This window comes from Rhodococcus sp. 1R11, assembly GCF_004563845.1.
GTDB lineage: Bacteria > Actinomycetota > Actinomycetes > Mycobacteriales > Mycobacteriaceae > Rhodococcoides.
Map to the genome: position 1 here is coordinate 56,173 of NZ_SPNG01000001.1, position 56,878 is coordinate 113,050.

Sequence of the window (56,878 nt, forward strand, 5' to 3'; positions counted from 1 at the left end):
TCGCCTGACGCAGGTCCAATCGAACGACCGAAAAGCCGTGCAGCTCCGCGCTGCACGGCTTTTCGCTGCATCAGGAGCGATCGATGCGGCCGAGCCGACCCAGAACCGCCTGCATCTCGGTGCGCCGCGCGCGTGCGGCCCAGGGGCGCAGGCGGTTCCGCCCTCGCATCTGCATGACCGCTCCGGTCACGAGATCTCCGTTGGGCGCGAACTGGACCCGCACCATCTCGTCGAGAGGTCGCCCGAAAACGGAGCCGGGGAAGCCTCGACGGAATCCGTGCGGGAACAGTGGGGCGTCGGGTTCGTTGTATTTCCCTCCGACGAAAACCGGCCCGGCAGTGCGGAAGTCGCGACTCTGTGCGATGAACCCGTGGAATGCGCGGCCGGCTTCACGCCCGTAGTAGGAAATTCCGACGCGCCCCGATCCGGTGGCGGTGATCGCACCGAACCGCGCACCTCGCACTCCAGGAGCGGACACCACGACGGGTCTCGACCAGCTGTTCGCGCCGTCGGAAGACCACGAAGCGTGCAGCAATCCGTCCCGGTCCGGCCACAGGGCGTACAGGGTGCCGTCGCAGTCGACGGCGACCGACTCCGGCAGCAGGTACCGAGAAGCGAACAGGAGAAGGTGAAACGGGTTGTGATACTTGGCGAGCGCCGATCCGGGGACTATGCGCACATCCCAGGTCAGGCCCTCGTCACGGCTGACCGCCACCGCGAAACGACGACCGTATCGGCCACCGATGTAGACCGTGCCGTCCGGGCCGACGACGCCGGTGCCGAAGGCGACGTAATCCGTACTGGGCAGTCCAGGAATGTTTTTCGGGTCGATGTCGAACCCGCCGGCTACCTCCCATTTGACCCCGCCGTCGTACGAACGCCAGATCACTTGGCGGGTGGCGTTGATCAGAGGTCGCACGCGGACGGCCAACGGTGTCGGAGCGGACAGGTACGTCACGCGAGCAGACGAGGGAGACGCGGCCGGTTGGGACACCCGCGGCCCGGCGAAGATCTTGGCACCTGTCCTGGCCTTCGATGCCACTCTTCGGAAGCGCCAGGTTCGGCCTCGGTCGTCGCTGATTCCGAGGTCGAAGCCCGATCGAAACATGCGCGTGGGTGTCGGGTCGACGCGTCCGGCGGCGAGGAACAGACGCTCGTCGGCCTCGTCGAAGTACATGTGTGCTCGGCGGCCGTTGTTCACCGCGCCGTCCGGGACAGATGCCCGCCAGGATTGTCCGAAATCGGAGGACTGCAGCACTCCCACGCCATCGACGGTGTATGCCGGGGCGAGGAATACCGTGTTGTCCGCGGCTGTCCCGAGGGTGCAAGCGGACGACCCGTATTCGGTGTAGGAGATGTCGGTGGCGTAGTCGGCCGATGCTGCCGCGATCGTCGAAAAGCGAAGACCTGCTCGATATCCCGACGCGACCCGCGGTGTCACGACACTCGCCCGCGGCGCGGGCGTCGTGATATCGGGGCGCGGTGGTGCATTGGATCAGGCTAGCGTCGATTCACACCGAAAACGCCGAGGCCGATACAGAAGTCCTGAGCCGAACGTCGTGACAGGTCACAGAACAAAACCGGTCTGTTTCGAGATCGTCGATCGGCGGCGCACGCCTTAAGCTTCCGGTGTGCCCTGTGCGTTCGCCGAATCCCTGTTGTCGGGCGCGGCGCGTCTTCACCCGGTCGATGCGCATGCGTACTGGATGGCATCGAAGGTCCCCAGCGACCAGTTCCTGCTGTACTGCTTCGACGGAGCGCGCGAACCACTGGAGTCCACGGTGCGACGGCTGCGCATTCGCAGCGCGGGTATCGAGGTGCTCGGTCTTCGAATCACAGAGGTTCCGTTCGGTCTCGAACGTCCGCACTGGACTGCGATGGACCCCGGCACGGACACGATCAGCGTTCACCCCGAACCCCGCACGTGGCAGGAATGTCTCGACGCTGTCGCGTTGTCGTTCGAGCGTCAGGTCGACCCGCGACACACGGTCTGGCATCTGCACCTGTATCCGAACGTATCGGGAGCTCCTGCGTGTGACGGGCCGAGTCTTGTTGCTGTTCTGCAACTGTCGCACGCAGCCGCGGACGGAACACTGGCCGCCCGAACTGCTCGCGAGCTGTTCGGTACACAACCCGTGTCCTCTCGGCCCGCTACACGGGCTGCGCCACCCGCACCCCTGACCGCCGCCGTCGCAGCTCTGGCTCTGCCGGTGCGAGTGGTGCGCATGGCTCGCGCCGGCATTCGGGCGCGACGCGACGCACTGCGATTGGAGGAACATACCGCGTCCGGCTCGGTCCCTCCTCCTGCACGTTCTCGCGCGCTGACGACTCTCGACGTTGCGCCTACGGACCGGACGGATCTGCGAACGATCGTGCTACCGAAGTCGGCTCTGCAGTTCGCCGACACCTCGATCACCGTCACTGCTCTGACCGCCATTTCCGTTGCACTACAACACTTTCTCGAGAATCCGGCCGATCTCGCCGCCGAGGTCACCGTGGCACGGTCGGCTGCAGTGGGCGCACGCAACAACTTCGGTAACGTCGGCGTCGGCCTGTTTCCCGCCGAACCGGACCTGCGGACTCGCAGCCGACTCGTGGCCGCAGACCTGACCGAGCGCAGAGTGCGAGCCGATCACCCGATGTCGTTGGCCGCCCGCGCATCTCAGGACAGGACAGAACATCACGTCCCGGCCTTCCTGGCGGCGTGGGGTGTCGCACAGTTCGATCCGACTGCGGTGCCACCGACCGTCACGGGCAACACGGTCGTATCCAGTGTTTCGCGCGGTACAGCAGACCTCACGCTCGGCGGTGGGCCCGTTCGTTTCACGGCAGGCTTCCCCGCTCTCTCCCCTGCCATGAGCCTCACGCACGGCGTGCACGGTATCGGAGACACCGTCACGATCAGCGTCACGTCCAACCGAGCGGCCGTGCCGGATCCGGACCGCTACGAGAGACTTCTGCGCGATGCCCTGAAAGACGTACGTGCCGCACTGAGCTGAACAGTTGAATGCCAGACAGTTCTCAGCATTTGTCGGGCCTGCAGCTCAGGTTCGTCGGCCACACTCGGTAACCATGAACCAGGAGCAGGTAACCGTACTCGCGGTCGGCGGCACCGGTGAATCGCGTCCGGCCGACCATCGGACCCGCGTCACCGGTCTCCTGTCGTGTGTCGTCGGCGCACTCGACGATCGCTTCGTCGGCCGCTGGGTGGGCTACCCGGCGTCGTACGGGCCCGTTGCATTCGGCGGACTGAGCTACCGGCACAGCACCGAACTCGGAGTTCGTCGCCTGCGTCGCGCGATCGAGAACACCACTGGGCCTCTCGCTCTGATCGGATATTCGCAGGGAGCAACGGTCGTTCGCGAAGTACTGGGCCTCGTTCACGACGGAATCGTCGACGGCAGCCGCATCGTCGCGGCCGGTCTGGTCTCGGATCCACAGCAGCCGGCCGGTGCGGTGCCCGGCTGCACCGGCCGCGGGGTCGCCGGCATCGGGCCGGCTCTGCCGGAGTCGATTCCGACCCACTGGATAGCTCTCGCGTCGGACATGATCTGCAATGCCAGCGACGACAGCCTCGTTCGCGATATCGCCGACCTGACGCGCTGGATGTCGTTCCGCACGCCCAAGACCTGGTTGCGCGAACTGTGGCTGCTTCTGCGCAGCAACAGTTTTCAGAACGCGACTCGTACTCGCCTACGACCGACGCAGTGGGCGAAGGATGTTCGACGCCTCCGCACCGCGGCCACCGAGGTGGCCGGGTACCTGCCCACGTCCCTCGGCTGGAGACGATGGGTGTGGACCAACTCGGGTGGCGGTCGCCACATCGCCTATGCGTCGGAGCCGTATGCAGGCGACCTCACCGGATGCCAAGTTCTCGCCCGCTGGCTCGGTGAGCAAGAGGATCAGCGGCTCGGCCGAGCTCTACCGGCTGCGCAGGTCGCGTAACGCAGATCAGTCTCGCTTGCAGAGACAGAAGATGTGGCCGACCGGGTCTCGGTACACCCAGAACGACTCGTGCGCGTCGTCGATCAATGTCGCTCCGGCATCGACGACGAAGTCGCGGGCCCGCTCCATCTCGTCGACGACGAAATCGAGGTGAATCTTGATGCCGTCGTTCGGCCAGTCCACCGGGCTGAAGTCGGGGGCCTTCTGGAAGGCCAACCGCAGTTCGCCCGGACCGTGGACGACCACCCAATCTCCGTCGTCGCGCACCGGTTCCCAGCCGAGGATCGTGCTGTAGAACCGGGCGAGCGCTGCCGGATCGGGACAGTCGAGAACCGTGTAGTCCACGGCGATGACGGGTGCATTCATGTCGGAATCGTAGCGAGAATCTCCCGGGTCGGACTATCGATTACTCGCCGTCGATCAACCGCCGACTGCCGGGGCAATGGTCTCGAACCACGCCTCGTGCAGATGCTGCTGCCAGTGATTCCACCAGTGCACGCCGGTGCCGGTGATCTTGACGTTGGGTCGACCGCCTGCGGCCTGCAACAACGGAACGAATGCTCGGCTGCTCATGCCTGCGGCGGTTTCGAGCGGCACCATCTGTGCGAACTTGACGGGGTCGAAGCGGCTGCTGGCCGGGTTGAACACCGGGTCCGTAGCCGGTGAGCCGCTACCCGAGGAGACGAAGACTGCCGTGTTGCGCAACGCGCCGACATTGAGCGACGGATCGTTGCGGATCCAGTCTGCCGACGGCCAGGTGCCCCACATGTTGCGCGCGTTGCCACCCATCTCGCCGACGGCGACCGAGATGCCCTGAGCGAATCCGGGGCTGCTGGCCGTCGGGTAGCCACTGAACGACGCCACCGCCTTGTAGAAGTCCGGCCGGTGAGCCGCCAGGTTCAGTGCGGAGGTGCCGCTCATCGACAGGCCGGCCACGGCGTTGTTGACGTTGTCGCTACCGAAACGATCGGCCATGAAGGGCGGCAATTCCTGGGTCAGGAACGTTTCCCACTTCACCCGTCCGAGCTTGGGGTCGTCGCGCTGCCAGTCCGAGTAGAAGGTTCCGCCGCCGCCGAACGGAATGACCACGTTGACGTGCTTGTCGGCGAAGAAGCTCTCGACGTCGGTTTCGATGAGCCAACCGCTGTTGTCTTCGGGCGCACGCAGCCCGTCGAGCAGATACAGCGTGGGTGCAGGGCCGCCACCGGCAGCTCGGAGCACCTTGATCGGGATGTTCTTGTCCATCGACGGCGAGTAGACGTAGACCAGCTCGGAGTCGGCTTTCGCCACACCGGTCCCCATCAGCACCGTTGCCATCGTGGCGACCATGACCGCTACGAGAGCGAGCACCGTACTTCGTAACCGACCGCGCATCGAAATTGTCCCCTTGTTCGTATCCAGCCCCACCGTCCCGGGGAGGGTAACAGCTCGGTCACGGTAATGCGTCCTCTAGCGCGACGGGCTGTCGACGATCCACCAGGCCGCGTACGGCGGCAGCCATACCGATCCGTTCTCGTCGACCGCCAGGTCGTGCTGCGAGAGCACTTCGGTGGGGGCCGGGATGCCGAGCTCGATCAACTGCGCATGGGGGAACGGGCGGTGCCGAGAAGTGACGTTGTAAAGCCCCACCAGGGTGCCGCTGGGATGACGTCTGCGCACCACGAGCAGACCGTCGTCGGATTCGGTCTGGACGTCGACCGGCGCCTCGGCGTGCAACATCGGTAGACCGGAGCGCACCTTCGCGATACGAGCGATGCCGTCGAACACTCGTTGGGCGTCGCTCCCCTGCTGAAATCGACCGGCGCGGTCGGCGTCGGTGACGCGGGGTCGATGCACCCACCTGTTGTCCTCGGCATGAGCCGGTTCGTCTGCCCAGTTCGGGTCTCCCGGGGAGCCGAGCTCGTCGCCGCTCCACACGACGGGAATGCCGCCCCATCCGGCAATGACGGCGTGCGCCAGGAAAATTCGGCCGAATGCGCCGTCGGCGTCGAGGCGAGACGGGCCGAGACCGGTGAGCGCTGCTGCGGTCCCACTGATCCGGCGGTCCCCGGTGTCTGGGTTGTATTGAAACACAAGCCCTTCGGCCCAGGATCCGTCGAACTCGCCGGAGTACCAGTCGGCCAGGAAATGCCGATGGCCTGCACCCGACAGTCCGAGGGACGCTGCGTCGCCGTCGTCGATGGCCCAGCCGATGTCGTCGTGGCATCGCACGTAGGTCACCCAGGTGCCACTCGGTGGCGTCGGCGGTAACGACGCCAGGGCATGACGCGCCAAAGCCGTACTGCCCGTGGCCAACATCGACCAGACCTGCACCATCAGCGAGTTGTGGTAGGCGATGTCCGATACTCGCCCGGTGTGTCTGCCCTGCCCCAGATACGGTAACAGATCGCGTGGGCCGACGATTGCTTCGGCCTTGAAGAGCGTTGCCGGAGCGGCAAGGCGAGCGGTCGCTCGGAGAGCCTGGGTGATCGCATGCACTTCGGGCTGGTTCTGGCAATTGGTGCCGAGCCGCTTCCACAGAAATGCGATCGCGTCGAGGCGGAGCACTTCCACCCCGAGATTGGCCAGGTGCAGCACGATGCTTGCGAACTCCTCCAGCACAGCAGGATTGGCCCAGTTCAGATCCCACTGCCACTCGTTGAACGTGGTCCACACCCATTCGCAGAGTTGGTCGTCCAACGTGAAGCTGCCGGGCGCGAAGTCCGGAAATACCTCGGGGAGGGTGCGCTCGTAGGAATCCGGGGTCGTCCGATCGGGGTAGATCAAGAAATAGTCGCGGTACTTCGGATCACCGGCTCGCGCCTTGACAGCCCATTCATGTTCGCGGGCAACGTGATTGAGGACCAGGTCGACCACCATGCTGATACCACGTCCGCGCAGAGTCTCGGCGAGAGTACGCAGATCCTCGTTGGTGCCCAGATCTTCTCGCACCGCGCGATAGTCCATCACTGCGTAGCCGCCGTCGTTGTCGCCCGGCCGCGGTCGAAGCAGCGGCATCAGATGCAGGTAGGTGACACCCAGATCGGTCAGGTGATCCAGTCGTTCACCGACTCCGCGCAGCGTCTCGCCGTAACGGTCCACATAGCAGGCGTAGCCGAACATGTCCGGCTGCTGAAACCAATCGGGTTCGAGCAGTCGACGCTGATCGAGTCTGTGCAGATCCTCGGACCGCTCCGCGTACGCACGGGCGGCGATCTCGACGAGCGTGGCAGCCACTGCATCAGGCTCGGGGTAGACAGCCGTGACGGCGTCGTGCAGATCGGGAAACCACTGTTCGAGGCGGAGCTCGAACGTCTCGCGTCGATGGGCGGGCAGTTCGGCGAGGATGTCGCGGGTGACGTCTGAGACCGTGGTGTGCGCCATGGACTCATCATGGCATCGAGCAGTCGCCGCCGACGCGCATACATCCCGACTCCCTGGGGTACTGGCGCAGCATGTCATTGCTGAGCCGCACGGTGGACACGATTCTCGACAGAGCCGTCGTTCCCGGCTACTCCCGAGTCGGTGCAACGGTGCGTCGGCGATTCTGGGCCGCCGACCCGTTACCGTTCGCCTCCCCCATCGACATGGTGGTGACCGGCGCATCCTCGGGGTTGGGAGAAGCTACCGCGAAGCAGCTCGCCCGCCTCGGAGCGCGGGTGCACCTGGTCGGACGATCGGCCGAGCGACTCGACGCCGCCGCTGCTGCCATCCGAACCGAAGTGCCCGACGCCTCCCTCGTGATGCGCGAGTGCGATATCAGCGATCTCGATTCGGTGGCGGCCCTGATCGCGGCATTGGCGTCCGAACTGACATCGGTGCACGCGCTCGTGCATTGCGCCGGGGTGATGCCGGACGAGCGGCGGTTGTCGGCACAGGGTCACGAATCCGCTTTCGCCACCCATGTTCTCGGACCGGTCGCGCTGACGGTGGGACTGCGAGAATTGTTCGACGCCGGATCGCGGGTGGTGTTCGTATCGAGCGGAGGCATGTATGCGGTTCCGCTGCAGAACTCGGACTTCGAGTTCTGCAGCGGTCGCTATTCAGGGATGACTGCTTACGCCCGAACGAAACGAATGCAGGTGGTGGTGGCCGAGCAACTGGCCGAACGCTTTTCGCTCGAGGACGATCCGGTGGTGCACAGCATGCACCCGGGCTGGGCGGCCACTCCTGGCGTCACCGGGTCGATGCCACTGTTCGATTCGGTGATGAAGCCCATTCTGCGCAGCGCCGACGACGGTGCCGACACCATCGTCTGGCTGGCGGCCGCCGATCCCGCGTTGACCAGCACCGGCACATTCTGGCACGACCGCGCGCCGCGGCCGACGCACTATCCCTCCTGGCGCGGAGACTCACCGCGCGTGCGAGATGCGTTGTGGACCAGCGTGTGCGCGGCAACCGGAATCGGAATCTGATCGGTTCACATCCCGGGCTCGAACCGCTTGCGTCCGCAGACCGCGTTCCGAAGGACCATCAGCACGGTCAAGCCGATCCCCCAGCCCAGCATGCACAGAATGACGCCCACACCTGACTGCCCCGTGACGTCGGTGCTCGCGTCGACGCAGAACGCCGTCGAGAACCCAGCGGTCGTACCCAGCGCAGCGACGTGTCCGCCGGTATTCGCCCATCGCGACAGATGCGCGGCCAGCAGGCACAGCAACACCACCGTCGCCCCGCACGCCGCCACTTGCCAAGACGGGAAGGCGTTCGGGGCCGGGAGACCCGGACCACGGAACTCGCCTCGGTAGTCGGCAGACCAGCTCAGCCAGCCTGCGCACGACACGAAACCCGCTGCGAGAGCAATCGATCCGGTGGCCCATAACCCCATCGATCCCTTCCCCGGCCCCTCTCGCAGTCTCGAGAACAGAGCCCACAGAAGGAGCGCCCAGAAGGTCGACGGCACGCCCACGAAAACGAAGACTATCCACATAAACTGAGACCACGAAAAGTCGACTGCCATGACCCGACGCTATCCGACGTAGCGCGCGCCTGGCCCCGATCCGCGGAGCCCGATCGACGTCACAGACCCAGCAGGTCGGCCGATCTGCGCAGTCGCATCAGGACCTGAAGATCGAGAGCATTGTCCGGGTCGCGCCAGTGCGTTCCGATCAGACGGTCGATCGCGTCGAGTCGTTGATAGAGCGTGTTGACATGCACCCCGAGAGCCGACGCGGTTGCCGAATGATGGCGTCCACGCGCCAGATAGGTCGAGAGTGTCTCCATCAGCGGAACCCCGCGCTTGTTCTGCTCGGCCAACAGCGGACCCAACTTTTCCTGCGTGAGTTCGTCGAGATGTTCAAGCGCCAAGTGGCTGAGCAGAATTCGATAGATTCCCAGCCCACGCGCCGAGCAGGCTTCCCCCTCGCGGCCGAGGGTAACCAATACGTCGACGGTCTGCCGAGCTTCCCGGTAGCCCTTGGCCAGCGCCTCGGGCCCGATGCCCGGCTCGGAGATTCCGACGGTGGTGCCGGCGAGGAACATCGGTGTGACCGTCGCCGAATCGTGCGCGGGCACCACCACGATCAGACTCGAACCTTGCTCTGCGACAACAGATCCTGCCGGAAATCGGCCGAGCTTCGTTCTCGACGCACCCTGCGCGACGGCGACACAGTAGGACGTGTCGGGGGCAAGTCCGGCCAAATGAAGTTGTCGCCGTTCGGCATCCGGAGTGGACGCCGGGTGCGAGAGCAGGTCCACCAGAAACGCATCCTGTGCGCGCCGCGCGGAATCGGCGGCGGCCCGCTCCTCGGCGAGTGACAGGGCCACTGCCGGCGCTGCTCGATCGAGCAGCAGACGCGTCCTGGCATCGTCCGGTCCGATCGAGATCAGCGCGCCGAGGAATTGACCGGCTGCTGCCACCCGATGAGCCGTCACTGACGTCAACGACACGGTGTCCTTGCCGTCGCCACACATGCGTAGCAGTTCGTCGACCTCTTCCGAGTGGACCGCCAGTGCCGCGGGAACCGCAGCGGCATCCGGAACGAAGTAGGCCGGACGCTCGGTCAATACAGCAATTTCGCGAACCAGTGTTCGCACGCCGCCGCCGCGAAGGACCACCTGGGTCAACGTTCGGTCCCACTGCAGTGTCTGTTCGAGTTCGGCTGTGCGTTCGGATAATTCGGCATTCAGCGTCTCGAGCCGGTCGATGGTCCGTACGTTCTCGATGGCGATGGCCGCGTGCGCGGCCAGCGCCGAGAGCAGGGCGATCTCACTGTCTGCGAAGTCGCGTTCCTGGCGCTTGCATGCAAACAATGCGCCGATCACTCGATCGCCCACCCGCAACGGCACGCCGAGCAGACCGCGCATGTTCTCCGAGCGGGCCGCGCTGTCGGCACCGGTGATGTGCTGGAACGCCGGCTCGCTCTGGTAGTCGGGGGTCCACGACGGCGACGCGCTGCGCACGATGAGTCCGACGAGCCCTGCGTCCTGTTCGAGCCGAAGACCGACGAGCCTAGGAGTCAGGGCTCCGCTGGTGACGTCGATGACGAACTCGTCTCCCTGTACGGACCCCATGTAGGCGAGGTCGACACCGAGAAGCCTGCGTGCCTGATCGACGACCTCTTGGAGAAGAGCACGGTTGTCGCGCACCGTCGTCAGTCGCACCGCGATGTCGTTCAGTGCCGCCAACTCCGTGCTGCGTTGACGTCGCTGATCCAGCAGGGCGCGTAGCCGTAGAGCTGCGTGCGACTCGGCACCTGGAAATGCCTTCCGGTGCTCTTCGAGACGATCGATCGACGCGTCGTCGAGCAGAAGTTCCATCCATGACTTCTCCGCGGACATAGAGAGAACCTACATTGGCCGAGACCCAGCTCACAGCTAGAGTCGAGAACATGACGCTCGTCGAACAACTGTCCGAGGCCTTGCCCACCGATCGCATAGTGGTCGACCCGGACGTCATCGCCTCCTACCAGCACGACGAGGCGGAGTGGGCCCCGTATTCGCTGCCCGTTGCCGTCGTGCGGCCCCGGACTGCCGAGGAGGTGCAGACCGTCGTTCGAGCCTGTCTCGCCCACGGAACGCCGATCGTCACTCGCGGGGCGGGCACCGGCTTGTCCGGCGGAGCCAACGCCACCGAAGGCTGCGTCGTGCTCGCGCTCGACGGGATGGACACCATCAAGGAGATCGACGTACTCGAGCGTTATGCCGTCGTCGAACCCGGAGTCGTCAACGATCACCTCAGAGCAGCCGTCGCAGAGCAAGGCCTGTGGTACCCGCCTGATCCGGCCAGTGCGCCGTGGTCGACGATCGGCGGCAACGTGGCCACCAACGCGGGCGGGCTGTGCTGCGTCAAGTACGGCGTCACCCGCGACTACGTCATGGGGATGCAGATCGTCACCGGTACCGGAGAATTGGTACGACTCGGGCGTAAGACCGCGAAAGGCGTTGCCGGCTACGATCTTGCGGGTCTGATGGTCGGATCCGAAGGAACACTCGGAATCATCACCGAGATCACCGTCAAGTTGCGCCCGCTGCAGGACCCGCAGCGGACCGTTGCCGGCTATTTCGATTCGATTGTGGACGCAGGTCGTGCCGTGGCCGCGGTCGCCGCCGCAGGATTGACGCCGTCGGCGTTGGAGTTGATCGACAAGCAGTGCCTCATCGCCGTCGACGCTTGGAAGAACATGGGGTTGTCCGTCGAGGCAAATGTGGTGTTGCTCGGGCGGATCGACGATCCGGGGCTCATCGGAGACCAGGAAGCCGAGAAGATGCTGACGTGCTTCGACGAGGCCGGAGCCACCTGGTCAGCGGTATCGACCGATCAGGAGGAGGCCGACGCCCTGTTCTCCGCTCGGCGGTTGGCGTACCCCGCGATGGAACGACTCGGACCGGTGTTGACCGAGGACGTCTGTGTGCCGAAGAAGCATGTGCCCGAGATGCTGTCGCGTATCGAACAGATCGGCCTGCGATACGAGACGACGATCGCCAACATCGCGCATGCGGGCGACGGAAACCTGCATCCGTTGCTCATCACCCCGCACGACGACATCCCGGCGCGCGAGCGCGCTCAGGCCGCCTTCGCCGAGATCATCGACGCTGCACTGGAACTCGGAGGCACCGTCACCGGCGAACACGGCGTGGGACTGCTCAAGATGGACGGACTGACGCAAGAACTGGACCCAGTTGTGCTGGACATGCACCGAGCAGTGAAAAAAGCACTCGATCCGCATGGAATCCTGAACCCGGGCAAGGTATTCGCGTCCTGAGATCGCAGCCTCCAAAGCCCTGGGACGATGGACCTATGACAAGCAAGCTGACCATGGACTTCGGCTCTGCGTTGCCCATCGGGTGGACCGAACTCGACCGAAGCGTGACATCGGAGCATTGGTCGCTGTTCGACAAAAAGTTCGGGTTTCGGCCCGGGACCAAACCTGACTCGTGGCCTGCCATTGCCGAGCCTGCCCCGTCGATGACATTCGACCTCGACACAGACACCGTACGCACGATGGCCTCATGGTCTGCGAGAGTCGACGCAGTCAATGCGGAAGCCCTGCGCTGCTTCGTCACCGAATTTGCGGATGCCCCCACGTTTGTGGTCCTGGACTGGCAACACCCCTGCTACAGCTTCGATGCCCAAGCGCACGCCGATGCGGCCGAGAACGCCGAGTGGCGGGTACCCGTCTACCCGAACGGCGACTACTACATCTTCGCCCGCGACGAATTCACCGAGGGGACCTTCGGCCACCCGTGGGAACGAACCTTGTGTGTCTTCGGACCGCGCATGGTCGCCACCCTCGGGCACACCTTGGCGACGTGGCTCCCCACGATCCGGGTCGACGGGCGACGGGTCGCGGATCGACCAATGTAACCGAGCCCGACCCGCCGGCAACAGATCAACCGCGCGAAAACAGAATCCGTATGGTTGCACGATGGACGACAACGACGCGTCGGAAGCGATCGATCTGGCCTTGACGAAGCTGGAGGGGCAGCGCGCCTCTCATGTCGACATGATGGGTAGTACGCCGTTCGCACCCTTGGCTCACGTGCAGCGCCCCCGCGTGGTCGCCGTCGTGCTGCAAAACAACGCCATGCGAATCACGGTTGTCGTCGACTACCACGAAGGTGGTTGGCGTGTCCCGACGATGCTGACAGGCTCTCGTCGCAACACCGCTGCCCGGGCACTGGAAACCGGCCCGATGGGACTCCGAGCAAAGAGCATGAAAAAGGTGCGCCGGCCGTCGACCGACCCGAAACGTTCTACACCGGAGCACTATTGGTTCACGCTGACCGGCCTAGCCGCAGTCGATGTCGATCACGTCGTCGTCACCAGCGATGTCGATACATTCCGTGCAGTTCCAGACAGTGACGGGGTGGTGTTCGCACTTGTCGAGGCCACCGACACGAGCAACCCGGCCATCGTCGTCCACACAAGAGACGGCCGCGAAGTGCTTGCTGGGCCCTGAAGGGACAGGCGTTACCGCCCTGTCGACAACGAAGATCAAGACGACATTTCGGGACCGCGTTTTTCGAGCGCAACCACAGCAGCCACCAAGATCAGCGCGGCGCTAGCGATACCCGGTAACCACATCGGATCCGGGGAGTAATAAAACAGCAGCGCATAGTGCAGCTGAAAGATCGCCACTGGCAACAAAATTAGTGCCCTTGTTCGACGCATTCGGCCGTTCGTGAAAAGTATCTCGCTGATCGAACCAACAAGGATCAGCGCAACCAACGGTGGCCCCTGATGCCATTGCAGTAGTACTTCCCAGTGACTTTGGCCAGTAGAACTGGATCGCGCGAAGACGGCGAACGCAGCCGATACGAGTGCACAGACAATCCAGCTGATCGGATGGCGAAAAAACTGGCGTACTCTTCTCAAAAGCGCTTCCTTACAACATGAACAGCGACGACCTCGAACTGAACCAATGAGCAGCTCGCTTCTCTTCGAGCTGAGCACGTCGACAACCTACATTCCGCGTCGTGGCCGGAGGCCTCGAATCACATGCAGAGGGGCCTTATCGTTCACTTGTCCGGTATCGCTCCGGCTTGTGAAACCATCGCCTCATGACCGTTCGACCGTGCACCGATGCTTCCCCAGCTCAGTGGTTACTCACCGCGGACCGCGATTGGTCGGACCTCACTGTTCGTGGGCCACTCGGATACGAGGCGTACGCGCGCCTGCGGTTCATTCCCGACCCCACCTATTCTGGTCAGCGCGAAGGGGACGCAGACGTAGACGGTGAACTCTTGCCGGAGATCAAGCAACTGGCGATTGCGACCTCACACCTCTCCAGCCACACCTCCACACCCGACGACTGCTACTTCGCTATATGGGAAGGATGGGGTGGACTCGAACTTGTCGGAGCGGTGCAGTTACCGTTCGTCAATCGCGAAGCTGTTCTGTTCAACGGTGCCACCAGCGATCTCTCGACATGGGTCGACTCTCGGGATGACACCAGCCCCGCCAACTTGCCGATACCGTCATTCGTCTGGCCGGCCGACCGCGCCTGGTGCATCGCCAACGACGTCGACCCCCACTTCGCCACCATCGGAGCAAGTTTCACTGCAATCCAAGAACTACTGAAGAACACCACCATCGACGTCGCCGTGGACGATCCCGACCTTCCACAGCCCTGGTACAGCGCCTAGAGAACAAGTCGATCCAATCTCGTCAATGGGCGATCGATGCTTTGACATCACTGCTCGTGCTGTCACCCACCGTGCGACGGTGCAGCGCCAGCACCAGCCCGACGGCCACCATCATGACGCCGCCGACGACCCACAGTCCGGCGCGGGCGTTCCCTGTCGCGTCGAGTAGCCAGCCCGTCACGTACGGCGCGCCGAAGCCGGACAGGTTGCCCACCGAGTTGATGATCGCGATGCCAGCGGCCGCGCCTGCCCCGGTGAGGAATGCACTGGGCAGGTACCAGAACACGGGCAGCGCGCAGAACACTCCGACTGCGTTGACCGTCACGGCGATCATCGTGGTGAACGGCGAATCCATGTACAGCGCAAACGGTATGGAGACCGCGCCGATCAACGTGGGGATCGCGACATGCCAGGTGCGCTCACCCGTCCGGTCCGAATGCCTGCTCCACAACACCATGGCGAGGGCACCCACCGCGAAAGGAACCGCGACGATCAGCCCGGTTGTCACGAGGGAGAAGTCGGTATCGAACGTCTTCTTGAAACCGGCGACGATGCTGGGTAGGAAGAAGCTCAGCGAATACAGGCCGTAGGTGATCCCGAAGTACACCAGTCCGAGCATCCATACCCGTGCGTCGGTGAGAGCCCGCTTGACCGAGCCGGTGACGTGCGCGCTCTTCGACGACCCCTCGGACTCCAATTCCGCTGTCAGCCAATTCTTCTCGTCGTCGTCCAGCCATGTGGCCTGTGACGCCCGATCGGTCAGGTAGAACCAGGTGATCACACCGAGAACGATTGCGGGCAGGCCCTCGAACAAGAACATCACGCGCCAACCGGAGAGTCCGAACAGTCCGTCCCAGTACTGAATGATGGCACTCGACAGAGGCGCACCCAGTGCCGAGGAGACCGGCAGTGCCAGCATGAACAGGCCCATCAGTCGAACTCGGTACGCGCGAGGGAACCACATCGTCATGTACAGCAGGACACCGGGGAAGAAGCCCGCTTCGGCGATGCCGAGAACGACGCGGAGTCCGTACGGCCAGCCCGCTGTGGGTACGAATGCCATGGCGGCAGCCACGATTCCCCAGGAGACCATGATGCGTGCAATCCAGCGGCGTGCACCGAACTTGTGCAGGGCCAGGTTGCTGGGCACCTCGAACAGCAGGTATCCGATGAAGAACAGTCCCGACGCCAGGCCGAACATCGTTTCGGTGAGGCCCAATTCGTCGCTCATGGTGAGCTTGGCCAGGCCGATGTTGGTGCGATCGAGATAGTTGACGAAGTAGGCCACCCCGAGGAACGGAATGATGCGTCGGGCGACCTTCTTGACCACCCTCGTTTCGATCTCGGGCTTCGTCGTGACTGCAGGCATGGGCTCGGCTTTCCATCGAACGGAAGTGACTTGGACCACACTATGGACCAGTCGGTCGAGGGTCTATGGAGAAATCACCCATCGAAGGCGGAGATCCGAGGGCGAACTCTCCAACGCGCGCCGAGGGTTGCCGTGTTGCAGTCGAGTGCCCACGCTGCGATCCTGTGGTTGTGCGGGTAGCTCTCATTGCCGATATTCACGGCAACATCGCGGCGCTCGACGCCGTCCTCGACGACATCGAACGGCAAGGCGTCGACTCGGTGGTGAACCTCGGCGATCTGCTGTCCGGCGGACTGCATCCGCGTCGGACTGCGGACCGGCTGATGGCGCTGAACTTTCCCACCATCGCAGGTAATCACGATAGATACCTGCTCGAGCAGGATCGCGAGTCCATGGGCAGTTGGGATCGACATGCCCACGATCGACTCGACGACGAGCATCGACGTTGGCTGGGCTCGCTGCCGTTCTCGCTCGAGCTGGGTGACGGAATCCTCGCAGTGCACGGAACACCCACCGATGATCAGCAGTACTTCCTACATTCGGTGGACCCCCACGGCTCTCGTGAGGCAACCGAGGCCGAAATTCTTTCCAGAGCATCGGGTTTCACCAACAGATCGGTGATCGCCTGCGGACACACCCATCTGCAACGCCACTGGACTCTCCCCAGCGGCACGCTCGTAGTCAATCCGGGCAGCGTCGGCGCGCCCGCATACGACGACGATCAGCCCTACCCACACGTCATGGAATCGGGGACTCCGCACGCCCGATACGCGGTGCTCGACGACCACGACACAGGCGGCTGGACGGTCTCCTTCGAGCTGGTCGAGTACGACCACGTCGGTGCTGCCGCCGATGCCCGCGCGTACGGAATGACCGATATCGCCGACGCGCTTCTCACCGGTTTCGTCGGTCCCGCTCCCCTCGAGCAGTCACACTGAGCCCGTGAAGATCACCGACGTCCAGCGGCGACAGCGGCTCGTCGCGCAGCAGTTATCCGACGCCTCGAGTGTCGAATCCGTGGTGTCGTCTTTGCTCGCACTGCATGCCACCGATCCCGCGACCGTGTATCTCTCCGTGCTTGCGCGTGCTCGATCGCTGGGACTGTCGGAGGTTCGTGACGCGATGTACGAGCGCCGTAGCTTGGTTCGCCTGATGGCGATGCGTCGCACGATGTTCGTCGTGGCGCACGACGACGTTCCGATGATCCACGCTGCGGCGAGCCTCGGAGTTGCCCGCACGATGCGAACCCGGTTGATCAAGCAGGTGTCGACGCTGCCGACCGAACCGGTGATCGACGACGTCGTATCTTGGCTCGCGGCAACCGAAGCCGAGACCGATGCCGTATTGCGCTCGATGGGCACGGCGACCGGGGCGGAGCTGTCCGCAGCAGTTCCCGGACTCAAGACCGCTCTGCTGCCGACCACGGACAAGGTGTACGACGTCAAGCGCTATGTCACCTCCGAAGTCTTGGTGATGATGGCTGCGGAGGGAAAGCTGGTGCGGGTCGAGCCGCGCGGCGCGTGGACGTCGCGCCGACATGCCTGGGCACCGATCGATCAGTGGTGGCCCTACGGGATTCCCGAGTTGGACGAGACTGCCGCCCGAGCCGATGTGGCCCGGCGCTGGCTCGACGTGTTCGGACCGGCGACCTTGGACGACCTGCAATGGTGGACGGGATGGAACAAGACGCAGACCCGTGGGGCGGTCGCCGAACTCGACACCGTGGCCGTAGAACTGGCCGAGGGTGACGGAATCATGTTGACCGACACAGTGTTCCAGGACTCCCCTCGTCGGGCAATGCTGCTTCCCGCCTTGGATCCCACACCGATGGGGTGGAAGCACCGACACTGGTATCTCGGCGAACACAAGGCCCCACTGTTCGATACCTTCGGAAATATCGGTCCGACCATCTGGTGGGAGGGACGCATCGTCGGCGGATGGGCCGTGGATTCCAATGGTTCGGTGGTCACGGAAGTACTCGAGGACGTCGGGTCTGCGGCGTCGAAAGAGGTTGCAGCAGAGGCTGACCGGATCACCACCCTGCTCGACGGTACCCCAGTGGTTCCCTCGTTTCCGACGCCGTTGGAGAAGAGACTGCGCGGAAAGTCGTAGCCACATCGGTCCGAGTTGACAGTCGAACTGTGTCTGTAAATGACAGTGCCACACAACACTTCAGGCTTTGTCGCGTCAACCCTACCGTTGGGATGCCTACCCAAACAACACTCGGATTTCGTTGTAGGGTCACAACGTGCCTATCAGTCTGGTTTCCATCGTCCTCCCCGTGTACAACGGTTTGCCCGAACTGAACGAGCAGCTCCAAGCGCTTGCTGCGCAGGACTACACAGGCGATGTCGAGCTCATCGTCAGCGACAACGGATCGACCGACGGCCTCCGCTCACATCTCGAAGAATTGTCTCTACCTCTGACGATGCGTATCGTCGACGCCTCCGCCAAGCGTGGCGTCTCCTACGCCCGCAACGTCGGCGTGGAAGCCGCGCGGGGCGAGATCATCGCCTTCGTCGACCACGACGACGTCGCTTCTCCGACGTGGCTCAGTGCCATGGTGCGCGCACTCGACAGCTACGACGCCGTGGGCGGCGCAATCGAACATGATTCCCTCAATCCGCCGGAGGTGACGGCCTGGCGAGACAACCCGCCGAACGGCACTCTGTTTCCCACCGCCTACCTGCCGTATGCCCCAGGAAGCAATTTCGCGCTGTGGAGGCGCGTCTTCGACAAGGTCGGAGGCTTCGACGAAGACCTCGTGGGCGGTGCCGAAGACGTCGACTACTCGTGGAGGCTTCAGCAAGCAGGATTCACTCTCGGACATGCCGCGGATGCGTCGGTCGCATACCGCATCAGAACCACGGTTCGTCGATCGTTCTTGCAAGGCCGCGCGTACGGACGCACGTCGTACCAACTGTCGACCAAGCACCGCGCAGCGGGCTGCCCTCATCCGTCGTCCCTCGCCCGGATTCCCGCGCACACGGCGGCGATCTTGTATCTTGCGACAGTTCGCAATCCGTGGTTGCCGAAAGTACTGCGACCGATGCCCAGCGGTCTGTGGGCCCACTACGTCGGAATCCACTACGGCGCACTGCGTATTCGAGTGGCCGCGCTCGGCCGCGGCCTGCGACGGAGTCCCCGATGACATACGAGACAGTCGACGCGATACGCGAAGAGACCTTGGCCGTCCTGCGGCAACATGCGTCACCCGGAGATCGGGTGGCTCACTTGGACTTTCCGAATCACTTCAATGCCGGTGACTCGCTCATCTACGCCGGTGAGGTCGAGTACCTGAAGCAGTTGAACGTGCACGTCGACTACGTGTCCGATCCGTTCACCCACAACAACGATCTGCTCGAACAACGAGTCGGTGATGGGACCCTGTTTCTGCAGGGCGGAGGAAATTTCGGTGACCGCTGGCCGATGGACCAGAAATTTCGTGAAGGAATCGTTTCGCGGTTTCCTCGCAACAAGATCGTGTGCCTTCCCCAAAGCATCGACTACTCCGACGCCGACGCCATGCACAGGACCGCGGCCCTCTACGCACAGCACCCGGACCTCACCCTCATGCTGCGTGAACAGCGTTCGTACGAGCTGGCGCTCGCCCATTTCCCGAACAACCGCGTCGAATACTGTCCGGACATGGCTTTCGGTGCCGAGATCGCACACAGCGCCGAAGGCTCTGCAGTGGACGTCGTGAAACTCGTGCGCGACGATTCCGAAAGCCTCGGTCATGCTTCGGTCAACGTCGACGCGTCGTCCGTCCAATACGACTGGGGGTTGCACGGAAGGGATCTGGCGATCTCGAAGATGGTGACGCTGCCGACCCGAATCGCATACAACTTCCCCAAAGCGAATCGGCTGCTGTACCCCGCTCTCGTTCGCTCGTACGAGCAGACAGCGAAGCTCAACCTCCGTGTGGCGCAGCGCATTCTGAACCTCGCACCCGTCGTGCTCACCGATCGGCTGCATGCGGCCGTATTGGCCGCGATGATGGGCAAGCGCGTCGTGGCGATGGACAACGCGAACAGGAAAGTATCCGGCATCTACGACGCCTACCTGCACCGGTTCGACAACGTTCAATTCGCAGCGACACCCGACGCGGCCGCCGACATGGTTCGGCAGGCCGTGTCCAACAGTCGACGATGAACGCTGGTCGACACCCCGTCCGTTTTCAGAAGGGGTAACGGCCCTCGGCCCAGGCACGCGCGGCGGGAGGAGTCACCGCGTCGACGGGTTCGCCGTCGCGAAAGTAGTTGGTGTGCAGGATTCGACCCGCGTCGACGGCCTCTTGCCAGGCCTGCGTCGGACCTTCGCCGAACCAGAGCCACGGCGTGATGTCGTCCATGATGACAACCGATTCCGGTGTGGCGAGCGCACGGAGATCGTCGAGGTCTGCGCGGGCACCTTCCACAGAATGGTCGCCGTCGATGAAGATGACATCGAAGTGCGCGTCCGGGTGTTGCTCGGCATAAGCCTTGATGGTGGTGTGCGAATCTCCCTGGATCATGGTGTGTCGGCCCGGGAAGTGTTCGTCGACATGGGCTTTCGCGGCATCGCTGTACGCGTATGCGGCCAGATCGAAGGATACGACGGTCACGTCGGGAGAGGCTTCGAGGAACGCCCAGCTCGAGAAGCCGGCATTGAACCCGACCTCGCAGATCGACTTCGTGCCGGGCCTCGCGGCCAACGCGGACAGGTATCCGAGTTCCGACTCGTCGGCTCCACGCTCGAAAGGCTCCCCCGCTGTGGCGGTTCGATGCACCAACGACTCGAGGTATTCCAGGCCCATCCATGTCCTCCTGTTCGACTGCTTCGGAGCGTAACCGACGGTCGATCGTGCGCGCAGACGACAACTGCCACCTGGCCGACACCGATACCTGTAGCGTTCGCACCGAATGACTTTCCGCACCTTGTTTTTCATACAGTGAACGGGGAACGAGTCGATGACCGTAGATCTCACCAAAGGTGACAACCGCGCAACCGAACCGGTCAACCCGTACGCTGTGATCTCACTGATCGCGGCGCTGCTGGGCTTGTTTCCCGTCGCGATAGTGTTCGGAATCCTGGCTTTCTGGCGACCTGCCGGTCGTGGAATTGCCATCGCGGGCTTGGTAATCGGAGTGATCGAACTGCTCGTGGCGGCAACTGTCGTCTACGGTTTCGGTTCTCTCACGCCGAGAACGTCGGCATCCGTCGAAACACTTGTTCCCTACTCCCTGCCGGCGACCGCACTCTTCACGGTTCCTCCCACTACGGAGCCACCGACTCCGGTCGAGACCACCGTCGACGCGACCGAGGCCCCCTCGGCCCCACTGCCCGAGGTGGACGGACCATGCGATCCGGGCGTCGACAATCACGGAACCTCCGCCGATGGCACGTTCCTGAAGTGCACCTATGCAGGGTCGACTCGCGCGCATTGGGTGCAGTCGGCACCGATCATCGACGGCAATGCGGAGCCAGGGTCGGAATGCGACCCCGCAGCGAGAGGGATTGCGGTGTCGCCGGATGGATTCGACATGTTCTGCGTCTCCGACGGCGCGAACGGTGGCGGCTATTGGTCACCCGGACCGTAGGCGGTTGATCGGTTCGCGTCGTCCCGCGAACCTGAGTCTCATCGATCGAGGACCAGACGGTCAGAAGCGGCTACGAAGAGACAAAGCGGCCGAATGGAAGTAGCTGCGGCGAATGGCTTTCCTCAACGCCTTGCGCACGCCGGCGTCGAGAGTTCCCGACTTCTGCATCGCCGCAAGACCGTCCCGCAGTTGGCGTCGGTCCCAGACCATCAGTTTCATCCGACGCGCAGCGTCCTCGTCGATTGCGCCCGGGAGCGTCACGGTCTCGGCACCTGCAAGTGCCAACCCGACTTTCGTGCGAGTGCATTTGCCACAACGCCCGCAATTGAAGCTCCCGTCGGGGTTCTCCCAGCAGACCCGCAAGTGGTTCATCGCGGTCTCGTTCCCGCCGATGCGACGGATCTTTCCGTAGCGGTCTTGTTCGAGCTCATGATGCTCGAATGCAACGGCACCACTGGACCACAGGGGGTCGAGATCCGGATGGGATCCCCATGGATGTAACTGCCGGTAGCTGTAGGACGACGGGATGATGACCGTGCTCAGGTGCTCCGACAATGCCAGACCGACATGCGCCAGCGCGGGTCCGTGGAAGACCCCGCCCCATTCGAGCTGAAGGGGATCGCCCAGCGCCGACCTGACCGTGGTCTTGATTTCGATCAACGGCTTGCCCAGATCCGCAGCCGCTTCTCGGGCCCCTGCCAAGGCTTTCGACGCCAGCTCCTCGTCGTCGATGTGGATGTCGAATCCATGCACGAAGATCAGATGGGTGATGCGTTCGGACTGGGTGATCGCCGAATAGAAACTGTCGACGCCTCCGCTGAAGAAGCAACCGACGCCCGTCGCCTCGGAGACACTGTGTACCCGTTCTGCCGCAATCGATATCTTGTGAAACCGCCTCGGGTACCAGCTGCGAAGAACACTTTGAGCTTTCGACGCATTGCGAAGTGCCACCGAGTCCACGGGAGCGTCGAAGTCGACGTCCCACCTATGCCGCATACCTGCCGCCAAAAGCGGAGGAAGCCAGGAATTCACGGAGTGGTCCAGGCTGTAGTTCGACTCGGTAGTCACGCGAACCTCGACGCCGGATGGTGTCTCGATCAGCGCTGAGATGCAGTTGGGACTTGCGGCTTCGGCGTGGAGCGTCAGCGACCTGTTCACCGCCGGGAGTGTGCCACAGTCCGGGCCTGCCCCGATACGAATCGAGTCACCACATGACGCCGCTCGAGCAGAGCTACACGTTGAAGCGGAACTCCACCACGTCGCCGTCGGACATGACGTAGTCCTTGCCCTCGATGCGCACCTTGCCGGCAGCCTTGGCCGATGCCATCGAACCCGCGGCGACGAGGTCGTCGAAGGACACGATTTCGGCCTTGATGAAGCCGCGCTCGAAGTCGGTGTGAATGACGCCTGCGGCCTGGGGTGCGGTGTCACCCTGGTGAATTGTCCACGCGCGAGCCTCTTTCGGGCCTGCGGTGAGGTAGGTCTGCAACCCTAGGGTGTGGAAGCCGGCGCGCGCCAACGCGTCGAGACCGGGCTCGGTCTGACCGACGGATTCGAGCAGCTCGGCTGCCGACTCCTTGTCGAGTTCGAGCAATTCCGACTCGATCTTCGCATCGAGGAACACCGCGTCGGCAGGTGCGACCAGGCGAGCCAGTTCACCGATCTTCGCGTCGTCGGTCAACACCGACTCGTCGGCGTTGAAGACGTACAGGAACGGCTTGGTGGTGAGCAGCTGGAATTCACCGAGCATCTCGAAGTCGAGCTTGGCCTTCGCCGAGAACAGCGTCTTGCCGTCGTTCAGAACGGCCTGCGCGGCCAGAGCCGCATCGAGCGCCGGCTTGCGGTCCTTCTTGATCCGCACCTCTTTCTCGAGGCGCGGGATCGCCTTCTCGAGGGTCTGCAGATCGGCGATCGCGAGTTCGGTCTCGATGACCTCGATATCCGCGGTGGGGTCGACGCGACCGTCGACGTGGACCACGTCGTCGTCGGCGAACACGCGCACGACCTGACAGATGGCGTCGGCCTCACGGATGTTGGCGAGGAACTTGTTGCCCAGGCCTGCGCCCTCGGACGCACCCTTGACGATGCCGGCGATGTCGACGAACGACACCAGCGCAGGCACGAGCTTCTCCGAACCGAACACCTCGGCCAGCTTCTCGAGCCGGGGATCCGGCAGCGCGACCACGCCGACGTTGGGCTCGATGGTTGCGAACGGATAGTTCGCGGCCAGCACATCGTTGTTGGTCAGTGCATTGAAGAGGGTGGACTTGCCGACGTTGGGCAGTCCGACGATTCCGAGGGTGAGGCTCACGGTCTATGGAGTCTACTTTGACGACACGGCCAGCTCGGACAGTGCCCGGCCAGCGTCGATACTCGATGCACCGAGTGGTGCCAGAACTACGTGATCCGCGCCGGCAGCGTGGTGAGCGGCCACCCCCTCGGCGATGTCGTCGACACTCCCCCACACCACCAGGTCGTCGACCAGACGGTCGCTGAGATCCTCGACATCCGCGTCGGTGAACCCCATGCGGAGGAAGTTCTGCCGATAGCCGGGGACGGTTGCGAGGAAGCTCAGCGGCTTCCGAGCTGCAGCGCGTGCTCGATCCGGATCGGACTCGACCACGACGAACTGGTCGACCACCAACGTCGACACACCGAGCGCACCGCGCGCCTGCGACGTCCACTCGGGCGTCACGAGCAACCCGATCGCGCCGGCCGCGCGGTCGCGAGCCATCTCCAACTTCTTCGGCCCGAGCGCCGCGAGCAGCGTCTGATCCGCTGGTACCGCGAGTTCGTCGAGGTACCTATGCAACTTAGCGAGAGGTCGAGCACTCTGCGGCCCACCGAGACCTAGGACGAATCGACCGGTGTCCGAAAGCTCGTCGAACAGTGTTCCGGTCTGTGCAGGTGAGTACACATCGACCGGCACGATCCCCGGAACGACGGTGGCGGTCTCGGTCGCGTGGACCAGATCGGACAGCCTGCCGAGCCGATCGATCTGCCCGCCCGGCAGCAAGAACGAGGTGAATCCGAGTGATTCCAACGCGCGTGCCTCATCGAGATACGACGATGACACGCCGATGGAAATGCCGATTGAGCCGAGCCCCAATGTGTCCATGGCTGCGACGCTAGAACCTGAAGCGTTGTTCAGGTCAAGAGGTGATCGCCGAGTTTGCGTCCCAGCTCGCCAGGATCGGCATGACTTTCGCGGTGCTCGATTCTTCCTCGACGGTATAGACGATCAGACTTTGATCCTGCGCGCTCGGCGAGGTCAGAAACTCGATTCCGAATTGCAGGGTGCCCGCCGCCGGGTGCTGAATGATTTTCGTTGCACCTGCGAATTCGGCGACCTCGTGATCGCTCCACCATTGCTCGAAACACGGCTCGGACGAACGCAATTCGTCGATCAGCGCAGTCAACTCCGAATCCCCTGGCCGTCGGGCAAGCTCGCGGCGCAGTGCCGCAACCGAGGCCGCCGCGAACTGCGACCAATTGACGATTCGCTCGCGCGCGATGGGATTGCGGAACAAATAGTGGAACAGCGAATCCTCTGCGGACGACTGCAGACTCAACACCGCACGAACCAGCGCATTGCTGGCCAGGATGGTTCCCGAGCGCCCGAGCAGTAACACCGGCACGTGATCGAGCGCCCGCATCACCTGGAGTAATCCCGGATCCGGTCGCTCCGGGGCGCTGCCGATCGGCACAGCCGGAGATGCGAGATCGAGCAGATGCGCGGACTCCACCCGGTCGAGTTTCAACGCCCGAGCAATTGCCCGCAGCACCTCGGGTGAGACGTTGGCCTGGCGACCCTGTTCGAGCTTGCTGTAGTAATCCGGGCTCACTCCGGCCAGCGCTGCGAGCTCTTCGCGCCGCAGGCCCGGTACCCGTCGCGCACCGGGATAGGTCGGTACTCCCGCCTCGGCGGGAGTGATGCGGTCGCGTCGATCACGCAGAAACGCACTCAGCGCCGACCTGTCGTTGTTCACGAAATCCACAGTAGCCACGCGAGCGATCGCGAACCTGGTCATGACAGACCTAGGTCGAACGACGCCTGGTCCGCTCGATTCGGCGACCGTAGACATGGCGTCATGACATCTTCCAGTTCCACACAACTCCATGGACGCACCGCCGTCGTCACCGGATCGACCAGTGGGATCGGTGCTGCCATCGCGCTCACCCTCGCCGCCCACGGGGCAAAGGTGGTCGTCAGCGGCCGCGACGCCGAGCGCGGCAAAGCCCTGGCGGCCCGCATCTCGGAAGCCGGCGGCACAGCGGCATTCGTCGACGTCGATCTCTCCGGCAGCTACGACGAGCTTCGCGAGTTCGCCGCCCGCACTACCGACGCCCTCGGCGGCCGCGTCGACATTCTCGTCAACAACGCCGGTATCTATCCGGCCACCGCGACAGCCGATCTTCCCGACGACCAGCTCGACGCCATGCTTGCCGTCAACGTCCGAGCACCGCACGTGCTCGTCGGTGAACTCGCACCGGCCATGGCCGAGCGCGGCAGCGGAGTCATCGTGAACATCGGGTCGTGGATGGCCACGATGGGCAGTCCGTTCGCTGCCATGTACTCCGCCACCAAAGCCGCCGACGAGCAGCTCACTCGCAGTTGGGCCGCTGAGTTCGGCCCACGCGGTGTGCGAGTGAACGCCCTCGCGCCCGGAGCGACTCTGACCCCGGGCAACGAGGACGCACGCCAGGTCCTCGAAACCATGACGGCCGGAACCCCGGCAGGCACGGTGCTGTCACCGCAGAACATTGCCGACGGCGTTCTGTTCCTGGTCTCGGACAACGCCGCAATGGTCCACGGAACCACGCTCTACGTCGACGGCGGTATTTCGGTCACCCGCGGGTGATCAGCACACCGCCGTCGACCCGTCACATGTTCGAGACGACCAAGCCGATGAACGCCAGGTAGAGAACGATGAAGACGCCGAAGATGATGAGGGACAGCTTGCCGAAGAAGGCCGCGCGCTGGGACGAGTACTGCGCGCCCTGGAGATCACCCATCGACCACAGAGGATGAACCTTGAGCGCGTGATTGAACGCGGGGATGGCCAGTGGCCAGAAGAAGATGACTGCCACCACTGCCCACCCTGCGTTCGACGCGGGCAGCACGGGCGCGAAGGGCTGCGCCGCGGGAAAGGTCTGCTGATGAGTTTGCTCGTACGGTCCCGACATGTGGTGTTCCCCCCGAATGAATGAAGTGATGACACCCGGTACGACGCAGCCCAGGACCATCCGGTTCCAGGCCGCCGCCACTCGGCGCACACGAGTGACCGCCGGGCGCACCGCGAAGTGTCGATTCGAGGACGTGCAAGTGCGTCACGCATAGGGTGATCGCAGTCACACCTGCGACCATGGAGACCCCCCACATGTCACTGAAAGCGGCCGACGATCCACACGTCGAATTGCTGAAGACAGACCCCGACCTACCACCCGTCGGAGTCGTCGATTCCCATCCCATGACTCCGATCAAGCGTCTGATGCTCGTCGTGATCGGCCTGCTCGGCGGCGTCGCCTGGACGATCATCGCCATCGTCCGCGGCGAGAATCCCAACGCAGTCTGGTTCGTCATCGCCGCGGTGTGTACCTACATCTTCGCGTTTCGCTTCTACGCCAGGCTGATCGAACGCAAGATCGTCTTTCCTCGCGACGACCGAGCCACGCCCGCCGAGATCTTGGAGAACGGCAAGGACTACATGCCGACGGACCGTCGGGTGCTGTTCGGCCATCACTTCGCCGCGATCGCGGGAGCGGGCCCCCTCGTCGGACCGGTTCTGGCGGCCCAGATGGGCTACCTGCCCGGCACCATGTGGATCATCATCGGCGTCGTGTTCGCCGGGGCCGTCCAGGATTTCCTGGTGCTGTGGATCTCGACGCGCCGCAACGGCCGCAGCCTCGGCCAGATGGCCCGTGACGAACTCGGAGTAGTCGGCGGAACCGCCGCGCTCATCGCGGTGTTCGTCATCATGATCATCCTGATCGCGGTTCTCGCTCTCGTCGTCGTCAACGCGCTCGCCGAAAGTCCGTGGGGCGTCTTCTCCATCGCGCTGACCATCCCCATCGCCCTGTTCATGGGCGTGTACCTGCGCTACCTGCGACCGGGCAACGTCACCGAGGTCTCGCTCATCGGTGTCGTACTGCTGCTGTTCGCGATCATCGCCGGCGGCTGGGTTGCCGAAACCGAGTGGGGCACCGATTGGTTCACCCTCTCCAAGGTGACCGTCGCCTGGCTCCTGATCGGCTACGGCTTGCTCGCGTGCATCCTGCCGGTGTGGCTGTTGCTCGCACCGCGCGACTACCTGTCGACGTTCATGAAGGTCGGCACCATCGCGCTGCTGGCCGTCGGCATTCTCATCGCGCGCCCTGAAATTCAGATGCCCGCCATGACGAGCTTCGCCACCGAGGGCAACGGCCCGGCATTCGCCGGATCACTGTTCCCGTTCTTGTTCATCACCATCGCCTGCGGCGCGCTGTCGGGTTTCCACGCTCTGATCTCCTCCGGCACCACGCCGAAGTTGCTCGAGAAGGAAAAGCAGATGCGCATGATCGGCTACGGCGGCATGCTCACCGAGTCGTTCGTCGCCATCATGGCGCTGATCACCGCGTGTGTCCTCGATCAGCACATCTACTTCGCGCTGAATGCTCCGGCGACGTTGACCGGCGGCACGCCCGAGACTGCTGCGGAGTACGTCAACAACCTCAATCTGAGCGGCGGCAACATCACCCCGGCCGAATTGAGCCAGGCTGCAGCCGATGTGGGCGAGGAGTCGATCATCTCCCGCACCGGTGGCGCTCCGACGCTGGCGTTCGGCATGTCCGAGGTACTGCATCAGGTGTTCGGCGGCGAATCGCTCAAGTCGTTCTGGTACCACTTCGCGATCATGTTCGAGGCACTGTTCATCCTCACCACGGTCGACGCAGGCACCCGCGTCGCACGCTTCATGCTCTCCGACAGCATCGGCAACCTGCCCGGAGCCTCGGCCAAGAAGTTCAAGGACCCGTCGTGGCGTCCCGGAGCATGGATCTGCTCGCTGATCGTCGTCGCAGCTTGGGGCGCAATCCTTCTCATGGGAGTCACCGACCCGCTCGGCGGCATCAACACCCTGTTCCCGCTGTTCGGTATCGCCAATCAGTTGCTCGCCGCCATCGCCCTGACGGTGGTCATGGTGATCGTCGTCAAACGAGGCCTCTACAAGTGGGCATGGATCCCCGGCATTCCGCTTGCCTGGGACCTCATCGTCACGATGACGGCCTCGTACCAGAAGATCTTCTCCTCCACCCCGGCCATCGGTTACTGGACGCAGCATTCTCAGTTCCGTGACGCGAAGGAGCAGGGCCTGAGCAGCTTCGGCAGCGCGAAGACCCCCGAGGCCATCGACGCGGTCATTCGCAACACGTTCATCCAGGGCACCCTCTCGATCATCTTCGCGGTACTCGTCCTGGTCGTCGTCATCGCCGGAGTCATCGTGTGCGTCAGGGCCGTTCGCGGAGCAGATCTGCCGGACAACGAGGAGCCGGAGGTGCCATCGAAGATCTTCGGTCCTGCCGGATTCGTTCTCACCCCCGCCGAGAAGCAGATCCAGGCCGAGTGGGACGAACTGATCGATGCGGGCACCGTCCGACGCCCCGGGTCGGCGCACTAGATGCGCGGGCTGTGGTGGTGGATTACCTCCGTGATGGGTGATCACGATTACGACCGCTATGTCGCGCACCTGGCCCGGCACCACCCGGGCCAGGAGCCACCGACCGTGCGGCAGTACTGGAAGGACCGGCACGCGGAAGCGGACCGGAATCCGGGAGCTCGCTGCTGCTGACACGGTGCTGTCCGATTTCCGCTAGCACTGGCGGGATCGCGCTGACACAGTAGGAGCATGAGCAGCGAACGGCAGGTGCAAGAACTGGACTTCGATCGGTGTTATCGCGCGGTCTCCTCGCGTGACGCACGGTTCGACGGCCAGTTCTTCACCGCCGTCTCCACCACCGGCATCTACTGCCGACCCTCCTGCCCGGCGCGCACCCCCAAGCCCGGCAACGTCTCGTTCATGGCCACGGCAGCAGCGGCCCAACAATCCGGTTACCGCGCCTGCCGACGTTGCCAGCCCGACGCCACCCCCGGCTCCCCACGATGGAACATCCACTCAGATCTGAGTTCTCGCGCGATGCGGCTGATCTCCGACGGAGCCGTCGAGCGCGGGGGCGTCGACGGCCTCGCCAGCACCCTCGGCTATTCGAGCCGCCAACTGACCCGCGTTCTGACGGCAGAAGTGGGAGCCGGCCCCCTCGCGTTGGCTCGCGCCCATCGCGCGCACACCGCTCGCACGTTGATCCAGACCACCGACATGTCGATGGCCGACATCGCCTTCGCCGCCGGCTTCTCGAGCGTCCGCCAGTTCAACGACACCGTCAAAGAGGTCTTCGCCGTCGATCCGACGACTCTGCGGCGGGAAGCGCACCGCTCGGCCGTACCTTCTGCGGGTGGCACCGTCACGTTGCGACTGCCCTACCGCGCGCCGCTGGACCGCGGCTGGGTCGAGTGGTTCCTGCGAGGCCATGTGGTCGAGGGCATCGAATCGTTCTCCGACGACGGCGAATACGTGCGTTCATTGCAGTTACCGCACGCCTCCGGACTGGTGGCACTGCGCATCATGGACGGATTCGTCAGCGCCGCACTGACTCTGCAGGACATGCGCGACCTCGCTCCGGCCGTGGCCAGGATTCGACACCTGCTCGATCTCGACGCCGATCCGCTTGCCGTCGACGAGGCCCTACGCGCCGACCCCCAACTCGCGCCGAGCGTCGACGCCCATCCGGGTATCAGGGCCCTCGGGGTCGTCGACGGGGCAGAGATGTTGCTGCGCACCGTCATCGGGCAACAGATCTCGCTGAAGGCTGCGGCGACCCACACCGCCAGGCTCGTCGACGCGCTCGGGGCACCACTGGATTTCGGCGACGGACGCGTCGGACGACTGTTCCCCGACGCTGCCGTCATCGCCGAACGCGGCCACGAGGTCCTCACCGGCCCGGCGGCTCGGGTCCAGACCGTCATCCGCGTCGCCGACGCCATCGCGTCGGGAACGGTGGCATTGCACCCCGCGCGGGAGGGTCCCGATCTGGAACGGGAACTGCTCGAGCTCAGGGGAATCGGACCGTGGACTGCCCGCTATGTCGTCATGCGACTGCTGGGTGACCCCGACGTTCTGCTCGACACCGACCTCGTCGCCCGGCAAGGCGCGCAGGCACTGGACATTTCGCTGAAGAACTCCCAACGCTGGGCACCGTGGCGCTCCTACGTCTCGATGCACCTGTGGATCACCGCACTGGAAAGAAGACAGGCATGATGGCCACCTCCGCAACACAGGACACCCCTATCGGCCCGTTCACCACCATCGTCGACGCCGATCAACGTGTGCTGGCGTCGGGCTGGACCGCCGACGTCGAGGAACTCCGAGTGTTGATCCATCCGACGTTGCGACCCACCGATGTCCGCTCGGCGACCGACCTCGGTGCCGTCACCGCAGCTGTCGACTCCTATCACCGCGGCGACGTCGACCGCATCGACGGCATTGCCGTCGCACAACGATCAGGCGAATTCCTGATGCACGCCTGGGACGTGCTGCGCACTGTCGAACCCGGAGCGCCGGTGACGTACTCGGCTTTCGCGGAACTGTCCGGACGGCCGACGGCGATTCGCGGTGCCGCGTCGGCGTGCGCGCGCAATGCCGCCGCCCTGTTCGTACCGTGCCACCGAGTGGTTCGGATCGGCGGTGCGCTCGGTGGATTCCGTTGGGGACTGCCGACGAAGAAGTGGCTGTTGGCCCACGAGGCGCTCTGACCGACAACGCGTCGGAGTGGGACGTTAAGGTTCTTCACGAACCGCCACCCGCCGAATGTGAGGACCCACCGTGACCGAATCGGCAGTTCCCGGCAGTACTGCGAAGCCCGCGAAGTCCGGACGAGATCGCGGGGACCTCATCGGAACCGGTGGCCTCTGGTTGGCGAAATGGTCGCTCATCCTGATCTCCATCGCGGCCGGCGCGTGGGTGTTCGGTTGGCTGATCGGGCATCTCTGGGTGATTCTGCTACCGGTTCTACTCGCGGTGATCGTGGCCACGGTTCTGTGGCCACCGGCGAAATTGATGATGCGCCTTGGTTTTCCGCCTGCGCTGGCGTCGTCCGTGTCACTCGTGGTGTTCTTCGTCGTGATCGGCGGGGTCATCACTCTGATCATTCCGTCGGTGGCCGAACAGGCTCCCGAGTTGGTCGATCAGGCGTCGGGCGGTATCGGTCAGGTGCAGGACTGGCTCAAGGGACCGCCGCTCAACATCGGCGACGATCAGATCGACACTGCGGTATCGGCCATCGTCTCGCGCCTGCAGGACAGCGGCGACGTCATCGCGACCGGCGTGTTCAGCGGCGTCTCGGCAGCCGGTTCCATCCTCGTGACCCTCGCTCTGGTGCTCGTGCTGTCGTTCTTCTTCGTCAAGGACGGCCCGAAGTTCTTGCCGTGGCTGCACGGATTCTCCGGCGGCCGCGCGGGACGCCATCTCGGCGAAGTTCTCTCCCGCATGTGGGTGACGCTCGGCGGCTTCATCCGGACCCAGGCCATCGTCAGCTTCATCGACGCGTTCTTCATCGGGCTCGGATTGGTGATCCTCGGTGTCCCGCTGGCATTGGTGCTCGCCACCCTGACGTTCCTCGGTGGATTCATCCCCATCGTGGGTGCGTTCGTCGCGGGCGCTCTCGCCGTGCTCGTCGCATTGGTGGCGAACGGTCTGACGACCGCGTTGATCGTGCTCGCGATCATCGTCGCGGTGCAGCAACTCGAAGGCAACGTACTGCAGCCGATCCTGCAGAGCCGCAGCATGAATCTGCATCCAGCGATCGTGTTGCTCGCCGTCACCGGAGGCAGCTCGCTCTTCGGGATCATCGGCGCATTCCTCGCTGTGCCCGCCGCGGCGGTGGCTGCGGTGCTCATTCGCTACGTCTCCGAACAGATCGACGAGCGATCGAACGAGCCCGATCAGGACGAGCTCGAGGATCAGGCCCCCGCACCCGAGGGACTGACCGACGAACAGGCCGGTCTCGAGGACGAGGACGACAAGGCTGCGCCGGGGAAGAAGTAGCCACGATCAGGACGCGACGACCTGCAGTGTCGAGCCCGCGCGTCCACGCTTGACGTAGAGGCGGCTCGGAATGCGCTGACGCATTTCGTCGACGTGACTGACGACTCCGACAACGCGGCCGCCCGCACGTAATTCGTCGAGCACGGCCATCACCGATTCCAGTGTGTCCGCGTCGAGCGTGCCGAACCCTTCGTCGATGAACATGGTGTCGAGAACGACCCCGCCGGATTCGGCGGCCACGACATCGGCAAGACCCAGCGCGAGCGAGAGCGACGCCAGAAACGCCTCGCCGCCCGAGAGTGTCTTGGCCGAACGCACCACGCCGGTGTAGTCGTCGCGGATGTCGAGACCGAGTCCACCCCGCTTACCGCGGACGCCCGCCTCGTCCGAGTGCACGAATTCGTAACGACCCGAGGACATTCGGCGCAGACGTGCCGACGCCGACTCGGCGACGTCCTCGAGACGGGACGCAAGCACGTAGGACCGCAGCGACATCTTGCGTGCATTCTGCCCACGCCCGGCGACCACATCCGCCAAGTTGGCGAGCTCGTCGAACTCGGCGCGTTGCGGCGCGATGGCCGCAGCCGCGACGAACAGTTCGGCGATCAACCGCTCGAGCTCGTCCGCACGTCGGCGACACTCGGCCACCTCCCCGGCGGCAACCTTGGCCTCGCCGTCCAATTCGGCGAACCGGGCGCGCAGTGGGGCCAGGTCGATCGGCGGTTGCCCACTCTGGGCGACGATGCCGGGTTCGAGCAGCACGTGTTCGGCGTGTGCCCGACGCTCCTCCGCGAGACGAAGCTCGGCCTCGATCTGCTCGACGCGGTCCTTGGTGAGAACGGCACCTGCTGCTGCATCGGCGGAATCGAAGTTCGATGCCGATACCCGTCGATCCAGTTCGCCGCGCAGCGCGACGTGCTGTTCGCTGGCGTCGAGCCAAGCGATTCGCGCTTCCTGCAGTCGGCGGGCACCGTCGATCAGCGCCTCGCACTGGGCGATTCGCTCGATCAACGATGCGCCTTCGGCCACTTCCTCGGCTACCGACGCTCGCATCTGCGCCACCGATCGCTCGGTGGCTGCGATGCGTTCGTCGAGGGCGCTGCGCCTGGCGACGAGATCCTGCAGCGTGACCGCCAGCGCATCCGACTCGGCGCGGAGCCGGCGCAGCTCGGTCGACGCCGGGTCGAGGTCGGCGGCCCTCGCTCGAGCGTCTCGGACTGCAGTCGTCGCCGCATCGAGGGTGTGAGCAAGCTCCGCGGCGGAGGCTCCGCCCGTCCGGTCGTGCAACAGATCGACCGCACGACTCGCGTCTGCGACGGCCGCGATCGACCGTTCCAGCTCGGCAGCGCACTTTCGCTCCGCGGCAGCGGCCTTGTCCTCCTGCGCTTTCGTGACCGTCGACGTGGCGGCAGCCGCCGGATTCGGGTGTTCGGCCGACCCGCAGACGACACAGGGCGCACCGGGCTCGAGGCGGGCAGCGAGCTCTGCGGCCATGCCGTCGATGCGGCGTTCGCGCAGCTCGAGCAAATGCTCCCAGGCGCTGTTACGGGCGGTTGCGGCACGGTCCCTGACGCGTTCTGCCTCGACGAGAACGGCTCGGGTCCGCACCAATTCGAGGGCCGACTCGGCGGCCGCCTGAGCACGGGCACACCGCTCGTCCAGTCCGGGAAGCTCGGCAACGGCCGCAGCTGCGCGCGCCACTCGCGCTTCGACGGCGGCGACGGTCTCGGGAAGTGTCGCCTGTTTCGTCGCCGTGCGTTCGATGGCAGCAACGGTCTCGGCACTCTGTGCGCGCTGTTCTGCGAGCTCGGCGTCCAGCCGGTCGGCCTCACGGGCTGTTCCGAGCAGCGACTGCAGCCGTGCGACATCGGTGGTCCACGCTCGCACGAACTCGGCAACCACTGCTCGCTCATCGGCCGGATCGGTCTGCGCCGGCGGCCACTGCAGTGCGTCGTGGAAGCGCCTGCCCTCCGCGGACGTCGGCAGCGCCTGTTCCGCGGCGGTCAGCGCTGTGGTGGCCGCACCTGCGGTGGTGGCGGCAAGGCGCAGATCGGCGACGGCGTCGGCGATGGGACCCGCAGCAGCAGAGTCGGCCAGTTCCGCGCGTCGCGCTGCTCGGGCGGCTTCGCCGTCCCGGTACTGCGCGAGTTGCTCTTCCGCGATGGCGCGTCGGCGCTGCAGGTCCAGGGCGCTGGTGGCCTCGGCCAGCGCGGCGGACGCACGCCCGGCCGCCGCGTCGACCAGCACCGCACGACCCTGGGCGAGAGTTCTGTTCTGCCGCGCATCGTCCAGAACCCGTGCCGCCCATTCGAGGGGATCCTGCGCCTGCTCACCGGGCGCGGCGTCGTCGGTGGACGGCTCGGGTACGCCCGCAGCCTGGGACACTCTGCCCAGCATGATGTCGATGGCCTGGTCGGCGCCGGCAAGACCGGCGGCCAATTCTCGACGGCGCTCGGCGAACCATTCCTCCACGTCGCCGAATCTGCCTGTGTCGAAGAGTCTTTCGAGTAGGTTTCCGCGCTCGTCGCTGTCTGCTCGCAGAAACTTCGCGAACTCGCCCTGCGGCAACAACACCACTTGAAAGAACTGATCGGCACTCATTCCGAGCAACCCGTTGACCGCGTCGCCGATCTCGTTGAGCCGCGTCAGGTTCTGCCCACGCCCGTCGAGCCAGGTGAGACTCGCCTTGGCATGCTGCTTGGTGGTGCCGGCAGTCCTGAGCTTGGGGCGCAGAAACTCCGGACTGCGCACGATCCGGATTCGTCGCCCACCGAGCGTTGCTTCGAGGGTCACCTGCGGGACGGCACCTCTCGAGGCGTGGTCGGACAGCAGCCTCTTGCCCTCCCGCCGTGCTCCGGGAACGGTGCCGTAGAGCGCGAAGGCAACGGCGTCGAGCACAGTCGTCTTCCCGGCTCCGGTCTGGCCGTGCAACAGAAACAACCCGTCGGCTCCCAGCGCGTCGAAATCGACCGTCTCCGTTCCCGCGAAGGGACCGAAGGCGGTGATCTCGAGTGAGTGCAGCCTCATGCAGCGCCGCGGCCGACGGTGCTCGCCGGTGTGCGCGTGGATTCGGCCTCGCGCTGCACGGAAGCAAGTGCGCGCTCGAAGAGTGCGGACTCGGCTGCGGTGGGTGCGCTACGCATGTCCGTAAGGAACGACGTCGCGATCTCGAGGTCGCTGCGGCCGCGGACACGATCGCGATACCGAAGCCCCCCGTCGTCTTCGGGTCGACGCCACTCGAGATGGATCGCGTGCCGAAAACGCTGTTGCAGCAACCGCATTGCATCGACAGGACGGACCTCGTCGGTCAGCACTGCCGAGACGTAGTGATCCTCGTATTCGGAAAAGGCTGCATGAGTGGTCAATTCCTCGACCGTGCCCTCGATGCGGGCGAGACCGCGCACCACCGGCAAGTCCACTCGATCGACGCTGCCGAGCCCATCGGCGTCGAGTTCGAGAATCCACACGGCCTTACGGTGCGATCGCTCGCCGAACGAGTAGGGCAGCGGGGAGCCGGAGTACCGGACCCGCTCGGTGAGTGTCTGCGGAGAATGCAGATGACCCAGTGCCACGTAGTCGACGCCGTCGAATGCCGATGCCGGTGCGGTTTCGATTCCCCCGGAGGAAATCGATCGCTCCGAACCGGTCGCTTCACCGCCGACGATGAACGCGTGCGCGAGGACGACGGACCGAACATGTTGCCCTGCTTCGTCTCTCGCTGCAAGGTCGGCGCGCACCAGGTCCATGGCAGCATCGAGTACCTCGGCGTGCGTCCGTGCCGCCGGAACGTCGAGTTCGACTCGGGTGGTCTCTGGCTCGAGGTACGGAATGCCGTAGAACGCAACCGATCCGTGTTCGTCGTCGACGACCACCGGGGTCGCGACGCTGCCGACCTTGGTCATCAGATGCAGTCCGCCGGCCGAGGCGAACGCAGCTCCGGCACCCAGTCGAGCGGGCGAATCGTGGTTACCCGACGTCGCGACGATGACGGCTCCGGCGGCTCGGATCGCTTCGAGTCCGCGATTGCAGACCAATACGGCATCGGCGCTCGGCACGGCGCGATCGTAGATGTCACCCGGGACGACGACCACGTCGATCGACTGTGCGGCAACCAGTTCCGCGATGGACTCGAGTACTGCGCCCTGATCGGCCAACAGGTCGACACCGTGAAAGGTGCGACCTATGTGCCAGTCCGAGGTGTGCAGGATTCTCATGTCCACGACGCTATCGGCAAGCACCGACAAACTATTCGAGGCTCGTCGGCCTGTCGGACGTGAGCATCGACCCACAGCTCGCCTCGACCGAACTTGTCGGTGGCGTGCTGCATCATCGGCACCATGAACATTCTCACCGCGCTCGGCCTGCTCGTCGCCCTCGCCATCGGCGGCGTGGTGGGGTGGCTGTTGCATGCCTCTCGGGTGGGTGATCGGGCCGTGCGAGCGGAGGCACAGCTGGCGGCTCTACGCCAGAACGAGGCGCTGCTACGCCAGTCGTTGAGCGCGGTGAACGAGGATTCCGCTCGCCGCAATTCGACGGTCATCGGCCAACAGGTGTCCCATCTGGTGGAGCCCCTGCACGACGCCGTCGACGCTCTCGCCGAGCACGTACGAGAAGTCGAGCACCACCGGATCAGGGCGTACGCGGGCCTGTCGGAACAGGTGACCGGGATGCATCGCGCGTCGATGCAGCTCTCCATGCAGACCGGACAACTGGTCACCGCGCTGCGCGCACCACAGATCCGAGGTCGGTGGGGCGAGATCCAGCTCGAACGGGTCGTCGAACTCGCCGGCATGGTCAAGCACTGCGACTTCGACACTCAGGTGAGCAAGGACGGCTTTAGACCCGACATGATCGTGCGCCTCGCCGGCGATCGGCAGATCGTCGTCGACGCCAAGGTGCCGTTCGCGGCCTACCTCGACGCCGCACAGGACGAAGAACCGGGTGCTCGCGACAAACATCTGCGCCGCCACGCCAAGCAGCTGCGCACCCACATCGATCAACTTGCCGACAAGGCCTACTGGGAGGCGTTCGAGCCGACGCCGGAGTTCGTCGTCCTGTTCGTTCCCGGCGACCCGTTTCTCGACGCCGCACTGACGTCGGACACGAGCCTGCTGGAGTACGCCTTCGGCCGGAACGTGATTCTTGCCACCCCGACCACTCTGGTCGCACTGCTGCGCACCGTCGCGTACACCTGGAAACAGGAGTCGATCGCCGAGGACGCGGCACGGATACACCAGCTGGGCCGCGAACTGTACGGCCGCATCGGAATCGTCTCGACACATCTCGACAAGCTCGGGGCCCACCTCGGCAAGGCTGTGGAGTCCTTCAACTCCACCGTCGGGTCGGTCGACAGCAGGGTGGGTGTCACCGCACGCAAGCTGCACGAGCTCGAGCTGTTCGACGCCGAACCGGTGGAGATCGCACGCGTGGACGAGCGTCCCAAGCTGTCCGATTCGTCCCGCTACCGGCACGACTTCGGTCATGTCAGCGATGCAGTGGGCTGAACTACGGCTAACCTCGAGGGGTGTCTACCTCCCAACGTGCCCGATCCGGGGTACCGCTGGATCACCGATCCATCCTCGCGACCCTGCCCGGCGTACCAGCGTGGGGGGCCGTTGCGATCGCCGCAGGGCTGACCTTTCTCGGATTTCTCATCGACGCCGCGCGTGGAACCGAGCTGACCGGTGCGTTCGCGTTCCTCTACATCCTCGGCTGCATCGCCGCGGTATTGCTGGTCCGCTACCGCGGACTGTTCACCGCGATGGTCCAAGCCCCGTTGATTCTGTTCGTGGCCGTGCCGCTGTCGTACCAGTACTTCACCGACAACGCGGGCACCAGCCTCAAAGACATCATCCTGAACGTAGCGATTCCGCTGGTCAACCGATTTCCATTGATGCTGCTCGGCACCCTCGTGGCCGTCGGCCTCGGTGCCGTACGCATCGTGCTGAAGCGGCAGAACACGCACGCGCCCGCAGTTCGACGCAGCACGAAGACCGCCGACGCACCTCGGCGTCGCACGAAATCGGAAGACGCCCCTCGTCGAAGCACCAAGGCCGGAGACTCCGCTCGCCGGAGCCCGACCTCCGAGGACGACACACTCACCCGGGCACAGCGGCGAGCAAAGGAAGACCGTCCGTCACGCGCACGTAGCCGTCGAGCAGCGGTGGACCGTGACGACGTGTCCGCAGTCGAGGCCACCGACATCGTGCCCGAGCCGTACGTGGGCCGCCGAGGAACCTCTCGCGCCGCAACCGATTCCGGCGCCGCGCCACGACGGTCGACAACAACGCCCGGGGCGACGCCCGGACACGCACGGCAGGCGAGTCCGCAGCCCGAGTACCAGCGGCCCTCCCGCTCGCACGCCCAGTACCCGCAGGACCGCACGCCCCCACCCGGCGTAGCGCGCCCATCGCGGCCGCAGCCGTCCGAGGCACCGTATTCGACGGAACCTCGCCGGGAGCGCTCACCTCGGGTTCAGCCGCCGCGGGACGCCGTCGACCCGTACGCCACCGGCGCTCGGCACACCGTCGAACCGGTTGTGAACGACGCGCCGCAGAACGTGCGCCGTGACGACATTCCTCCGCACCCGGTGCCGCAGGTTCGGTACCGCGACCGCCACGCCGACGACTGACCCCACCGACACCGGCCGGTCATGGACCGGTCAGCGTGCGGGGCGCAGCTCGCGGGGCAAGGAGAAAACCAGGGTTTCGTTCGCGGTGGTGACGGGCTGCACGTCCGCGTATCCGTGCTCGGCGAACAGGTCGATGACGCCCTGAACCAGGATCTCCGGCACGGACGCTCCCGACGTGATGCCGATGGTCTCGACGCCGTCGAGCCACGCCAGATCGATCTCTTTCGCGTAGTCCACCAGGTAGCTGGCCCGTGCGCCGGCACCGAGGGCGACCTCGACCAGTCGCACCGAGTTCGACGAGTTCTTCGAGCCGACGACGATCACCAGATCGCACTCCGGTGCCATCGCTTTCACCGCGACCTGACGGTTCTGCGTGGCGTAGCAGATGTCGTCGCTCGGCGGATCCTGCAAGGTCGGGAACCGCTCACGCAGCTTCGCGACCGTCATCATGGTCTCGTCGACGCTCAGCGTCGTCTGCGAAAGCCAGATGACCTTGTTCTCGTCGCGCACCGTGACGCTGTCCACCGATTCCGGGCCGTCCACGAGCTGGATGTGCTCGGGCGCCTCACCTGCGGTGCCCTCGACCTCCTCGTGGCCCTCGTGGCCGATGAGCAGAATGTCGTAGTCGTCTCGGGCGAACCGCTTGGCTTCCTGGTGCACCTTGGTCACCAGCGGGCAGGTCGCATCGATCGTCCGCAGGTTCCGCTCGGCGGCGGAAGTGTGCACCGCAGGCGAGACACCGTGCGCCGAAAACACCAGTAGCGAGCCCTCGGGCACCTCGTCGGTCTCCTCGACGAACACCGCGCCGCGATCGGACAGCGTCTCGACCACGTGCTTGTTGTGCACGATCTCCTTGCGCACGTACACCGGCGCACCGTGCTGTTCGAGTGCCTTTTCGACGGTCTCGACGGCACGATCCACGCCCGCGCAGTAGCCGCGCGGCTCGGCGAGAAGCACTCGCTTACCCCCGGCATGCGCGGTCGTGTGCGAGCCGGCGGAGTGTGCGATACCAAGATTCAGAGGAACGGCCGAAGACATACCTCCCAGGATACGTGTACCGCAGCAACCGGGTCGTTCCGCAGGCCCTGGCCTGTCGGCTACCCAAAGACGACGACTTCGGGCAGTCTGGTGTGCATGACTCGACTCCCCTTTGCGGCGCGGGTGGCTGCAGGCGTCGCCGTGACCGTCGTGGAAGAGGCCCGCAAGCTTCCCGGTTCCGCGTTGATGTTGCCGATGACCGTCGTCAGCGAGGCGTTGGCACGCGGCATGCGGCTTCAGCAGCAGGTGACAGCCCTCGCCATCAAGGGCGATCTGGTCATTTCGGCTCTGCCGGTGATCGGAACTCCGCGCGAGGAGCAGCCGTCGTGGGCAAGTTTCGACGAGGACGAGGACGACGCGTACCCCGCCGCATCGAGGTTCGACTCCGCAGCAGTCACCGATGATGTCGACGTTCCCGACGCACCGGTGGCCGAGCCCATCGCAGCGAACGGACGATTCGCTCTGTATTCGACGCCGCCGCTGGACGAACCGGTGCAGGACACCTCGGCGAAGCCCGCAGCAGCCACGACGAAGCCCGAGATCGTCGAGATGATCGACTTCGACACCCTTGCCCTCGCTCAGTTGCGCGCACGTCTGCGCACACTGTCGATCGAGGATCTGGAAACCCTGCTCGAGTACGAGAATGCGACGGCGGCCCGCGCACCGTTCCAGACCATGCTCGCCAACCGAATCACCACCGCCAAGGCGAAGTGAGCACTCCCCCCACTCAGTCCGGCCCCGCTCCATCCGGTGCGAGTACCGCCGAACAACCATGGCCGGTGCGCACCGTCGCGATGAAGGTCGCCGGGTGGATCGACAAGCTCGGCAGCATCTGGGTCGAGGGGCAGCTGACGCAGATCAACGCCCGCCCCGGCACGCGGACGGCATTTCTGACCCTGCGTGATCCGTCGGCGGACATGTCGCTGTCGGTAACCTGCTCGCCGCAACTGCTGGATCGGTCTCCCGTCCCGCTGACCGAGGGCGCGCGGGTCATCCTCTACGGCAAGCTGTCGTTCTTCACCGGCCGCGGCACCATTTCGCTGCGCGCCACAGATATTCGCGCTGTGGGTGTCGGCGAACTACTGGCCCGCATCGAACGGCTCCGGGCTCTGCTGGCGGCCGAAGGACTGTTCGACCCGCGACTCAAGCGTCCGCTGCCGTTCCTGCCCGGCACCATCGGGCTCATCACCGCCCGCGCCAGCGCAGCCGAGAAGGACGTCCTCACCGTCGCACAGAGGCGTTGGCCCGCAGTGCGATTCGAGGTACGAAACACTCCGGTTCAGGGTCCACAAGCGGTGCCGGCAATTCTGGACGCACTGAAGGATCTGAACGACGACCCGCGCGTCGACGTCATCGTCCTCGCCCGCGGCGGCGGTAGCGTCGAGGATCTGTTGCCGTTCTCCGACGAGGCTCTGTGCCGGGCCATCTCACGTGCGACGACGCCGATCGTCAGCGCCATCGGACACGAGCCCGACAGTCCCCTCAGCGATCACGTCGCCGACCTACGTGCTGCCACCCCCACCGATGCCGCCAAGCTCGTGGTGCCCGACGCCGTCGCCGAACAAGCGTTGGTCGCGGAACTGAAAGCCAGAAGCGCTGCAGCGCTTCGCAATTGGGTGGAACGGGAGGCGCGCGGGCTGGAGATGCTGCGGCATCGACCCGTGTTGGCCGATCCGTTGGCGGCCCTCGAACAGCGTCGCGAAGAAGTTCGGCGACTCGCCGATGCAGCTCGACGCGACGTGCAGCGTGAGCTGACCACCCAGGACACGCTCGTCGAACATCTGCGGGCGAGGCTGTCGACGCTGGGGCCTGCTGCCACACTTGCTCGGGGCTACGCCGTCGTGCAGCGGGTGGTGCCGGGTGCAGATCCCGAGGTACTGCGTTCGGTCGAGGATGCGCCGCCGGGGACACAGATCAGGGTGCGGGTGGCCGACGGTGCCGTCACCGCCGCAGTCATGGGCCGAGTGAAATGACGCCCGGTGAAATTACGCCGAGTGAAAGACAGAGGGAGATTCGATGAGCGAGAACGAAGACAAGCCGGTATCCGAACTGGGCTACGAGGAAGCCCGCGACGAGCTGGTCGGCGTGGTGAAGATCCTCGAGCAGGGCGGACTCGACCTCGACGCCTCCCTCGCCCTGTGGGAGCGCGGCGAACAACTGGCGACGCGCTGCGAAGAACAACTGGCGGGCGCACGCAAGCGCATCGAGACCGCGCTGGCGAGCACCGAGAACGACAGCTAGGGCGCGAGCGGTTCGGTGGCCTCGACCGCGGCCGCGAGAGTCGTGAATTCCTCGGTGTTCGCCGTGCCGCCCAACAGGATTCGCACGTCACCGAAGTCCGAGACCCAGTAGGTGCGCGAGCCTTCCTCGCCGTACACGACCCAGTCTCGACCCGAGACGTTCTGCGCGCCCGACGCGTACACCGTCTCCCCGGCCACGAACGGCACCACCAATTCCTCGGACGCCGCCGTCTGAGTCAGTTGCAGGTACGCCCCCGACCCGGTGATGTATCCGACAGTCGACGCCGCCCCACCACTGTCACCGGAAATGGTCGCGCGGCTCCCCGAATTGGGGGTCCATTCCTCGGGAACGGCCGGATTGCGCACCGGGAAACCGATTTCGGCCGCGTCGTACTGCAGTGCGGAGTTCACGTCGAAGTTGGGAATGGGTCCCTGCTTGGGTCCACCGGGGCTCAACGAGCACTGACTTGCCACGCCTGCAATCAACAAACACGCAATGACCAGCGGAATCAGCGACCAGACCATGTCGCGGTTGTTGTTGAGAATCCGAGGTTTGCTGTTTGCCACATCTCCAGTATCCCCTCTGTGCGGCAGTGCTCGGTCGGCGCGTACCTCACAGTCGACCCGACCCCACCGCGGGCATCACAGAAGTGAGATAATCCTGCCTGGGTAACACCCCACCAACCAGGAGGCTACAAACCGATGACGGCCAGCACCGAGTCCACTCGCGCCATGGCGCCAGATCGCAACCTCGCACTCGAACTCGTCCGCGTCACCGAGGCCGGTGCGCTCGCCTCGGGTCGCTGGGTCGGTCGGGGCGACAAGGAAGGTGGCGACGGAGCAGCCGTCGACGCGATGCGTCAGTTGGTCAGCTCGGTCTCCATGCGCGGCGTCGTCGTCATCGGCGAAGGCGAGAAGGACGAAGCGCCGATGCTCTACAACGGCGAGCAGGTCGGCAACGGAAACGGACCCGAGGTGGACTTCGCCGTCGACCCCGTCGACGGAACCACCCTGATGGCCAAGGGCATGCCCAACGCCATCTCGGTACTCGCCGTCGCCGAACGCGGCGCGATGTTCGATCCCTCGGCCGTGTTCTACATGGAGAAGATCGCCGTCGGACCCGATTACGCCGACGTCATCGACATCACCGTCCCCGTCGCCGAGAACATCGCCCGCATCGCCAAGATCAAGAAGGGTTCAGCCTCCGACGTGACGGTGTGCATCCTCGATCGCCCCCGGCATGCCGAACTGATCCAGCAGGTGCGCGACGCCGGATCACGCATCCGGTTGATCTCCGACGGTGACGTCGCCGGTGCCATCGCCGCCGCTCGTCCCGACTCGGGCACCGACATGCTCATCGGAACCGGCGGAACGCCCGAGGGCATCATCGCGGCCGCCGCGATGCGCTGCATGGACGGCGCGATCCTGGGCCGTCTGGCACCCACGGACGACACCGAGAAGCAGAAGGCCATCGACGCCGGCCACGACCTCGATCGCGTCCTCGACACCAAGGACCTCGTCTCGGGCGAGAACGTCTTCTTCACCGCCACCGGCGTCACCGACGGCGACCTGCTGCGCGGTGTCCGCTACGCGGGCGGCGGAGCCCACACCCAGTCCATCGTCATGCGCTCCAAGTCCGGCACCGTGCGCATGATCGACGCCTACCACCGCCTCGAGAAGCTGCGCGAGTACTCCTCGGTGGACTTCGACGCCGACGAATCCGGCCAGGCACCGTCCTTCTGATCCCCGAAACCACGACTGGCAAAGTAAGGCTCATGACGCAGACAGACGAACAGCAGTTCCGGATCGAACACGACACCATGGGAGAGGTTCGCGTCCCCATCGACGCGCTCTGGCGCGCCCAGACGCAGCGTGCGGTGGAGAACTTCCCCATCTCGGGCCGCCCGCTCGAGCGCACCCAGATCCGCGCGATGGGCCTGCTCAAGGCAGCCTGCGCGCAGGTCAACAAGGATCTCGGTCTGCTCGACGGCGCATTGGCCGACGCGATCATCGCCGCCGCCAACGAGATCGCCGAGGGCAAGCACGACGATCAGTTCCCGATCGACGTCTTCCAGACCGGCTCGGGCACCAGCTCCAACATGAACGCCAACGAGGTCATCGCGTCGATCGCCAAGGCCAACGGCGTCGAGGTGCACCCCAACGACCACGTGAACATGTCGCAGTCCTCCAACGACACGTTCCCGACGGCCACGCACGTCGCCGCCACCGAAGCAGCCGTCACCTCCCTGGTGCCCGCACTGCGGCACCTGCACGAGGCTCTGGTGACCAAGGCCACCGAGTGGAAGCACGTCGTCAAGTCCGGACGCACCCACCTGATGGATGCCGTCCCGGTCACTCTCGGTCAGGAATTCGGCGGCTACGCCCGGCAGATCGAGGCCGGCATCGAGCGCGTCGAAGCCACCCTGCCGCGTCTGGGTGAACTGCCCATCGGCGGCACCGCCGTCGGCACCGGCCTCAACGCACCCGACGGCTTCGGCCCGAAAGTTGTTGCGGAACTGGTCAAGTCGACCGGCATCGATGCACTCACCGCAGCCAAGGATTCGTTCGAGGCTCAGGCCGCTCGTGACGGACTGGTCGAAGCATCCGGCGCACTGCGCACCATCGCAGTGTCACTGACCAAGATTGCCAACGACATTCGCTGGATGGGATCGGGGCCGCTCACCGGACTCGGCGAGATCGCGCTCCCCGACCTGCAGCCCGGCAGCTCGATCATGCCCGGCAAGGTCAATCCCGTTCTGCCCGAAGCAGTCACCCAGGTAGCTGCACAGGTCATCGGTAACGACGCGGCAGTGGCCTTCGGCGGCGCATCGGGTGCCTTCGAGCTCAACGTCTACATCCCGATGATGGCCCGCAACGTTCTCGAATCCTTCAAGTTGCTCGCCAACGTCTCGGTGCTCTTCGCCGACAAGTGCGTCGTCGGCCTCGAAGCCAACGTCGAGCACCTCAAGACCCTCGCCGAGTCCTCGCCGTCCATCGTGACCCCGCTGAACTCCGCAATCGGCTACGAGGAAGCGGCCGCAGTCGCCAAGCAGGCACTGAAGGAGAAGAAGACCATCCGTCAGACCGTCATCGACCGCGGACTGATCGGCGACAAGCTCAGCGAAGCAGAACTGGACAAGCGCCTCGACGTCCTCGCCATGGCGAAGGTCAAGGACTAGCTTTCCCGTTCGCCCCGCCGGACCCCTGAACGCAGCTCGCCCCCGGTTGGATCAATGTGGGTTTCAGTCACTCTGACTGCAACAAAGTCGCATTGATCCGACCGGGGGCGGGTGTTTTTCGAAAGGGGCCGAAACCTCAGGCCAGGTGCGCGAGTTCTTCGCGTGCCTTCAGGCCGTCCTCGCCCAGATCGGTGCGGTCGAAGATCTTCCAGCCTGCAAGCAATGGCTTGAACACCTTGTCGCGTTCCTGATCGGCGTCGTAGATGCCGGCTTCGGCAAGCGCGGCGATGCTGCTGCCGCGGTCGGGTAGCTCGATCTCGGGGATCTTGAAGCCGTTGATACGGTCGGCCACTGCGCGCGCAGCCTGATCCGGTACGACAGCGAATGCCTCGTCGATGATGTTGGCGTAGAACGTCGACTGCAGCTCGTCGTCGTCGGCGATTTTGCCGAGGATGGTGGCCAGTACCGGATCCTTGCCGAGGGCGATGGTGTTGCGGTTACGCAGGGCGGCAGCAGCTTCTTCGATGGCGAAGTGCGCCAGGATGTCGAGCAGCCGCTGGCTGGGCGCGTCGAATCCGAGGGTCATGTGCTCCATCCGAACTCGCTCGAGGGCGACCGGATCGACAGCGCGAGTGAGCACCAGGAAGTTGCGCAGCACGATCGACTGTCGGTTCTCTTCGGACGTCCAGCGGCCCGTCCACTTCCACCAGGCACCGAGGCCGGTGAGGGCGTGGGCCAGTTCCCGGTGGTATGCGGGGAGGTTGTCGGCCACCAAGACGCCCACCGTGGCGGACAGAATTTCGACGTCGCTCAGGTGCGACTGCTCGGGCGACCAGTCCTCGCCGCCGAGGAACGCGAAGTTCTTGCCGTCGTCGAACGGCGCGAGCTCATGGGGGTGCCAATCACTCGCTGCCTCGATATGGCGTCGTAGATTCTCTTCGACCGCAGGCTCCAAACGGACCAGCAGATCACCGTCGGACAGGTTCGTAGACATGTGGTAACCGTAGCGCCTGCCGCCGAGCGACCGACGCCGTGCCCCTGACCTCTGTGAATTCTCCCAACGGTTCGATATTTCGGCCGAGGCCAACCGGCCTTCCAGGCGTTTTCACCCCCCCGGGGACGGTGTCATGTTCGCGATCGAACCGACCCGCGAGAGTGCATCCGACGAGCAATTCGGTCACACTCGAGTTCTTCGACGGCGATGGATGGAGCGGATCACCACATGACCGATACACAGCAGGCAACCGAGATCGTGGAAGAGCTGTTCGACGCGCTGAGATCTCGCGACACCGATCGTGCGATGACTCTTCTCGACGACCGCGTCGTCTGGCACAACGTGGGACTTCCGAAGGTGCGCGGCACCTCGAACGTCGGACGGTTCCTGGCGCTGCTCGCCAAGCCTGCGTTCGGCTTCGACGTCACCGTCCACAACATCGCGGCCGACGGACATGTCGTCCTCACCGAACGCACCGACGTCCTGATCTGGCGTCGGCTCCGGATCGAGTTCTGGGTGTGCGGAACCTTCGAGCTGCGCGAAGGCAAAGTAGCTGTGTGGCGCGATTATTTCGACAACGTCGACTTCTTGAAAGGCGTTGCGAGAGGAGTGCTCGGGGCCGCGCTGGGCCGGTGACCCATGTGAGTGGAACTTCGTAGTGGGCTACGAAGTTCCACTCACGAGCGGCGTCAGGCCCCTGACGGACCGAATTCTTCGAGCATTTCGGTCACCAGTGCGGCGATCGGTGAACGCTCGCTTCGAGTGAGGGTGATGTGTGCGAAAAGTGGGTGGCCCTTGAGCTTTTCGATGACGGCAGCGACGCCGTCGTGTCGTCCGACCCGCAGGTTGTCACGTTGCGCGACGTCGTGGGTGAGCACGACGCGTGAGCCGGACCCCAGCCGGGACAAGACCGTCAGCAGCACATTGCGCTCGAGCGACTGCGCCTCGTCGACGATCACGAACGAATCGTGGAGCGAGCGACCGCGAATGTGCGTGAGCGGCAACACTTCCAGCATGCCGCGGGCGATGACTTCTTCCATCACCTCGGGGCTCGCGAGTCCTTCGAGGGTGTCGAAGACCGCCTGTCCCCAGGGGCCCATCTTCTCGCTCTCACTGCCGGGGAGGTAGCCGAGCTCCTGCCCGCCGACGGCGTAAAGAGGCCGGAAAACAACGACTTTCCGATGTGAGCGACGTTCGAGGACGGCCTCGAGTCCGGCAGTGAGAGCCAGTGCGGACTTACCGGTGCCGGCCTTGCCGCCGAGCGAGACGATGCCGATGCTCTCGTCGAGCAAAAGATCGAGCGCCACGCGTTGTTCCGCCGAACGACCGTGCAGGCCGAACGCCTCACGCTCGCCGCGCACGAGCTGAAGCTGCTTGTCGGGCGTGACGCGCCCCAGTGCACTCTGCCGTCCGGCAAGCAGCCGAACTCCGGTGTGGCACGGAAGGTCTCGGGCCTCGACAAGATCGATGACACCGTCGTTGAACAGGGTGTCCACGGCATCGGAGGGCACCTCGAGCTCCGTCATACCGGTCCATCCGGACGGGACGACGTCGTGAGCGTGGTACTCGTCGGCGGGAAGACCGACGGCACCGGCCTTCACACGCAACGGAATGTCCTTGCTGACGAGGACGACGTCCTTGCCCTCTGCTTTGAGATTCAGAGCGCAGGCGAGGATTCGAGAATCGTTGGAGTCGGTACGGAATCCGACGGGAAGCACCGACGGATCGGTGTGATTGAGCTCGACTTGCAGTGTGCCACCTGAAGTTCCGATGGGAACCGGCTGGTCGAGTCGGCCGAATTCTACGCGAAGGTCGTCGAGCATGCGCAAGGATTCCCGCGCGAACCATCCCAGTTCGTGGTGGTGGCGTTTGCCCTCCAACTCACTGATGACTACGAGCGGAAGTACCACATTGTGCTCGGCGAACCGAATGACTGCCCAGGGATCGGAGAGCAGGACCGAGGTATCGAGCACGAAGGTCCGAAGAGGGGCGGAAACGGAGCGTGAAGTGGTCACGTGGGGCTCCTACGTTTGCGCGGCACCGCGCAAACTCTGTTCGCTCGGCCGGTCGGGTCCGATGTGTCAGGTGACACGAGGACCGGGTACCGGCCCTCTCGCGCTCACTAGCTCAGTCACGTATCAGAACCTCCCGCACAGACAACTTCCCCGCTGCCTGTTACTGCCGACGGTACCGCCGAAACCCGGGTTCGGCTTGCTAAGAGTCTGGCGTGTCGGTGAACAACGCGTTACGGCCGATTCGGCCCAGGTCAGCGAAACATCGGGTGCCGAAACCGGCCCTCCCCCGTCGGATCAATGTGGCTTTGTTGCACTCAGATCGACTGATAGCCACATTGATCCGACCGGGGGCCAGCGTCAATGAACCATTGCAGACGTCTGAGCGGTGCAATGGTCCATTGACGCGGAGCGGGGTGGGCGGGGGTAGGCAGGAAAGCCAGGGTCAGCCCAGCAATCCCCAGTCTTCGAGGCCCTCGTACAGCGGCTTGCTCTGCGCCAGTTTCACGACGCGTTCTTTCAGGGCGTCGGTGGCCTGTCCGGTGGCGAGGGCGGTGGCGATGATGTCGGCGACCTCGGTGAATTCGGCTTCGCCGAATCCGCGGGTGGCCAGAGCGCCGGTGCCGATGCGCAGGCCGGAGGTGACCATTGGCGGGCGCGGGTCGAAGGGCACGGCGTTGCGGTTGACGGTGATGCCGACCTCGTGCAGGAGGTCTTCTGCCTGCTGGCCGTCGAGCTCGGAGTTGCGGAGGTCGACGAGTACGAGGTGCACGTCGGTGCCGCCGGTGAGGACGGAGACGCCCTTGTCGGCGACGTCGGCACCGGTGAGCCGCTCGGCGAGCAGCGACGCGCCGAGGAGGGTGCGTTCCTGACGTTCCTTGAACTCGGGCGTCGCAGCGATCTTGAAGGCGACGGCCTTCGCGGCGATGGCGTGCATCAGCGGTCCGCCCTGCTGTCCGGGGAACACTGCGGAGTTGAGCTTCTTGGCCCATTCCTTCTTCGCGAGGATGATGCCGGAGCGCGGTCCGCCGAGGGTCTTGTGCACGGTGGAGGAGACGACGTCTGCATAGGGCACGGGCGAGGGGTGCACGCCTGCGGCGACGAGTCCGGCGAAGTGCGCCATGTCGACCCAGAGCAGTGCGCCCACTTCGTCGGCGATGGAGCGGAACGCAGCGAAGTCCTGGTGGCGCGGGTAGGCAGACCAGCCGGCAATCAGCACCTGGGGCTTGGCGGCGATGGCCTGCTTGCGCACCTCGTCCATGTCGATGCGGTGATCTTCTTTGCTGACGCCGTAGGACTCGACCTCGTAGAGCTTGCCCGAGAAGTTCAGCTTCATGCCGTGGGTGAGGTGGCCACCGTGCGCCAGGTCGAGGCCCATGATCTTGTCGCCCGGGTTGATCAGTGCCATCAGTACCGCGGCGTTGGCCTGCGCGCCGGCGTGCGGCTGCACGTTGGCGAACTCGGCACCGAAGAGTTCCTTGGCGCGATTGCGGGCGAGATCCTCGACGACGTCGACGTGCTCACAACCGCCGTAGTAGCGGCGTCCGGGGTAGCCCTCGGCGTACTTGTTGGTCAGGACGCTGCCCTGGGCCTGCAGAACCGCGCGGGGCACGAAGTTCTCCGACGCGATCATCTCGAGGGTGTCGCGCTGACGTCCCAGTTCACCTGCCATCGCCTCGGCGACCTCGGGATCGAGCTCGGCCAGTGACAGGTTGTTGACGTCAGTCATAACAGGAGTCTCCAAGGGACATCAGAGTAAGGGGGCATCGAAAAACAACGGACCTGGACCAGTTTACGAGACGCGTACTGCACCCGGTGTCAGTGGCTCGTCGAGCAGTCTGCCGAACAGCTGTGCCCGCTCGCTGGCGCTCTCACCCTGGTCCAGCCAGCCGGCGAGAAGCTTGTAGCCCTCGACGTAGGTACTGATGTACGCCCGCCACAGTGGCGAGGACAGAAAGCGCAGACTGTGCCGTGCGCGCTGCGGCGAGGCCAGCGACCATCGCTCCAGGTAGGCGGCCACATCGTCCTCGCTCTTGTGCTGATCGTGCAGCAACAGCGCGGCGTCCTGGCGAACTCCCAGCAGCTGGCTCGACGCCGCCGAGAGTCGCTCGGCCTTGTCTCCGTCGAATCGCAGTCCGAGGTCGGCGTAGATTTCCTGCGCCCATGCGCCCCAGCCTTCGCCGACGATCGCTCCGAGAGCGTGATCTGCGAGCCCCTCGGCCATCAGGCACTGCGGGGTGTTGACCACGAACAATGTCTGCTCGAGCTGTCCTGCACCGACGAGCCCCGTCTCCTTGCGGCAGTGCTCGGTGTGGTGGCCGGGATACGACTCGTGCGCGATCAGGTGAGGCAGGTTCGCCATCTGCTGTTCGATGTCGGAGTTGATGGCGACGGTGGACTGGAAATTGCCGAGGTAGTAGTTGAATCCCGACCACGGCTTGTCGCCGACTACTTCGTACGTCACCTTCTCGTTCTCGGGCAACGAGTATTCGGCGCGAACACGGTCGCGCAATGCGGACGAGAACGCCTCGACGCAGTCCTGCAGTCGATCCGCGGGAATGACGTCGGCGCGGCGGTGGGCGATCAACCGTTCGCTCAGCGAGCCGGGTCCGGGGAGCACCTCGTCCATCTTGCGATGCGCCTGCAGGTACTGGTCCTGATCCCCCGGTGCGATCCGAACGTCGAAGTAGGCATGCACCTCGTCGACGAAACCGATGTTCTCACCTGCAAATTTACGCGCGGAGCATTCCAACGCCCGCAGGTGGACGTCGAGGAAAGTCCGGCGTTCCGGTGTGAGTTCGACGTTGCCGAGCTCGGCGCGCAATGTCTGTGCTCGACGGATCAGCTCGCGCGGCTCCGGAGCCGGGGCGTTCTCGGTGATGCGACGCAGTTCGGGATCACCGGTGTACGCGTCGACGAAACCGTCTTCGAGTCGGTCGAAACTCAGGCCCAGCAACAGGTATTCGCGAACCAGGGAAGGAGCATCCATATCCGAACCCTAGTACGGCGAACGACCCCGCCCGTGCGCGGTGGACCGGCACCGAGCACAATCTGAAACCATGCGACTCGCGCCCGACAGGAGCACAGCCGAACCCTCAGCAGCTCCGATGCTCAGGTGGCGTGCGTGAGCGAGTCCAGTCCGTACGTCGAGTTCGACCGTGTGCAGTGGCGCACGCTGCGTCAATCCACACCGCTGGTACTCACCGAAGAGGAACTGGTCGGCCTGCGCGGTCTCGGTGAACAGATCGATCTGGACGAGGTGGCCGAGGTCTATCTGCCGCTGGCCCGACTGATTCATCTCCAGGTGGCCGCGCGCCAGCGATTGTTCGCGGCGACGGCCACGTTCCTCGGCGAGAAACATCCCGATCGACAGGTTCCGTTCGTCATCGGCGTCGCGGGAAGCGTCGCGGTCGGTAAATCCACCACTGCCCGTGTGCTGCAAGCACTCCTGGCGCGGTGGGATCACCACCCACGGGTGGACCTCGTCACCACCGACGGATTCCTGTATCCGACGGCCGAGCTCATGCGTCGAGGAATCCTGCACCGCAAGGGTTTTCCCGAAAGTTACGACCGACGCAAGCTGCTCAGGTTCGTCACCGAGGTCAAGTCCGGAACCGAAGAGGTGGGCGCGCCGGTCTATTCGCACGTGTCGTACGACATCGTCAAAGGCCAGTACCACATGGTTCGCCAGCCCGACATCCTGATCGTGGAGGGGCTCAACGTACTCCAGACCGGACCTCGGCTGATGGTCTCGGATCTGTTCGACTTCTCGATCTACGTCGACGCTCGGATCGAGGACATCGAGAGCTGGTACGTGAAGCGCTTCCTGGCGCTACGCAAGACCTCGTTCACCGACCCGTCCTCGCATTTTCACCACTACGCAGGATTGTCCGACGATCACGCGCAGATCGCGGCGGAGGATCTGTGGCATTCGATCAACCTGCCGAACCTGGTGGAGAACATTCTGCCGACGCGTCCGCGAGCAACCATGGTGCTGCGCAAGGACAACGACCATGCGATCAACCGGCTGCGCCTGCGAAAGTTGTAGGTCCAGGTCGTGAGTGGAAGTTCGTAGCAGGCTACGAAGTACCGCGCACGTCAGATACCGAACCGGCGGTGCCGTGCGGCGAAATCACGCAGGGCTCGCAAGAAGTCGACGCGGCGAAATTCCGGCCAATAGGCCTCGGTGAACCAGATCTCCGAATATGCGCTCTGCCACAGCAGGAAACCGGACAGGCGTTGCTCTCCCGAGGTGCGGATGACGAGATCCGGATCGGGCTGGCCCGAGGTGTACAGGTGACTGTCGATACCGTCGACGTTGATGGAGGCCACCAGGTCGTCCCCGGTGATGCCCTCGGCGATCTTCTCGGTGACCAACGACTGCACGGCGTCGGCGATCTCCTGACGCCCGCCGTACCCGACGGCGACATTGACGTGTGTCCCTGTTCGCCCCTCGGTCAGCGCAGCCGCTTCCTTGAGTCTGCGGGCCGTCGAGGCCGGCAGCAGATCGAGTGTCCCGACGAGTTTGACACCCCAGTTCATCTCGGGTCCGCAGATCTCCTCGACGACGTCGGTGATGATATCGAGCAGCGAATCGAGCTCGTCGGCATCCCGCCGAAGATTCTCGGTCGAGAGCAGATAGATGGTGGCCATCTCTATTCCGGCAGCATCACACCAGCCGAGCATCTCGGCGATCTTGAGAGCCCCCATGCGGTGGCCGTGCGCGACGTCGGTGAACCCGTTCTCCCGCGCCCACCGCCGGTTGCCGTCGCACATCACCGCGACGTGCCGCGGATGCTGTACACCCTCGAGCTGACTCAACAGACGCCGCTCGTACACGTTGTAGAGAACGCCGCGCACCTTCTGCGGAATGATCACCACTACTTCGTCACCGCTGCTCTCATCACCACGGAGGATCACCTTACGCCGACGTCTTCGAGCGGGCGGCCGGTACAGTAGCGTCCGAACCTACGGTTGCGTAGGTTCACTACGGCGGAACGGGAGGTCATCTTTCATGACGATGTTCGGACTGGACGAGATACCCGTCAAACCACGCATGCGTGGCTGGATTCACCTGTACGCCTTCGGCGTCGCGGTGGTGTGCGCGATCACCCTCGTCACCATGGCGTTCAGCCTGGTGTCGGTCAGCGCAGGCCTCGCGACGGGAATCTACTCGATCACCGTGTGCGGGGTGTTCGGCGTCAGCGCTACCTACCACCGCGTGCCCTGGAAGACCACAGCGTCGCAGATCTGGATGAAGCGCGCCGACCACTCGATGATCTTTCTGTTCATCGCCGGTAGCTACACCCCGTTCGCCGTACTGGGTCTGCCGGCCGCGACGGGACGAACTCTGTTGATCGTCGTGTGGATCGGGGCGATCTGTGGGGTGGCTTTGAAAATGCTGTGGCCCACCGCTCCCCGCTGGGTCGGGGTACCGCTGTACCTCGTTCTCGGCTGGGCCATCGTGCCGGTCGCTCCCACGCTGATCGAGCACGTCGGCTTTGCACCGTTCCTGTTGTTACTGGTCGGCGGCATCTTCTACAGTGTCGGGGCAATCCTCTACGCCACCAAGTGGCCGAATCCGTGGCCCGCGACATTCGGCCATCACGAATTCTTCCACGCAGCAACGGTGTTGGCGGCTATCTGCCACCTCGTGGCAGTGTGGCTCGTCCTGTTCTGACGGCGCGTCGGAAGGACTCGGAACACCACGTCGGCGACGTCACTTCCGCAGAGCGACCGCCAGATCCTCGACCGACGTCACAGGGCGGTCGCAGACGAATCCGCGACACACGTACGCCGTTTCCTGCCCATCGACGGGCGGTCGGCCCGTCAGCAGTGCAGACGAATCGGCTGAGCCTGCGACCACCACGGAACCCCCGGGTGCCAGCGACCGCGCGGCGGCGAGCAACTCACCACCCGGCGCGAGCGACACGGCGACCTGAATAGGGCCGCGCACTGCCGCCTCGGCCACGGCCAGCCAGTGCCCACCCGATCTCGGGGCGCGTTCGAGGATGGCCGCCGCCCGAGCGAGCGACGCGGCGGCCAGTTCCGCATACCGTGCAGACGACTCGTGATCGACGAGGGCGGCGGCGGTGAGCAGCGCCTCGGCCATCGTCGACGCTCCCGACGGAGTCGCGCCGTCGATCGGATCCCGCGGCCGGGTCACCAGGGTCTCGGCATCGTCGGCGGTGTCGAACCAGCTGCCGACATCGTCGGGATCGGCGAAGTGCTCGATCGCAGCGTCGAGGATCGTCGTCATCCGCTGGGTCCAGACTGCGTCGCCGGTGGCCTGGAACAGCGTGGCAGTGGCCACGGCGAGGCAGGCGTAGTCCTCGAGCACTCCGGTGGCCTCACCCACCGCACTACCGAGTGACGCCCGCCGGACGCGTCCCGATTCGACATGAGTCGCGAACAGTTGCTCGCCGCATTCGACGGCCGCGTCGACCCAGGTCGGTTCGTTCGATCCGGTTCCGGCCTCGGCCAACGCGGTGATGGCCAGCGCGTTCCATGCGGTGACCACCTTGTCGTCTCGACCGGGTTGCGGCCGCGACGCTCGAGCCGCCGACAACGCGTCCCGTATGCGGGCGAAACGGTCGTAGTCCTCGGGCTCGGCGGGCAGTTGCAGCACCGACATACCGGCCTCGAACGTGCCGGCGGAATTCACTGCGAACAGGCCCGCAGCCCATACACCGTCCTCGAAACCGAGGGTGTCGACGAGCTGCTCGGGCGTCCACACGTAGGTCAGACCCTCGACTCCTTCGGTGTCGGCATCGAGCGCCGACGCGAAACAGCCGTTGGCCGTACGCAATTCACCGAGCATGAATCGTGCCGTATCCGACGCCACCCGGCGCAGCAGCGGATCGTCGTCGATTCTGGCGGCGTGCGCGTAGAACCGCAGCAGCAGCGCATTGTCGTAGAGCATCTTCTCGAAGTGCGGGACGATCCATTCGGCGTCGACCGAGTACCGCGCGAAGCCGCCGGCGAGTTGGTCGTAGATGCCTCCGCGCGCCATCGCCGATGCGGTCCGACGCACCACGGCGAGAACCTCGGCGTCGCCGGTGCGCTCGTAGTGCCGGAGCAGACCCTCGAGCAGCGCACCCGGTGGAAACTTCGGTGCCCGGCCGAAGCCGCCGTAGGTGGTGTCCTCGTCGGCGCAGACCGCCGCGACGGACGCGGCGAGAAAGTCGGCGTCCATCGGTCTTCCGCCGGCTGGAATACCGGAACTCTGTTTGCGCAGTTCGGTGACGATGGCCGCGGACGCGTCGAACACCTCTTGTCTGCGGGTGGACCACGTGTCGGCGATCGCAGTCAGTAGCTGCTCGAAAGAGGGCATCCCCTGACGCGGGGCCGGTGGGTAGTACGTCCCGCAGTAGAACGGTTCCGTCTCGGGAGTGAGGAAGCAGGTCATGGGCCAACCGCCCTGACCGGTCATCGCGACAGTGGCGTTCATGTACACCGCATCGAGATCGGGACGCTCTTCCCGATCGACCTTGATGCACACGAAGTGCTCGTTCATCAGGGCCGCGGTGGCCTCGTCCTCGAACGATTCGTGTGCCATGACATGACACCAGTGGCACGCCGAGTACCCGATGGACAACAGGATCGGGACGTCGCGATCACGCGCGGACTGCAGTGCCTGCGGTCCCCATTGCTGCCAGTGCACCGGATTGTCCGCATGCTGACGTAGATACGGACTGGTGGACTCGCCCAGCGTGTTCGCGTCGAGCATCAGGGTTCGTCGGAAACAGCGGGTTTCGGACGGCTGGTGTCCGGTTGTGGGCTCGGCGTGATGCCTCCACGATCGGTGCCCTCGTCGAGCGCCTGATCCAGCGTGGGATCTTCCTTCTCGAACGTCGCGGGCAGACGCTTGATCTTCTTGTTCATGGACCAGATCAGCAGCGCCGTTCCGACCAGTAACGCCACGAGGATCACCAGACCGATCGGCGACGACTTGCCGAACTCGGGCCCCGTGGGCTGCTGGGCGAGGATCGACACGATCATTGTTCGGTCTCTTCTATTCCCGCGAACAGGTCGGTCTCGGGCAGTGACGTGGTCACGCGGGTGCGGGCGAGCTCGAACTCCTCGGTGGGCCACAACTTGCGTTGGACGTCCACCGGCACCGCGAAGAACGCTCCGTTGGGATCGATCTGCGTCGCATGGGCTCGCAGTGCGTCGTCGCGCTGCTCG

55 protein-coding genes (2 of these 55 running past the window's edge) are annotated in these 56,878 nt (G+C 64.7%); 29 read left to right on the forward strand and 26 right to left on the reverse strand.

Translation table 11 applies throughout. The features are described 5' to 3' along the window. On the forward strand, nt 1–8 hold the 3' end of the coding sequence (locus E4P29_RS00300; RefSeq protein ID WP_135040949.1) for a hypothetical protein. It extends 814 nt beyond the left edge of the window; the window shows 8 of its 822 coding nt (coding positions 815–822); the start codon falls outside the window, past its left edge; it ends in the stop codon at nt 6–8. A 62-nt stretch (nt 9–70) separates the two neighbouring features. On the opposite strand, the gene E4P29_RS00305 is transcribed toward E4P29_RS00300, so the two are convergent. Then, nucleotides 71–1,441 (reverse strand): sialidase family protein, encoded by a 1,371-nt coding sequence (locus E4P29_RS00305; protein WP_135040951.1) that lies wholly within the window; start codon nt 1,439–1,441, stop codon nt 71–73. A 190-nt stretch (nt 1,442–1,631) separates the two neighbouring features. Here E4P29_RS00305 and E4P29_RS00310 point away from each other — a divergent pair, with 190 nt between their 5' ends. Both E4P29_RS00310 and E4P29_RS00315 read left to right on the forward strand, forming a co-directional pair. After that, nucleotides 1,632–2,999 (forward strand): WS/DGAT domain-containing protein, encoded by a 1,368-nt coding sequence (locus tag E4P29_RS00310; protein WP_135040954.1) that lies wholly within the window; start codon nt 1,632–1,634, stop codon nt 2,997–2,999. A gap of 73 nt (nt 3,000–3,072) precedes the next feature. Next, nucleotides 3,073–3,945 (forward strand): PE-PPE domain-containing protein, encoded by an 873-nt coding sequence (locus E4P29_RS00315; protein WP_135040956.1) that lies wholly within the window; start codon nt 3,073–3,075, stop codon nt 3,943–3,945. A gap of 6 nt (nt 3,946–3,951) precedes the next feature. Here E4P29_RS00315 and E4P29_RS00320 read toward each other — a convergent pair whose 3' ends face one another. From E4P29_RS00320 to E4P29_RS00330, 3 genes are all read right to left on the reverse strand, one after another. Then, nucleotides 3,952–4,311: a VOC family protein gene (locus E4P29_RS00320; RefSeq protein WP_135040958.1), complete on the reverse strand. Its 360-nt coding sequence runs from the start codon at nt 4,309–4,311 to the stop codon at nt 3,952–3,954. 54 nt (nt 4,312–4,365) lie between these two features. Next, nucleotides 4,366–5,319 (reverse strand): alpha/beta hydrolase family protein, encoded by a 954-nt coding sequence (locus E4P29_RS00325; protein ID WP_032369664.1) that lies wholly within the window; start codon nt 5,317–5,319, stop codon nt 4,366–4,368. A 75-nt stretch (nt 5,320–5,394) separates the two neighbouring features. After that, complete coding sequence (locus E4P29_RS00330) at nt 5,395–7,308, reverse strand: alpha-amylase family protein (protein ID WP_135040960.1); 1,914 nt, start codon at nt 7,306–7,308, stop codon at nt 5,395–5,397. Between the two features lie 71 nt (nt 7,309–7,379). On the opposite strand from E4P29_RS00330, the gene E4P29_RS00335 reads away from it, so the two are divergent. After that, on the forward strand, nt 7,380–8,339 hold the full coding sequence (locus E4P29_RS00335) for an SDR family NAD(P)-dependent oxidoreductase (protein ID WP_135040962.1): 960 nt from the start codon (nt 7,380–7,382) through the stop codon (nt 8,337–8,339). Nucleotides 8,340–8,344: 5 nt separating this feature from the next. Here E4P29_RS00335 and E4P29_RS00340 read toward each other — a convergent pair whose 3' ends face one another. Next, nucleotides 8,345–8,884, reverse strand: coding sequence for a hypothetical protein (locus tag E4P29_RS00340; protein WP_135040964.1), 540 nt, complete (start codon nt 8,882–8,884; stop codon nt 8,345–8,347). Nucleotides 8,885–8,943: 59 nt separating this feature from the next. Further along, nucleotides 8,944–10,683, reverse strand: coding sequence for a GAF domain-containing protein (locus tag E4P29_RS00345; protein WP_135041822.1), 1,740 nt, complete (start codon nt 10,681–10,683; stop codon nt 8,944–8,946). A gap of 71 nt (nt 10,684–10,754) precedes the next feature. Here E4P29_RS00345 and E4P29_RS00350 point away from each other — a divergent pair, with 71 nt between their 5' ends. The 3 genes from E4P29_RS00350 (at nt 10,755) to E4P29_RS00360 (ending at nt 13,325) form a co-directional block, all read left to right on the forward strand. Continuing rightward, nucleotides 10,755–12,128 carry an FAD-linked oxidase C-terminal domain-containing protein gene (locus E4P29_RS00350; RefSeq protein WP_135040966.1) on the forward strand — a complete coding sequence of 458 codons (1,374 nt, stop codon included), beginning with the start codon at nt 10,755–10,757 and terminating at the stop codon, nt 12,126–12,128. A gap of 35 nt (nt 12,129–12,163) precedes the next feature. Then, nucleotides 12,164–12,730, forward strand: a complete 567-nt coding sequence (locus E4P29_RS00355) for a DUF2716 domain-containing protein (protein WP_135040968.1) — start codon at nt 12,164–12,166, stop codon at nt 12,728–12,730. A 61-nt stretch (nt 12,731–12,791) separates the two neighbouring features. Beyond that, nucleotides 12,792–13,325 carry a hypothetical protein gene (locus tag E4P29_RS00360; protein WP_135040970.1) on the forward strand — a complete coding sequence of 178 codons (534 nt, stop codon included), beginning with the start codon at nt 12,792–12,794 and terminating at the stop codon, nt 13,323–13,325. A 35-nt stretch (nt 13,326–13,360) separates the two neighbouring features. Here E4P29_RS00360 and E4P29_RS00365 read toward each other — a convergent pair whose 3' ends face one another. Next, entirely contained in the window at nt 13,361–13,819 is a 459-nt protein-coding gene (locus E4P29_RS00365) for a hypothetical protein (RefSeq protein WP_135040972.1), read from the reverse strand. 107 nt (nt 13,820–13,926) lie between these two features. Here E4P29_RS00365 and E4P29_RS00370 point away from each other — a divergent pair, with 107 nt between their 5' ends. Then, the gene (locus E4P29_RS00370) at nt 13,927–14,511 is read left to right on the forward strand and encodes a hypothetical protein (protein WP_135040974.1); all 585 of its coding nucleotides are present in this window, start codon (nt 13,927–13,929) and stop codon (nt 14,509–14,511) included. 22 nt (nt 14,512–14,533) lie between these two features. Here E4P29_RS00370 and E4P29_RS00375 read toward each other — a convergent pair whose 3' ends face one another. Next, nucleotides 14,534–15,880: an MFS transporter gene (locus E4P29_RS00375; RefSeq protein WP_135040976.1), complete on the reverse strand. Its 1,347-nt coding sequence runs from the start codon at nt 15,878–15,880 to the stop codon at nt 14,534–14,536. 170 nt (nt 15,881–16,050) lie between these two features. On the opposite strand from E4P29_RS00375, the gene E4P29_RS00380 reads away from it, so the two are divergent. The 4 genes from E4P29_RS00380 to E4P29_RS00395 all read left to right on the forward strand — a co-directional run bounded on the left by E4P29_RS00380 (nt 16,051) and on the right by E4P29_RS00395 (nt 20,035). Then, entirely contained in the window at nt 16,051–16,818 is a 768-nt protein-coding gene (locus E4P29_RS00380) for a metallophosphoesterase family protein (RefSeq protein WP_135040978.1), read from the forward strand. A gap of 4 nt (nt 16,819–16,822) precedes the next feature. Further along, nucleotides 16,823–17,992 (forward strand): winged helix DNA-binding domain-containing protein, encoded by a 1,170-nt coding sequence (locus E4P29_RS00385; protein WP_135040980.1) that lies wholly within the window; start codon nt 16,823–16,825, stop codon nt 17,990–17,992. Between the two features lie 136 nt (nt 17,993–18,128). Further along, a complete protein-coding gene (locus E4P29_RS00390; protein WP_135040982.1) occupies nt 18,129–19,031 on the forward strand; it encodes a glycosyltransferase in 903 nt (300 codons plus the stop codon). Beyond that, the gene (locus E4P29_RS00395) at nt 19,028–20,035 is read left to right on the forward strand and encodes a polysaccharide pyruvyl transferase family protein (RefSeq protein ID WP_135040984.1); all 1,008 of its coding nucleotides are present in this window, start codon (nt 19,028–19,030) and stop codon (nt 20,033–20,035) included. The genes E4P29_RS00390 and E4P29_RS00395 overlap by 4 nt, the downstream gene beginning before the upstream one ends. Nucleotides 20,036–20,060: 25 nt before the next feature. Here E4P29_RS00395 and E4P29_RS00400 read toward each other — a convergent pair whose 3' ends face one another. After that, entirely contained in the window at nt 20,061–20,678 is a 618-nt protein-coding gene (locus E4P29_RS00400; RefSeq protein WP_135040986.1) for a class I SAM-dependent methyltransferase, read from the reverse strand. A 154-nt stretch (nt 20,679–20,832) separates the two neighbouring features. Here E4P29_RS00400 and E4P29_RS00405 point away from each other — a divergent pair, with 154 nt between their 5' ends. After that, nucleotides 20,833–21,462 (forward strand): DUF4190 domain-containing protein, encoded by a 630-nt coding sequence (locus tag E4P29_RS00405; RefSeq protein WP_135040988.1) that lies wholly within the window; start codon nt 20,833–20,835, stop codon nt 21,460–21,462. 60 nt (nt 21,463–21,522) lie between these two features. Here E4P29_RS00405 and E4P29_RS00410 read toward each other — a convergent pair whose 3' ends face one another. The 4 genes from E4P29_RS00410 to E4P29_RS00425 form a co-directional block, all read right to left on the reverse strand. Further along, nucleotides 21,523–22,620 (reverse strand): hypothetical protein, encoded by a 1,098-nt coding sequence (locus E4P29_RS00410; protein WP_135040990.1) that lies wholly within the window; start codon nt 22,618–22,620, stop codon nt 21,523–21,525. 73 nt (nt 22,621–22,693) lie between these two features. Continuing rightward, complete coding sequence (ychF, locus tag E4P29_RS00415; protein ID WP_135040992.1) at nt 22,694–23,773, reverse strand: redox-regulated ATPase YchF; 1,080 nt, start codon at nt 23,771–23,773, stop codon at nt 22,694–22,696. A gap of 12 nt (nt 23,774–23,785) precedes the next feature. Continuing rightward, a complete protein-coding gene (locus E4P29_RS00420; RefSeq protein ID WP_135040994.1) occupies nt 23,786–24,580 on the reverse strand; it encodes a TIGR03620 family F420-dependent LLM class oxidoreductase in 795 nt (264 codons plus the stop codon). Nucleotides 24,581–24,614: 34 nt separating this feature from the next. Continuing rightward, nucleotides 24,615–25,451, reverse strand: coding sequence for a helix-turn-helix transcriptional regulator (locus E4P29_RS00425; RefSeq protein WP_135040996.1), 837 nt, complete (start codon nt 25,449–25,451; stop codon nt 24,615–24,617). Nucleotides 25,452–25,553: 102 nt separating this feature from the next. Between E4P29_RS00425 and E4P29_RS00430 the strand changes: the two genes are divergently transcribed. Continuing rightward, complete coding sequence (locus E4P29_RS00430) at nt 25,554–26,324, forward strand: SDR family oxidoreductase (protein ID WP_135040998.1); 771 nt, start codon at nt 25,554–25,556, stop codon at nt 26,322–26,324. A 22-nt stretch (nt 26,325–26,346) separates the two neighbouring features. Here E4P29_RS00430 and E4P29_RS00435 read toward each other — a convergent pair whose 3' ends face one another. Next, nucleotides 26,347–26,649 (reverse strand): CD225/dispanin family protein, encoded by a 303-nt coding sequence (locus E4P29_RS00435; RefSeq protein WP_167735342.1) that lies wholly within the window; start codon nt 26,647–26,649, stop codon nt 26,347–26,349. Between the two features lie 194 nt (nt 26,650–26,843). On the opposite strand from E4P29_RS00435, the gene E4P29_RS00440 reads away from it, so the two are divergent. The 5 genes from E4P29_RS00440 (at nt 26,844) to E4P29_RS00460 (ending at nt 32,597) form a co-directional block, all read left to right on the forward strand. Further along, on the forward strand, nt 26,844–29,117 hold the full coding sequence (locus tag E4P29_RS00440; RefSeq protein ID WP_135041002.1) for a carbon starvation CstA family protein: 2,274 nt from the start codon (nt 26,844–26,846) through the stop codon (nt 29,115–29,117). After that, the gene (locus tag E4P29_RS00445) at nt 29,118–29,288 is read left to right on the forward strand and encodes a YbdD/YjiX family protein (RefSeq protein WP_072692145.1); all 171 of its coding nucleotides are present in this window, start codon (nt 29,118–29,120) and stop codon (nt 29,286–29,288) included. A gap of 57 nt (nt 29,289–29,345) precedes the next feature. Beyond that, nucleotides 29,346–30,812, forward strand: coding sequence for an AlkA N-terminal domain-containing protein (locus tag E4P29_RS00450; RefSeq protein ID WP_135041004.1), 1,467 nt, complete (start codon nt 29,346–29,348; stop codon nt 30,810–30,812). Next, complete coding sequence (locus E4P29_RS00455; protein WP_209205281.1) at nt 30,812–31,306, forward strand: methylated-DNA--[protein]-cysteine S-methyltransferase; 495 nt, start codon at nt 30,812–30,814, stop codon at nt 31,304–31,306. The genes E4P29_RS00450 and E4P29_RS00455 overlap by 1 nt, the downstream gene beginning before the upstream one ends. Nucleotides 31,307–31,376: 70 nt before the next feature. Next, nucleotides 31,377–32,597: an AI-2E family transporter gene (locus tag E4P29_RS00460; RefSeq protein WP_135041008.1), complete on the forward strand. Its 1,221-nt coding sequence runs from the start codon at nt 31,377–31,379 to the stop codon at nt 32,595–32,597. Between the two features lie 6 nt (nt 32,598–32,603). Here E4P29_RS00460 and E4P29_RS00465 read toward each other — a convergent pair whose 3' ends face one another. Together E4P29_RS00465 and E4P29_RS00470 are read right to left on the reverse strand one after the other, a co-directional pair. Beyond that, nucleotides 32,604–35,624 (reverse strand): SMC family ATPase, encoded by a 3,021-nt coding sequence (locus E4P29_RS00465; RefSeq protein WP_135041010.1) that lies wholly within the window; start codon nt 35,622–35,624, stop codon nt 32,604–32,606. Continuing rightward, nucleotides 35,621–36,811, reverse strand: coding sequence for an exonuclease SbcCD subunit D (locus tag E4P29_RS00470; RefSeq protein ID WP_135041012.1), 1,191 nt, complete (start codon nt 36,809–36,811; stop codon nt 35,621–35,623). Before E4P29_RS00470 ends, E4P29_RS00465 begins: the two co-directional genes overlap by 4 nt. 123 nt (nt 36,812–36,934) lie before the next feature. Here E4P29_RS00470 and E4P29_RS00475 point away from each other — a divergent pair, with 123 nt between their 5' ends. Beyond that, complete coding sequence (locus E4P29_RS00475; protein ID WP_032375526.1) at nt 36,935–38,101, forward strand: DNA recombination protein RmuC; 1,167 nt, start codon at nt 36,935–36,937, stop codon at nt 38,099–38,101. 20 nt (nt 38,102–38,121) lie between these two features. Next, nucleotides 38,122–39,228: a DUF6542 domain-containing protein gene (locus tag E4P29_RS00480; protein ID WP_209205249.1), complete on the forward strand. Its 1,107-nt coding sequence runs from the start codon at nt 38,122–38,124 to the stop codon at nt 39,226–39,228. A 30-nt stretch (nt 39,229–39,258) separates the two neighbouring features. Here the strand turns inward: E4P29_RS00480 and E4P29_RS00485 are convergent, their stop codons facing one another. Beyond that, nucleotides 39,259–40,266 carry a 4-hydroxy-3-methylbut-2-enyl diphosphate reductase gene (locus tag E4P29_RS00485; RefSeq protein WP_027498130.1) on the reverse strand — a complete coding sequence of 336 codons (1,008 nt, stop codon included), beginning with the start codon at nt 40,264–40,266 and terminating at the stop codon, nt 39,259–39,261. 96 nt (nt 40,267–40,362) lie between these two features. Here E4P29_RS00485 and E4P29_RS00490 point away from each other — a divergent pair, with 96 nt between their 5' ends. Genes E4P29_RS00490 through E4P29_RS00500 form a run of 3 tightly spaced genes read left to right on the forward strand, consistent with a single transcriptional unit; the run spans nt 40,363 to nt 42,507 of the window. Further along, nucleotides 40,363–40,980 carry a lipid droplet-associated protein gene (locus E4P29_RS00490; RefSeq protein ID WP_135041014.1) on the forward strand — a complete coding sequence of 206 codons (618 nt, stop codon included), beginning with the start codon at nt 40,363–40,365 and terminating at the stop codon, nt 40,978–40,980. Further along, on the forward strand, nt 40,977–42,239 hold the full coding sequence (xseA, locus tag E4P29_RS00495) for an exodeoxyribonuclease VII large subunit (RefSeq protein WP_027498132.1): 1,263 nt from the start codon (nt 40,977–40,979) through the stop codon (nt 42,237–42,239). The genes E4P29_RS00490 and xseA overlap by 4 nt, the downstream gene beginning before the upstream one ends. A 43-nt stretch (nt 42,240–42,282) precedes the next feature. Beyond that, nucleotides 42,283–42,507 (forward strand): exodeoxyribonuclease VII small subunit, encoded by a 225-nt coding sequence (locus tag E4P29_RS00500; RefSeq protein ID WP_027498133.1) that lies wholly within the window; start codon nt 42,283–42,285, stop codon nt 42,505–42,507. Here E4P29_RS00500 and E4P29_RS00505 read toward each other — a convergent pair. After that, the gene (locus tag E4P29_RS00505; protein WP_135041016.1) at nt 42,504–43,073 is read right to left on the reverse strand and encodes a DUF4245 domain-containing protein; all 570 of its coding nucleotides are present in this window, start codon (nt 43,071–43,073) and stop codon (nt 42,504–42,506) included. The two genes, E4P29_RS00500 and E4P29_RS00505, sit on opposite strands and share 4 nt — an antisense overlap. 135 nt (nt 43,074–43,208) lie before the next feature. Here E4P29_RS00505 and glpX point away from each other — a divergent pair, with 135 nt between their 5' ends. Together glpX and E4P29_RS00515 are read left to right on the forward strand one after the other, a co-directional pair. After that, nucleotides 43,209–44,249 carry a class II fructose-bisphosphatase gene (glpX, locus tag E4P29_RS00510; RefSeq protein WP_027498135.1) on the forward strand — a complete coding sequence of 347 codons (1,041 nt, stop codon included), beginning with the start codon at nt 43,209–43,211 and terminating at the stop codon, nt 44,247–44,249. Between the two features lie 32 nt (nt 44,250–44,281). Continuing rightward, a complete protein-coding gene (locus E4P29_RS00515; RefSeq protein ID WP_135041018.1) occupies nt 44,282–45,685 on the forward strand; it encodes a class II fumarate hydratase in 1,404 nt (467 codons plus the stop codon). Between the two features lie 136 nt (nt 45,686–45,821). Here E4P29_RS00515 and E4P29_RS00520 read toward each other — a convergent pair whose 3' ends face one another. Then, on the reverse strand, nt 45,822–46,679 hold the full coding sequence (locus E4P29_RS00520) for an acyl-ACP desaturase (RefSeq protein WP_135041020.1): 858 nt from the start codon (nt 46,677–46,679) through the stop codon (nt 45,822–45,824). Nucleotides 46,680–46,907: 228 nt separating this feature from the next. Between E4P29_RS00520 and E4P29_RS00525 the strand changes: the two genes are divergently transcribed. After that, nucleotides 46,908–47,315: a limonene-1,2-epoxide hydrolase family protein gene (locus E4P29_RS00525; protein WP_167735343.1), complete on the forward strand. Its 408-nt coding sequence runs from the start codon at nt 46,908–46,910 to the stop codon at nt 47,313–47,315. A gap of 53 nt (nt 47,316–47,368) precedes the next feature. On the opposite strand, the gene E4P29_RS00530 is transcribed toward E4P29_RS00525, so the two are convergent. The 3 genes from E4P29_RS00530 to E4P29_RS00540 form a co-directional block, all read right to left on the reverse strand. Then, nucleotides 47,369–48,694 (reverse strand): PhoH family protein, encoded by a 1,326-nt coding sequence (locus tag E4P29_RS00530; RefSeq protein WP_209205250.1) that lies wholly within the window; start codon nt 48,692–48,694, stop codon nt 47,369–47,371. Between the two features lie 442 nt (nt 48,695–49,136). Then, nucleotides 49,137–50,420, reverse strand: a complete 1,284-nt coding sequence (gene glyA, locus E4P29_RS00535) for a serine hydroxymethyltransferase (RefSeq protein ID WP_135041022.1) — start codon at nt 50,418–50,420, stop codon at nt 49,137–49,139. Between the two features lie 63 nt (nt 50,421–50,483). Next, nucleotides 50,484–51,680, reverse strand: a complete 1,197-nt coding sequence (locus tag E4P29_RS00540; RefSeq protein WP_135041023.1) for a DUF885 domain-containing protein — start codon at nt 51,678–51,680, stop codon at nt 50,484–50,486. Nucleotides 51,681–51,806: 126 nt separating this feature from the next. Here E4P29_RS00540 and coaA point away from each other — a divergent pair, with 126 nt between their 5' ends. Beyond that, nucleotides 51,807–52,739, forward strand: coding sequence for a type I pantothenate kinase (coaA, locus tag E4P29_RS00545; protein WP_027498143.1), 933 nt, complete (start codon nt 51,807–51,809; stop codon nt 52,737–52,739). Between the two features lie 50 nt (nt 52,740–52,789). Here the strand turns inward: coaA and E4P29_RS00550 are convergent, their stop codons facing one another. After that, on the reverse strand, nt 52,790–53,572 hold the full coding sequence (locus tag E4P29_RS00550) for an isoprenyl transferase (protein ID WP_135041025.1): 783 nt from the start codon (nt 53,570–53,572) through the stop codon (nt 52,790–52,792). Nucleotides 53,573–53,705: 133 nt separating this feature from the next. On the opposite strand from E4P29_RS00550, the gene E4P29_RS00555 reads away from it, so the two are divergent. Further along, a complete protein-coding gene (locus E4P29_RS00555; RefSeq protein WP_135041027.1) occupies nt 53,706–54,371 on the forward strand; it encodes a hemolysin III family protein in 666 nt (221 codons plus the stop codon). A gap of 39 nt (nt 54,372–54,410) precedes the next feature. Here E4P29_RS00555 and E4P29_RS00560 read toward each other — a convergent pair whose 3' ends face one another. The 3 genes in view from E4P29_RS00560 to mca are tightly spaced (each overlapping or abutting the next) and all read right to left on the reverse strand, a layout consistent with a single transcriptional unit that may run on beyond the window. After that, entirely contained in the window at nt 54,411–56,420 is a 2,010-nt protein-coding gene (locus E4P29_RS00560; protein WP_135041029.1) for a thioredoxin domain-containing protein, read from the reverse strand. Then, a complete protein-coding gene (locus tag E4P29_RS00565) occupies nt 56,420–56,692 on the reverse strand; it encodes a hypothetical protein (RefSeq protein ID WP_094652111.1) in 273 nt (90 codons plus the stop codon). The genes E4P29_RS00560 and E4P29_RS00565 overlap by 1 nt, the downstream gene beginning before the upstream one ends. After that, nucleotides 56,689–56,878, reverse strand: the 3' end of a protein-coding gene (mca, locus tag E4P29_RS00570) for a mycothiol conjugate amidase Mca (RefSeq protein WP_209205282.1). It continues 686 nt past the right edge of the window; the window shows 190 of its 876 coding nt (coding positions 687–876); its start codon lies beyond the right edge, outside the window; the stop codon is at nt 56,689–56,691. Before mca ends, E4P29_RS00565 begins: the two co-directional genes overlap by 4 nt.

Bases quoted from the DNA above. Each gene is read 5' to 3' on its own strand.
- E4P29_RS00315 (WP_135040956.1), top strand. From the start codon at position 3,073: ATGAACCAGGAGCAGGTAACCGTACTCGCGGTCGGCGGCACCGGTGAA.
- E4P29_RS00320 (WP_135040958.1), bottom strand. From the start codon at position 4,311: ATGAATGCACCCGTCATCGCCGTGGACTACACGGTTCTCGACTGTCCC.
- E4P29_RS00325 (WP_032369664.1), bottom strand. From the start codon at position 5,319: ATGCGCGGTCGGTTACGAAGTACGGTGCTCGCTCTCGTAGCGGTCATG.
- E4P29_RS00330 (WP_135040960.1), bottom strand. From the start codon at position 7,308: ATGGCGCACACCACGGTCTCAGACGTCACCCGCGACATCCTCGCCGAA.
- E4P29_RS00335 (WP_135040962.1), top strand. From the start codon at position 7,380: ATGTCATTGCTGAGCCGCACGGTGGACACGATTCTCGACAGAGCCGTC.
- E4P29_RS00340 (WP_135040964.1), bottom strand. From the start codon at position 8,884: ATGGCAGTCGACTTTTCGTGGTCTCAGTTTATGTGGATAGTCTTCGTT.
- E4P29_RS00345 (WP_135041822.1), bottom strand. From the start codon at position 10,683: ATGGAACTTCTGCTCGACGACGCGTCGATCGATCGTCTCGAAGAGCAC.
- E4P29_RS00350 (WP_135040966.1), top strand. From the start codon at position 10,755: ATGACGCTCGTCGAACAACTGTCCGAGGCCTTGCCCACCGATCGCATA.
- E4P29_RS00355 (WP_135040968.1), top strand. From the start codon at position 12,164: ATGACAAGCAAGCTGACCATGGACTTCGGCTCTGCGTTGCCCATCGGG.
- E4P29_RS00360 (WP_135040970.1), top strand. From the start codon at position 12,792: ATGGACGACAACGACGCGTCGGAAGCGATCGATCTGGCCTTGACGAAG.
- E4P29_RS00370 (WP_135040974.1), top strand. From the start codon at position 13,927: ATGACCGTTCGACCGTGCACCGATGCTTCCCCAGCTCAGTGGTTACTC.
- E4P29_RS00375 (WP_135040976.1), bottom strand. From the start codon at position 15,880: ATGCCTGCAGTCACGACGAAGCCCGAGATCGAAACGAGGGTGGTCAAG.
- E4P29_RS00395 (WP_135040984.1), top strand. From the start codon at position 19,028: ATGACATACGAGACAGTCGACGCGATACGCGAAGAGACCTTGGCCGTC.
- E4P29_RS00400 (WP_135040986.1), bottom strand. From the start codon at position 20,678: ATGGGCCTGGAATACCTCGAGTCGTTGGTGCATCGAACCGCCACAGCG.
- E4P29_RS00405 (WP_135040988.1), top strand. From the start codon at position 20,833: ATGACCGTAGATCTCACCAAAGGTGACAACCGCGCAACCGAACCGGTC.
- E4P29_RS00420 (WP_135040994.1), bottom strand. From the start codon at position 24,580: ATGGACACATTGGGGCTCGGCTCAATCGGCATTTCCATCGGCGTGTCA.
- E4P29_RS00430 (WP_135040998.1), top strand. From the start codon at position 25,554: ATGACATCTTCCAGTTCCACACAACTCCATGGACGCACCGCCGTCGTC.
- E4P29_RS00435 (WP_167735342.1), bottom strand. From the start codon at position 26,649: ATGTCGGGACCGTACGAGCAAACTCATCAGCAGACCTTTCCCGCGGCG.
- E4P29_RS00440 (WP_135041002.1), top strand. From the start codon at position 26,844: ATGTCACTGAAAGCGGCCGACGATCCACACGTCGAATTGCTGAAGACA.
- E4P29_RS00445 (WP_072692145.1), top strand. From the start codon at position 29,118: ATGCGCGGGCTGTGGTGGTGGATTACCTCCGTGATGGGTGATCACGAT.
- E4P29_RS00450 (WP_135041004.1), top strand. From the start codon at position 29,346: ATGAGCAGCGAACGGCAGGTGCAAGAACTGGACTTCGATCGGTGTTAT.
- E4P29_RS00455 (WP_209205281.1), top strand. From the start codon at position 30,812: ATGGCCACCTCCGCAACACAGGACACCCCTATCGGCCCGTTCACCACC.
- E4P29_RS00465 (WP_135041010.1), bottom strand. From the start codon at position 35,624: ATGAGGCTGCACTCACTCGAGATCACCGCCTTCGGTCCCTTCGCGGGA.
- E4P29_RS00470 (WP_135041012.1), bottom strand. From the start codon at position 36,811: ATGAGAATCCTGCACACCTCGGACTGGCACATAGGTCGCACCTTTCAC.
- E4P29_RS00475 (WP_032375526.1), top strand. From the start codon at position 36,935: ATGAACATTCTCACCGCGCTCGGCCTGCTCGTCGCCCTCGCCATCGGC.
- E4P29_RS00485 (WP_027498130.1), bottom strand. From the start codon at position 40,266: ATGTCTTCGGCCGTTCCTCTGAATCTTGGTATCGCACACTCCGCCGGC.
- E4P29_RS00490 (WP_135041014.1), top strand. From the start codon at position 40,363: ATGACTCGACTCCCCTTTGCGGCGCGGGTGGCTGCAGGCGTCGCCGTG.
- E4P29_RS00500 (WP_027498133.1), top strand. From the start codon at position 42,283: ATGAGCGAGAACGAAGACAAGCCGGTATCCGAACTGGGCTACGAGGAA.
- glpX (WP_027498135.1), top strand. From the start codon at position 43,209: ATGACGGCCAGCACCGAGTCCACTCGCGCCATGGCGCCAGATCGCAAC.
- E4P29_RS00515 (WP_135041018.1), top strand. From the start codon at position 44,282: ATGACGCAGACAGACGAACAGCAGTTCCGGATCGAACACGACACCATG.
- E4P29_RS00520 (WP_135041020.1), bottom strand. From the start codon at position 46,679: ATGTCTACGAACCTGTCCGACGGTGATCTGCTGGTCCGTTTGGAGCCT.
- E4P29_RS00525 (WP_167735343.1), top strand. From the start codon at position 46,908: ATGACCGATACACAGCAGGCAACCGAGATCGTGGAAGAGCTGTTCGAC.
- glyA (WP_135041022.1), bottom strand. From the start codon at position 50,420: ATGACTGACGTCAACAACCTGTCACTGGCCGAGCTCGATCCCGAGGTC.
- E4P29_RS00540 (WP_135041023.1), bottom strand. From the start codon at position 51,680: ATGGATGCTCCTTCCCTGGTTCGCGAATACCTGTTGCTGGGCCTGAGT.
- E4P29_RS00555 (WP_135041027.1), top strand. From the start codon at position 53,706: ATGACGATGTTCGGACTGGACGAGATACCCGTCAAACCACGCATGCGT.
- E4P29_RS00560 (WP_135041029.1), bottom strand. From the start codon at position 56,420: ATGCTCGACGCGAACACGCTGGGCGAGTCCACCAGTCCGTATCTACGT.
- E4P29_RS00565 (WP_094652111.1), bottom strand. From the start codon at position 56,692: ATGATCGTGTCGATCCTCGCCCAGCAGCCCACGGGGCCCGAGTTCGGC.